This window comes from Bacteroides sp. AF25-5LB (assembly GCF_003602965.1).
Taxonomy (GTDB): domain Bacteria; phylum Bacteroidota; class Bacteroidia; order Bacteroidales; family Bacteroidaceae; genus Bacteroides; species Bacteroides uniformis.
The window spans coordinates 115343-173013 of the sequence record NZ_QTMC01000001.1 but is presented as its reverse complement, the minus strand read 5'-3'; the positions used below and the strand labels follow the sequence as shown (position 1 = coordinate 173013).

General features: G+C 47.1%; 38 protein-coding genes and 7 pseudogenes (2 of these 45 running past the window's edge). 31 read left to right on the top strand and 14 right to left on the bottom strand.

The annotated features are described in order from the left end of the window. From DWY57_RS00765 to DWY57_RS00735, 7 genes are all read left to right on the top strand, one after another. Positions 1-2583, top strand: the 3' portion of a protein-coding gene (locus DWY57_RS00765; RefSeq protein WP_117600837.1) for a GH92 family glycosyl hydrolase. It extends 348 nt beyond the left edge of the window; only the last 2583 of its 2931 coding nucleotides appear in the window; the start codon falls outside the window, past its left edge; its stop codon occupies positions 2581-2583. A gap of 17 nt (positions 2584-2600) precedes the next feature. Beyond that, positions 2601-3470 (top strand): endonuclease/exonuclease/phosphatase family protein, encoded by an 870-nt coding sequence (locus DWY57_RS00760; protein ID WP_119961189.1) that lies wholly within the window; start codon positions 2601-2603, stop codon positions 3468-3470. 122 nt (positions 3471-3592) lie between these two features. Continuing rightward, positions 3593-4735, top strand: a complete 1143-nt coding sequence (locus DWY57_RS00755; protein ID WP_119961188.1) for an alkaline phosphatase — start codon at positions 3593-3595, stop codon at positions 4733-4735. Positions 4736-4754: 19 nt separating this feature from the next. Next, positions 4755-6359, top strand: coding sequence for a trehalase family glycosidase (locus DWY57_RS00750; RefSeq protein WP_117600840.1), 1605 nt, complete (start codon positions 4755-4757; stop codon positions 6357-6359). A 14-nt stretch (positions 6360-6373) separates the two neighbouring features. Then, a complete protein-coding gene (locus DWY57_RS00745) occupies positions 6374-7825 on the top strand; it encodes a glycoside hydrolase family 125 protein (protein ID WP_117600841.1) in 1452 nt (483 codons plus the stop codon). Further along, a complete protein-coding gene (locus DWY57_RS00740) occupies positions 7822-10143 on the top strand; it encodes a glycoside hydrolase family 20 protein (protein ID WP_117600842.1) in 2322 nt (773 codons plus the stop codon). Before DWY57_RS00745 ends, DWY57_RS00740 begins: the two co-directional genes overlap by 4 nt. 12 nt (positions 10144-10155) lie before the next feature. Further along, positions 10156-11604 (top strand): PA14 domain-containing protein, encoded by a 1449-nt coding sequence (locus tag DWY57_RS00735; RefSeq protein WP_117600843.1) that lies wholly within the window; start codon positions 10156-10158, stop codon positions 11602-11604. 1 nt (position 11605) lies between these two features. On the opposite strand, the gene DWY57_RS00730 is transcribed toward DWY57_RS00735, so the two are convergent. Together DWY57_RS00730 and DWY57_RS00725 are read right to left on the bottom strand one after the other, a co-directional pair. After that, on the bottom strand, positions 11606-12778 hold the full coding sequence (locus DWY57_RS00730; protein ID WP_117965236.1) for a DNA-binding transcriptional regulator: 1173 nt from the start codon (positions 12776-12778) through the stop codon (positions 11606-11608). A 67-nt stretch (positions 12779-12845) separates the two neighbouring features. Then, a complete protein-coding gene (locus DWY57_RS00725) occupies positions 12846-13280 on the bottom strand; it encodes a thioesterase family protein (RefSeq protein ID WP_117600845.1) in 435 nt (144 codons plus the stop codon). Positions 13281-13360: 80 nt separating this feature from the next. Between DWY57_RS00725 and DWY57_RS00720 the strand changes: the two genes are divergently transcribed. The 8 genes from DWY57_RS00720 (at position 13361) to glmM (ending at position 23094) form a co-directional block, all read left to right on the top strand. Then, positions 13361-13924 carry an L-threonylcarbamoyladenylate synthase gene (locus tag DWY57_RS00720; protein ID WP_005830050.1) on the top strand — a complete coding sequence of 188 codons (564 nt, stop codon included), beginning with the start codon at positions 13361-13363 and terminating at the stop codon, positions 13922-13924. 9 nt (positions 13925-13933) lie between these two features. Next, positions 13934-15724: a chloride channel protein gene (locus tag DWY57_RS00715; RefSeq protein ID WP_117965238.1), complete on the top strand. Its 1791-nt coding sequence runs from the start codon at positions 13934-13936 to the stop codon at positions 15722-15724. Positions 15725-15867: 143 nt separating this feature from the next. Further along, on the top strand, positions 15868-16839 hold the full coding sequence (gene fmt / locus DWY57_RS00710) for a methionyl-tRNA formyltransferase (RefSeq protein ID WP_117600848.1): 972 nt from the start codon (positions 15868-15870) through the stop codon (positions 16837-16839). A 265-nt stretch (positions 16840-17104) separates the two neighbouring features. After that, positions 17105-17755, top strand: a complete 651-nt coding sequence (gene rpe / locus DWY57_RS00700; protein WP_005830060.1) for a ribulose-phosphate 3-epimerase — start codon at positions 17105-17107, stop codon at positions 17753-17755. Positions 17756-17813: 58 nt separating this feature from the next. Next, positions 17814-19850, top strand: a complete 2037-nt coding sequence (locus DWY57_RS00695) for a ComEC/Rec2 family competence protein (protein WP_119961186.1) — start codon at positions 17814-17816, stop codon at positions 19848-19850. Positions 19851-19936: 86 nt separating this feature from the next. Further along, positions 19937-20974: a bifunctional oligoribonuclease/PAP phosphatase NrnA gene (locus DWY57_RS00690; RefSeq protein WP_117600850.1), complete on the top strand. Its 1038-nt coding sequence runs from the start codon at positions 19937-19939 to the stop codon at positions 20972-20974. Between the two features lie 103 nt (positions 20975-21077). Beyond that, complete coding sequence (locus tag DWY57_RS00685; protein ID WP_117600851.1) at positions 21078-21680, top strand: DUF4827 domain-containing protein; 603 nt, start codon at positions 21078-21080, stop codon at positions 21678-21680. Positions 21681-21705: 25 nt separating this feature from the next. Next, positions 21706-23094: a phosphoglucosamine mutase gene (glmM, locus tag DWY57_RS00680; protein WP_119961185.1), complete on the top strand. Its 1389-nt coding sequence runs from the start codon at positions 21706-21708 to the stop codon at positions 23092-23094. A 77-nt stretch (positions 23095-23171) separates the two neighbouring features. On the opposite strand, the gene DWY57_RS00675 is transcribed toward glmM, so the two are convergent. Beyond that, positions 23172-23675, bottom strand: a complete 504-nt coding sequence (locus DWY57_RS00675) for an NUDIX domain-containing protein (protein WP_098032152.1) — start codon at positions 23673-23675, stop codon at positions 23172-23174. Between the two features lie 5 nt (positions 23676-23680). Then, positions 23681-24910 carry an S-adenosylmethionine:tRNA ribosyltransferase-isomerase gene (locus DWY57_RS00670; protein WP_117600853.1) on the bottom strand — a complete coding sequence of 410 codons (1230 nt, stop codon included), beginning with the start codon at positions 24908-24910 and terminating at the stop codon, positions 23681-23683. Between the two features lie 127 nt (positions 24911-25037). Here DWY57_RS00670 and DWY57_RS00665 point away from each other — a divergent pair, with 127 nt between their 5' ends. From DWY57_RS00665 to DWY57_RS00655, 3 genes are all read left to right on the top strand, one after another. Continuing rightward, positions 25038-26168: a DUF2027 domain-containing protein gene (locus DWY57_RS00665; protein WP_119961184.1), complete on the top strand. Its 1131-nt coding sequence runs from the start codon at positions 25038-25040 to the stop codon at positions 26166-26168. A 234-nt stretch (positions 26169-26402) separates the two neighbouring features. Next, positions 26403-28433, top strand: coding sequence for a histidine kinase (locus DWY57_RS00660; RefSeq protein WP_119961183.1), 2031 nt, complete (start codon positions 26403-26405; stop codon positions 28431-28433). A gap of 132 nt (positions 28434-28565) precedes the next feature. Next, positions 28566-29318, top strand: coding sequence for a LytTR family DNA-binding domain-containing protein (locus DWY57_RS00655; protein ID WP_117600855.1), 753 nt, complete (start codon positions 28566-28568; stop codon positions 29316-29318). A gap of 138 nt (positions 29319-29456) precedes the next feature. On the opposite strand, the gene DWY57_RS00650 is transcribed toward DWY57_RS00655, so the two are convergent. The 6 genes from DWY57_RS00650 to hemW all read right to left on the bottom strand — a co-directional run bounded on the left by DWY57_RS00650 (position 29457) and on the right by hemW (position 36501). Next, the gene (locus DWY57_RS00650) at positions 29457-29810 is read right to left on the bottom strand and encodes a hypothetical protein (protein WP_057097580.1); all 354 of its coding nucleotides are present in this window, start codon (positions 29808-29810) and stop codon (positions 29457-29459) included. A gap of 290 nt (positions 29811-30100) precedes the next feature. Then, positions 30101-31243 (bottom strand): DUF4249 domain-containing protein, encoded by a 1143-nt coding sequence (locus DWY57_RS00645; protein ID WP_117600856.1) that lies wholly within the window; start codon positions 31241-31243, stop codon positions 30101-30103. 15 nt (positions 31244-31258) lie between these two features. Next, positions 31259-33997 (bottom strand): TonB-dependent receptor, encoded by a 2739-nt coding sequence (locus DWY57_RS00640; RefSeq protein WP_243634622.1) that lies wholly within the window; start codon positions 33995-33997, stop codon positions 31259-31261. Positions 33998-33999: 2 nt separating this feature from the next. After that, the gene (locus tag DWY57_RS00635) at positions 34000-34518 is read right to left on the bottom strand and encodes a DUF4974 domain-containing protein (RefSeq protein ID WP_119961182.1); all 519 of its coding nucleotides are present in this window, start codon (positions 34516-34518) and stop codon (positions 34000-34002) included. A gap of 286 nt (positions 34519-34804) precedes the next feature. Continuing rightward, a complete protein-coding gene (locus tag DWY57_RS00630; protein WP_009037909.1) occupies positions 34805-35350 on the bottom strand; it encodes an RNA polymerase sigma-70 factor in 546 nt (181 codons plus the stop codon). Positions 35351-35370: 20 nt separating this feature from the next. After that, positions 35371-36501, bottom strand: coding sequence for a radical SAM family heme chaperone HemW (gene hemW / locus DWY57_RS00625; RefSeq protein ID WP_119961181.1), 1131 nt, complete (start codon positions 36499-36501; stop codon positions 35371-35373). A gap of 505 nt (positions 36502-37006) precedes the next feature. On the opposite strand from hemW, the pseudogene DWY57_RS00620 reads away from it, so the two are divergent. The 8 genes and pseudogenes from DWY57_RS00620 to DWY57_RS00585 all read left to right on the top strand — a co-directional run. Further along, positions 37007-37620: pseudogene (locus tag DWY57_RS00620) on the top strand (DUF2264 domain-containing protein); the annotation flags it as partial. Between the two features lie 114 nt (positions 37621-37734). After that, positions 37735-37920, top strand: a pseudogene (locus tag DWY57_RS00615) (glycoside hydrolase family 88 protein); the annotation flags it as partial. 155 nt (positions 37921-38075) lie between these two features. Beyond that, positions 38076-38324 (top strand): annotated as a pseudogene (locus tag DWY57_RS00610) (glycoside hydrolase); the annotation flags it as partial. Position 38325: 1 nt separating this feature from the next. Then, a pseudogene (locus DWY57_RS00605) lies at positions 38326-38688 on the top strand (glycoside hydrolase family 97 C-terminal domain-containing protein); the annotation flags it as partial. 225 nt (positions 38689-38913) lie between these two features. Beyond that, positions 38914-39144 (top strand): annotated as a pseudogene (locus tag DWY57_RS00600) (hypothetical protein); the annotation flags it as partial. Between the two features lie 257 nt (positions 39145-39401). Continuing rightward, on the top strand, positions 39402-41408 hold the full coding sequence (locus tag DWY57_RS00595) for a glycoside hydrolase family 127 protein (protein WP_119961180.1): 2007 nt from the start codon (positions 39402-39404) through the stop codon (positions 41406-41408). 77 nt (positions 41409-41485) lie between these two features. Beyond that, complete coding sequence (locus tag DWY57_RS00590) at positions 41486-43414, top strand: alpha-L-arabinofuranosidase C-terminal domain-containing protein (protein WP_119961179.1); 1929 nt, start codon at positions 41486-41488, stop codon at positions 43412-43414. Between the two features lie 208 nt (positions 43415-43622). Further along, positions 43623-46718, top strand: a complete 3096-nt coding sequence (locus DWY57_RS00585) for a glycoside hydrolase family 2 TIM barrel-domain containing protein (RefSeq protein ID WP_117599976.1) — start codon at positions 43623-43625, stop codon at positions 46716-46718. A gap of 130 nt (positions 46719-46848) precedes the next feature. Here DWY57_RS00585 and DWY57_RS00580 read toward each other — a convergent pair whose 3' ends face one another. Beyond that, positions 46849-47421 carry a DNA-3-methyladenine glycosylase I gene (locus tag DWY57_RS00580; RefSeq protein ID WP_117599977.1) on the bottom strand — a complete coding sequence of 191 codons (573 nt, stop codon included), beginning with the start codon at positions 47419-47421 and terminating at the stop codon, positions 46849-46851. A gap of 128 nt (positions 47422-47549) precedes the next feature. On the opposite strand from DWY57_RS00580, the pseudogene DWY57_RS00575 reads away from it, so the two are divergent. After that, positions 47550-48007 (top strand): annotated as a pseudogene (locus DWY57_RS00575) (mannonate dehydratase); the annotation flags it as partial. Positions 48008-48101: 94 nt separating this feature from the next. Here DWY57_RS00575 and DWY57_RS00570 read toward each other — a convergent pair. After that, a pseudogene (locus DWY57_RS00570) lies at positions 48102-51421 on the bottom strand (beta-galactosidase). Positions 51422-51732: 311 nt separating this feature from the next. On the opposite strand from DWY57_RS00570, the gene DWY57_RS00565 reads away from it, so the two are divergent. The 3 genes from DWY57_RS00565 to DWY57_RS00555 all read left to right on the top strand — a co-directional run bounded on the left by DWY57_RS00565 (position 51733) and on the right by DWY57_RS00555 (position 56441). After that, complete coding sequence (locus tag DWY57_RS00565; protein WP_117599978.1) at positions 51733-53889, top strand: elongation factor G; 2157 nt, start codon at positions 51733-51735, stop codon at positions 53887-53889. Between the two features lie 300 nt (positions 53890-54189). Then, on the top strand, positions 54190-55734 hold the full coding sequence (locus DWY57_RS00560) for a HAMP domain-containing sensor histidine kinase (RefSeq protein WP_117599979.1): 1545 nt from the start codon (positions 54190-54192) through the stop codon (positions 55732-55734). Positions 55735-55739: 5 nt separating this feature from the next. Beyond that, positions 55740-56441, top strand: coding sequence for a response regulator transcription factor (locus DWY57_RS00555; RefSeq protein ID WP_005830176.1), 702 nt, complete (start codon positions 55740-55742; stop codon positions 56439-56441). 96 nt (positions 56442-56537) lie between these two features. On the opposite strand, the gene DWY57_RS20780 is transcribed toward DWY57_RS00555, so the two are convergent. Both DWY57_RS20780 and DWY57_RS00550 read right to left on the bottom strand, forming a co-directional pair. After that, on the bottom strand, positions 56538-56714 hold the full coding sequence (locus tag DWY57_RS20780) for a hypothetical protein (protein WP_165491355.1): 177 nt from the start codon (positions 56712-56714) through the stop codon (positions 56538-56540). Positions 56715-56913: 199 nt separating this feature from the next. Beyond that, entirely contained in the window at positions 56914-57360 is a 447-nt protein-coding gene (locus DWY57_RS00550; protein ID WP_005830183.1) for a MarR family transcriptional regulator, read from the bottom strand. A gap of 159 nt (positions 57361-57519) precedes the next feature. Between DWY57_RS00550 and rpsF the strand changes: the two genes are divergently transcribed. Next, positions 57520-57671, top strand: the beginning of a protein-coding gene (gene rpsF, locus DWY57_RS00545; protein WP_025832522.1) for a 30S ribosomal protein S6. 193 nt of this gene lie beyond the right edge of the window; the window shows 152 of its 345 coding nt (coding positions 1-152); it begins with the start codon at positions 57520-57522; its stop codon lies beyond the right edge, outside the window.

Below are 57671 nucleotides of genomic sequence, written 5' to 3'. Positions count from 1 at the left end.
GCTTTCAGCCATAAAGAAGAGGAGGCTTCCGCCGGATATTATTCCGTCGTGCTGAAAGAAGAAGGTATAAAGGTGGAACTGACGGCAACCGCCCATGCCGGTGTGCACCGCTACACATTCCCCGCTGGAAAGGAAGCGGCTGTCATCATCGACTTGGCACATCTGCTCGATAACGAACATATCTATGAAGCTACACTGGAACAGACGTCCGACTATGAGATTGCCGGTATGCGCCGCACTAGGGGATGGACGGATAACCAGTATGTCTATTTTGTGGCGCAATTCTCTAAACCTTTTAAGACGGTGGACTTTGTGCAGGAACGGAAACCGGTTGCTACACAGGCAAAATTGACCGGTACCCACTTGCAGGCTTGCTTGGCTTTTGACAACAGCGACGGAGAACCCTTGGTGGCAAAAGTCGGGCTGTCCGTTGTCAGCGAAAAGAATGCACGTGAAAATTTGGAATTCGAAGTGGCGGATTTCGATTTCGATACCGTGCGCAGTGCTGCTCGTACTGCTTGGGAACAGGCGCTCTCTGCCATTGTGGTAGAAGGCGGCAATGCGGACGACAGGAAGATTTTCTATACGGCTTTGTATCATTCGATGGTGGTGCCCAATGTGGTGAGCGATGTGAATGGTGAGTATCGCCGTCACGACATGACGACAGGCAGGATGCCCGAGGGCAGGAAGCATTACTCCACTTTCTCCTTGTGGGACACTTTCCGTGCTTGGAATCCGCTGATGACACTACTCGATGCCGGATTGGTGAATGACATGGTGAACTCTTTCCTGGATATTTATGATGCTTCGGGCGAACTTCCCATCTGGCCTCTTTCTGCCGGAGAGACGGGGACGATGATAGGCTATCACTCCGCTTCTGTCATAGCAGATGCTTATCTGAAAGGCATCCGTGGGTTTGATGCCGAGAAAGCGCTGGAAGCAATGGTAGCCTCTGCCGAGAAGAACGAAAAAGGGGCGGACTGCTATGTGCGGAACGGTTTCATCCCCTCGAACATCAAGCGGGAATCTATCTCTTGCCTGCTGGAATTTGCCTACGATGACTGGTGCATAGCCCGCATGGCGCAAGAGATGGAGAAAGAAGATATTTGCAAGACATTCATTGCACGTTCGCAAAACTATGTGAATGTGTTTGATGGGGCTACCAAGTTTTTCCGTCCCAAACGGATGGATGGCAACTGGGAAGCACCGTTCAAGCCGTTGGAGGTGGGACGTGCCTATACGGAGGCCACTGCCTGGCAATATCGTTTCTTTGTGCCGCATGATGTGAACGGCATGATGCAGTTGTTTGGCGGCAAGGATGATTTTGTAGTGGCACTCGATTCCATATTCTCTTCGGACTTGAAGCTGGAAGGGGAACTTTCGGACATCACCGGCTTGATAGGTCAGTATGTGCATGGCAATGAGCCGAGCCATCATATCGCTTATCTGTATGACTATGTCGGTCAGCCTTGGAAAACCCAGGAACTGACACGCCGGTTGCTGCGTGAGATGTATGCACCCACTCCCGAAGGCATCATCGGTAACGAAGATTGCGGGCAGATGTCGGCATGGTATATCCTTTCAAGTCTGGGCTTCTATTCCGTGTGTCCCGGTAGCAATGAATTTGCACTGACCACGCCGCTGTTTGATAAGGCGGTGATAAGGCTGGCCAACGGAAAGACATTGTCTGTGCTTGCCAACAATCCGGAAAAGAATATCTACATAAACAAGGTAGAACTGAATGGAGAAGCCATAGAGGGTAACTTCATTACCTATGAACAGCTGATGGAAGGGGGCGAATTGCGTTTTACGCTGACAGACAAGCCGGACAAGAGCCGTGGAGTTTCGGAAGAGTCGGCGCTTTACTCTTATACTAAGGAGCATGTGGTGTCTGTCCCATACGTTGACAAAGACCTGAATCTGTTTATGGATAAGATAACGGTGGCACTGGCCACGGTAACGGCAGGAGCAGAAGTGAGATATACGCTGGATGGAAGCGAACCTACAGAACTGTCACCGCTCTATGAAAAGCCGCTGGAACTGGACCAGACTACTCCCATAAAGGCAAAAGGATTCAAGGACGGATTCTGCCCAAGCCATACACTCTCCATCATGGCCACCAAGGCTGAGATGAAACCTGCACTTGCAGTCTGTCCTGTGCGGAACGGCACATCCTACAAATATTTCGAGGGTACTTACCGGAAGGTGGCGGATATAGAGAAGAGTCCGTTGCTTGATATCGGTATCATGGCAGAACCTTCCATCAAGGAGGCACGTCAGGAAGACCACTTCGGCTATATCTTCTCCGGTTTGATAGAGGTGCCCGAAGATGGAATCTACACCTTTATGACTCGTTCGGACGATGGCAGCGTATTGTACATTGATGATGAGATGGTGGTGAATAACGATGGTTCGCACGCCGCTATTCCTGCTACGGGGACTGTGGCACTGAAGAAAGGATTCCATGCTTACAAGCTGTATTACTTTGAGGATTACGAAGGAGAAGAGCTGGGTTGGGGCTGGAAACTTCCTTCGGCACAGGAGCTGTCACCTATTCCTGCTTCTGCATTGTATGTGAAATAGTCAAAAAACAGATAACCATGAAGAAAATAGCTTTATTACTTTTCCCGCTTCTGCTCGTATCGTGCGGACAGGAGAAACAGGACAAGCCTGCCGTGCAGGAATCTACTATGAATGTGATGTCTTTCAATATAAGGTATGACAATCCAGAAGACAGCCTGAACAATTGGCGGTACAGGAAAGACCGTGCGGCCAATGCCATCCGCTTTTATGATGCGGACATTGTGGGCATGCAGGAGGTGCTGCACAACCAGTTGCAGGACTTGCAGCAGCGCCTTCCGGATTATGGAGTGATAGGTGTGGGTCGCATAGATGGTAAGGAAAAAGGAGAATATAGCGCGCTCTGGTATAAGAAAGAGCGTTTTGAGGTACTTGATTCCGGCACATTCTGGCTGAGCGAAACGCCCGAAGTGGCAGGTTCCAAAGGTTGGGACGGTGCTTGTGAACGTGTTGCCTCATGGGCGAAATTGAAAGACAAGGTTTCGGACAAGGAGTGCCTGGCCATGAACACGCACTTGGATCATGTGGGCGTTGTGGCACGCCGCGAGGGAATCAGCCTTATCTTGAATAAAGTGAAAGAATTGGGTAACGGGATGCCGGTGGTGCTGACCGGAGACTTTAACTCTACACCGGAGTCGGATGTCATCAAGCATATCACCAACCCGGAAGATCCGGGACATCTGACGGATGCACGCACGGTGTCGCCCGTAGTATATGGACCTGCATGGAGTTTCCACGATTTCGGCAGCATTCCCTACGAACGTCGTTCACTGATAGATTATGTGTTTGTGGGCAACGGATGGAAAGTGCTGAAATATGGTGTGTTGGCCGAGATGGAAAACGGGGCTTTCTTGTCGGACCATGCTCCGGTGCTGGTGACGGTAGAATGAAATGATATGTCGTAATTCACCACAGAGGACACAGAGTTCTACAGAGTTTTTTTGAATTATGAATTAAGAGAAGAATTTGTGTCAATCTGTGTAATTTGTGGTGAAAAATAAAAAATAGAAAGATGAAAAGAATAGTAAAGATAAGTGTATGGGCACTTTTGGCAATCGTGTTGCTGCCCGTTGGAACATCGGCACAAAGCCGTCGTGACAAAGAACAGACCTACGTGTTGGAACAACCGTATGAAGTGACCAAAATAACGCCTCCGCAAGGCAAGAAGGTGAAGAACGTCATCCTAATGATTGGCGACGGAATGAGCTTGATGCACGTTTATTCGGCATGGACCGCAAACAGGGGAAAGCTTTTCCTGGACAACTGCCAGGCGGTGGGTTTGTCTAAGACTTATTGTGCCGACAAGCTGATTACGGACTCCGGTGCCGGAGGAACGGCGATTGCCACCGGACAAAAGACCAATTACCACTATGTGGGAGTGGATACGGAAGGACGACCTTTGAAATCTCTGATTGATTTGGCTTCGGAAAAAGGAAAATCAACGGGTCTGGCAGTGACCTGCCGCCTATGGGATGCTACTCCTGCCGACTTCTGCTGTCACAACAAGGACAGGGATGCAGAAGAGGATGTGGTGACGGGATATGTGGATTGCAAGGTCGACTATGTGTTTGGCGGCGGTGCACAATACTTCGAGAACCGGAAGGACGGACGCAATTTGTTTGAAGAACTGCGTACGAAGGGTTTCCAGACACCCCGCACTTGGGACGAACTGGCGGCTATAGGGAGTGGCAAGGTGTTCGCAGTGCCTTATCCAAAGGATACACCTCTTCCGGCAGAGCGTGGCGACCTCTTGGCGCGTGCATCCTTGAAAGGTATCGAATTACTGAATCAGAACAAGAAAGGGTTCTTCATGATGATAGAGGGCTCGCAGCTGGATGATTACGGACATTTCAACGACCTGGACTTGCTGATGCAGGAAACGCACGACTTTGACCGTACCATCGGAGCTATCTATGAATGGGCTGCTAAGGACGGCGAAACGCTGGTTGTAGTGACGGCCGACCATGAAACCGGAGGACTTACGCTTGTGGACGGCGATTTGAAACAAGGCAAGATTGTCTGCAAGTTTTCCACCGGCAGCCATAGCGGTGTGATGGTGCCTGTATATGCTTTTGGTCCCGGAGCGGAAGAATTTACCGGAATCTATGAGAATACGACCATCTTTGATAAAATAAAGAAGTTGCTTAAATTATAACCAAATAACTCTATTTCCCATGCTGAAACATGTTTTATTGGCAGGTCTGTTGTCGCTCTCGGTGGGTTCGTCGCTCAATGCCCAGAGCTGTGGCAACGATGAGAAGTATCGTCTGCCCTACAAGAATACTTATGTGAAAGAACCGTTGGTCACTGAAAACGAATATCGTGTGGCAAAACCTGAGACGATTGTGCCGAAAAGCTTCGAAGAAGCCCGGCAGATTCTTCCCAATCCCATTTGGGGTGGACATGACAAGGAACTTGAAATGTATTGGAAGGCATGGGAAATAGCTATCGGTAATATTCGTGCTCCTCAAGCAGGCTCGGGTTTTGTCTCAAGCTATTTGGATACAGCTTATAATGGTAATATCTTTATGTGGGATTCCTCTTTCATTCTGATGTTTGCCCGCTATGGTACCCGTTTCTTTCCTTTCCAGAATACGCTGAACAACTTTTACGCCAAGCAGCATCCCGACGGTTTCATTTGCCGTGAAATAAAGGCAGATGGTGCCGATTGCTTTGAACGCTATGATCCGGTGAGTACCGGACCGAATTTGATGCCTTGGTGTGAGATGGTCTATTTCCATCAGTTTGGTGATACAGAACGCCTGCACAAGATATTTCCGGTACTTTGTGCTTATTATAAGTGGTTGAAATTGAACCATACTTGGAGAAATGGAACCTACTGGTCAAGCGGATGGGGAACCGGCATGGATAATATGCCCCGTGTTCCGTCGGAATACAGCCCTATCTACAGTCACGGGCATATGATTTGGTTGGATACAAACCTACAGCAATTATTTACTGCCAATTTACTACTTGAGATGGGCTTTTATCTGGAACGTTGGCAAGAGATAGAAGAGTTTGAAGACGAAGCCAAAATGCTGGGAAAATATATCCATGACAATCTTTGGGATGAAAAGACCGGTTTCCTTTATGACCAATATGCTGACGGTACTCTCTGTACAACCAAGGGAATAGGTGCCTATTGGGCTCTGTTTACTGATGTATTGGATTCTGTACAGTTGGACCGTATGGTGAAGGAATTGGATAATCCTGCCACATTCAACCGGAAACACCGTATTCCTTCTTTGTCTGCCGATAATCCCAAATACAAGGAGAATGGCCGTTATTGGCAGGGTGGCGTATGGCCGGGAACTAATTACATGGTGATGCAGGGACTTGTGCAGAAAGGTTATGGTAAACTGGCACGGGAGATTTGTTTGAATCATTATGCTCAAGTGTTTGAGGTCTATAAGAAGACTGGAACTTTTTGGGAATATTATGCTCCGGAAAGTGCTGAGCCGGGATTTATGGCAAGGGATAATTTTGTAGGTTGGGCAGGACTTCCTCCTATTGCCGAATTGATAGAATTTATTATCGGTATTCGGGGAGATTATGCCAAAAAGCAGATTATCTGGGATATGAATTTGACGGAGACTAACGGCATAGAACGTTATCCTTTTGGTCCCGAAGGGCTTATTTCCTTAAAAGCTGAGGCACGCCGTTCGGCAAGTGATGAACCTCGTATTACAGTAGATTCCAATATCGATTTTGAACTGTGTGTACTCTATGGTGGAAAAGAGAAAAAGATAAATGTGACATCCGGTAAGCATACCTATTAAAGAAGACATCAATCATGAAAAACAATATGTCAAGACGCCAATTTCTGAAGACTGGCGGGCTTGCCTTGGCTGCAATGACCTTTCAGCCCGCTTCCGTGTTATCTTCATCCGGGACTTTGAGCCAGAGATATGTTTCGTTGCGTCCTTCTGCAAGCAAAAGGAGCTTCATTTCGAAGGCAGTAGATGCTGCCATTGAAGAAGCAAAGCCTAAAATAAAGGACGAGAAGTTGCGCTGGATGTTCGAGAACTGTTTTCCCAATACGCTTGACACTACTGTCAGATATAGAGTGAAGAATGGCAGACCGGATACTTTCGTCATTACAGGTGATATAGATGCCATGTGGCTGCGCGACTCTTCAGCGCAAGTATGGCCCTATCTGCCGTTGATGAAGAAAGATAGGGACTTGCAGCTGATGGTGGCAGGACTTGTCAACAGACAGACTGAATGTATCTTGATAGACCCGTATGCCAATGCCTTCAACGACGGGCCGTTGGGCAGCTATTGGGAAACCGACCATACACAACATATGGTTAAGGAACTGCATGAACGCAAATGGGAGATAGATTCTTTGTGCTATCCCATTCGTTTGGCCTATCATTATTGGCAATACACGGAAGACACGTCTGTGTTCGATGAAAATTGGCATAAAGCGATGCTGCTGGTGGTCAAGACCTTTAAAGAGCAACAGAGGAAACAAGGCTTAGGACCTTATAGCTTTACGCGCGATTGCGACCGCCCTACAGATTCGCAGATTAACAACGGATGGGGAGCACCGGTAAAGCCGGTCGGCTTAATCGTTTCTTCTTTCCGTCCGTCAGATGATGCTACACAATACGGTTTTCTGATTCCTTCTAATATGTTTGCAGTTGTGTCATTGCGCCAATTGGCCGAGATAGAGGATAAAGTTTATGGAAACAAGGACTTCTCTGGCAAATGTATAGCACTGGCAGATGAAGTGGATGCAGCTATCCGCAGGTATGGTACTTTCAATCATCCGGTTTGTGGACGTATTTATGCTTTTGAGGTCGACGGTTTTGGTAACGCGCTTTGTATGGACGATGCCAATGTACCCAGTTTGCTGGCTGCGCCTTATCTGGGTTATTGTTCTTTTAAAGATGCGATTTACCAGAGTACCCGCAAAATGATATGGAGTGACAATAATCCTTATTTCTTTAAAGGAAAAGCCGGCGAAGGGGTAGGAGGTCCTCATGTGGGATTGAATTATATCTGGCCGATGAGCATCATTATGAAGGCTTTTACAACGGATGATTCCGAAGAAATACGTGCTTGTCTGAAGCAACTTCGTGATACGGACGGAGGGACGGGCTTTATGCATGAGTCTTTCCATTCGGAGGATGCCGCGGACTTTACTCGTTCCTGGTTTGCCTGGACAAATACTTTGTTCGGTGAACTGATATTGAAGACAATCAAGGAATATCCCAACTTATTATCCCAAATACTATGAAGATAAGATATTGGTTACTGGCTATGTCATTCATTTTTCTCTCTTGTGGGAGAGTGGCTGATGATGTAGCGGCAAACTATGGTATTATACCCATGCCGAATGAACTTGCTCCAATGCAGGGAGTGTATGTCCTGCAAGGGGAAAAAACAGTGGCTGTCCCTTCCGGGGAAGCCGCGATGAAAGTTTTTCATTATTTGGAGGATGCGTTGAAAAACACTTCTGTAACGCTGAAGGGTATTTCGGAAACGGGAAAGGCCGATATTTGCTTATCTATAGATAATTCCTTGCCCAATGAGGCCTATACATTGGAGGTTTCTTCCGATAGGATAAATATATCTTCCAATGAAACTGCCGCAGGATTTTTTTATGGTGTCCAGTCTTTGCTGCAGCTCATGCCGGCAGCCATTTATGATGGTGACCGGAAATACGAAGGAAAGATTAGGATTCCTGCTGTCAGCATTACGGATGCTCCCCGTTTCCCTCATCGTGGGGCTATGATGGATGTAGGACGTAATTTTCTGCCCAAAGAGGAAGTGCTGAAGTTTCTTGATTTGATGGCATTCTATAAATTGAATAAATTCCATTTTCATCTGACAGATGACCAAGGATGGAGAATAGAAATAAAGAAATACCCGAAACTGACTGAAATAGGTTCTTATCGTAAACAGACTCAGATAGGACACTCTGATTATTATTTTCCACGGCGTTACGATGGAAAAGAAAAGAGAGGTTATTATACGCAGGAAGAAATAAAGGAAATTGTGAAGTATGCATCCGACCGTTTCATTACGGTCATTCCCGAAATAGAAATGCCGGGGCATGCATCCGCAGCACTGGCTTCCTATCCGGAACTTTCTTGCGGATTGGGAAAGACTTATGTGGTGCGTGATTATTTTGATGTTTTTGATGAGGTCTATTGTTCCAAAGAGCATACATTTGAATTCTTACAAAATGTGCTGACCGAAGTTATGGAACTCTTCCCCAGCCATTATATCCACATTGGTGGAGATGAGTGTCCCAAGAAAGCATGGAAGAAGTGTGCCCATTGCCAGCATTTGATGAAGCGGGAAGGTCTGCCCAACGAAGAAGCTCTGCAAAGTTGGTTTATCCATCGGATTGAGCAATTTGTGAACAGTAAAGGGCGTGACATCATCGGGTGGGATGAGATTCTGGAAGGAGGGCTTGCCCCTAATGCTACCGTCATGTCATGGCGTGGCGAGAAAGGAGGTATCGAAGCGGCTCGCCAACGGCATAAAGTCATTATGACACCCGGCAAAAAGTGTTATTTGGATTACTACCAGGAAAGTCCGGAATTCGCTCCGTTGGCTATCGGCGGTTTCCTTCCATTGGATACGGTGTACAATTATAACCCGCTTCCTGCAGAACTGACTCCGGAAGAACAAGCTTATATAATAGGTGTACAAGCCAATATCTGGGGAGAGTACATACAGACTCCCGAGTATTTTGAATATATGGCTTTCCCCCGTTTGCTGGCTATGTCAGAGGTGCAATGGACACAGCCGGAACATAAGGACTTCGAGTCGTTTGCCCGTAGGCTGGATAAGGAGTTTGAACGATTGGATTATTGCGGAGTGAATGCTTGCCGCAACTTCTATGAAGTCAATCAGACTGGTGCGTGGAACAAGTCGCAGCAGACTTATGAGGTGACTTTGAACACCTTCTGTCCGGATGCCGATATTTACTATGCCGTAAATGATTCAACGGTCAACACTTCATCTTCCCTTTATGGGACTCCGATACCGTTGGACGAGGATGCAACTGTTTATTCGGCAGTTTACAGAGACGGTAAGCCGCTAGGGAAAGTGACCCGCAAGAGTTTTGCTGTAAACAAGGCAACCGGATGTGACTATACTTGTAATCCTGAAGCAGGATGGGAGCACTTGAATAAAGGCTTCGGACTAACTGATGGACGATGTGGCTATGCCCGCGACATGCGTCGCTGGATTAGCTTCTACCAGGATACTGTACAGATTGTAGTGGAACTGAAGAAACCTCAAAAAGTCAAGGAAGTTGCCTTTTCTTCTTTATGGAGGCCGGTAAATGGGATATGGCCGGCAAGAGCGATGGGTGTCTCTGTTTCAATGGATGGTCAGACTTTTATTCCGGTGGGCACTAAACGGCTGACTTATGATTTTACCTTGACGGAAGGTACCCGCTTCCCGGTATCTCTTTCATTTGCCGAAACGGAAGCTGCATTTGTCCGCTTGGAATTATTGAGTGGTGGCTTGTGCCCGAAAGGATATTTTCATGAAGGGTTGCAGAGTGAGTTGGCAATAGATGAAATAGAAATATATTAATCTCAAGAAATTATGAAGAAAATAGCTGTTTTTTTAATTGTACTATTGGGCTGTATGTCGGTAACGGCTTTTGCGCAGAAGCAATTCTTTTTTAAGAATGGCAAGTTTGTAGTAGCACAATTTACAGATTTGCACTGGATGCCGGGTTCTGCAAAGTGTGCCGAAACGGCAGCTACTATCCGTGCTGTCCTGGCAGCCGAACATCCGGACATTGCTATACTGAGTGGGGATGTGGTGACCGATGACCCTGCTATGGATGGATGGAAAAGTGTAGTGGATATTTTCAATGAAGCTAAGATGCCTTTTGTGGTGATGATGGGAAACCATGATGCAGAATATTTGACGCGCAATGAAATCTATGATTTCCTCTTGAAGTCTCCCTACTATGTGGGGGCAAAAGGCCCTGAAGATATTATGGGATGTGGTAATTGTGTGATTTCTATTTATAGTCCGGAGAAGAAGGACCAGGTAGAGGCATTGCTCTATTGCATGGATTCCAACGACTATCAGCCTAATAAAATCTATGGTGCTTACGACTGGATTCATTTCGACCAAATAGAATGGTACAGAAAGCAAAGTAAACACTTTGCGGAGAAGAACGGTGGTAATCCCGTTCCTGCTTTGGCCTTTTTCCATATTCCGCTGATTGAATACAACGAAATCAGAGGTGACGGGAAAACTTATGGCAATGATAAAGAAGGTGGAGTTGCCTCCGCTAACATCAATTCCGGTATGTTTGCTTCCTTCCTTGACATGAGGGATGTAATGGGAGTATTTGTAGGGCATGACCATGATAACGATTTTATAGGAATAGATAAAGGTGTTGCATTGGGATACGGACGGGTGACCGGTGCGGATGCGTATGGAGAGTTGACGAGAGGAGCCCGTATCATTGAACTGTACGAAGACCAATTCAAATTTGACACATGGATTTCCACTCCTTCGGGAAGGGAGGCTGCCTACTATTACCCTTCAGGTCTGAATTCGGATGAGGAGCAGAGTATGGCTTATTTGCCGGCTACGGGAACTTCTCCCAAGAAGCAGGGTGTGGCATATACCTATTATGAAGGCAAATGTAAACGTGTTGCCGATATTGCCGCCTGTAATAAAGTGAAGGAAGGGGTGATGAAGAATTTCTCGATTGAAGAAGCAGCCGTCCCTGATCATTTTGCTTATGATTTCCGTACGTTGGTGAAAATTCCAGAAAGGGGAGTATACCGTTTCTATACTTTTTCCGATGATGGTTCTAAACTATACATAGACGGTAAGTTGATTGTTGATAACGACGGCGGACACAGCGGACGCCGTTCCGAAGGGAAAGTCGCTCTCGAAGCAGGGTACCACGAGTTGCACCTGCTGTATTTCGAAGATTACATGGGCCAGGAATTGGAAGTCGGGTATTCGGGGCGGAATGTTCTGGAAACCGTGTTACCTGATACCATGTTGTTTGTACCGGATTAAATCAGCGCTGGTAACTCTTTGTCTGGTACTCTTTCCGATATTCATTGGGGGAAACTTTCTTCAAAGCTTTGAATTGGCGGGACAAGTTCTTCAGGTTATTTATTCCGACTTGTTCCGCCACATCTGCAATCGGAGCATCACTGGCCAACAGCAATTGGGCAAAGCGTTCCATCCTAAGGTTGAAGATATATTTGTGGATGGACTGCTGGGTGACTTGCTTGAAACGAATCTCCAATAAACGGCGTGATAATGGTACTTGTTTCACTATATCCGATACAGTGATATCAGCCGTTATATTCTGATGGATATATTTCAGAGCGGTTTGGATATGGGCATCGGTGGTAGAATAGAAGTCGGTCGAAAGCCGGTTGATGATATTAACTGGTTGGAGCACTACGTCCCGATAAGTGGCCTCCTCATCATTCAATAGATGTTCTATGAGGGCGGCTGCCTCAAATCCGCCTCTTACAATGTTTTGGCTGATACTGGATAGGGGAGGGTCTGAAAGATTGCATATAATCTCATCATTGTCGACCCCCAATATTGCTATTTTGTCGGGCACTCTGATATTGTTGACTTTACAGATTTCCGTAATGCGGTTACCTTGATTGTCATCGCAAGCCATGAGTGCCGTAGGTTGCGGCAATGACTTTAACCAATTGAGCAGAGGTGGTGCCTCATAAAACCATAAGTCATCAAGTGATTGATCTTGATAAGAATAGAAATTGTTTCCAAACCCTTGGGCTGCTATACATTCATAGAAACCCTCGCAACGTTCTTGTGACCATACCGTATCGCGATAACCGTAGAATGCGAAGTTCTGAAAGCCTTTACTCAGAAAAAACTCTGCTGCCATTCTGCCGGTCTTGCGGTAATCGCCGGTGATGTTTGGAATATTGCTGAACCTTGATTTGTAATCCTGGGCCAACGCGATAATCCCGTTTTCACGGAATAGCTCCACATTGTCATCATTGTCAAATCTGCCGATGATTGCATCTGCATGCCATGTCTTTGCCCATTTCAAGACTCCTTCTATACCATGACTGTTTTTGTAGGAGGGTGGCATACGGCATACTACCCATGGTTCATGGCTTTTGGAATAGGCCAATACCCCCTTTAACAGATTGTACGAAAAGGACTCTGTAAAATCGGTCAATAATATCAATCGAATCATAGCAGTTGACTAAATGTAACAGATTGTTACTTATACAAATGTTAGCTTAATTGACAAATATAGGATTTTATTTCTTTTTCTTCAAATCTTTTCCCTCATATTTGCAGATTGCTTCAATCCACTCTTCTTCCAGTGGTTTGGATTCGTGTTTGGCGAGGTCGAAGGCTACCATGACGGAAGTACAAACGCATTTTACTTCTTGGGTTTCCGTATCGATGACACGCTGTGCCAGATGGAAACTCTTGGTTCCTATTTCAGTAACGGCAGTTTGCACGGCAATATGGTCCGAACCATAAATCTGCGCAAGGAAATTTGCTTCAATATGGACGACAACGATGCCATCCTTTTCCCAATCTACATCCGGGCATACGGAAGCGAAATATTCCGTTTTTCCTAAATCATAAAAAGAAAAGTAAACAGTGTTGTTTACATGGCCGAATTTGTCGACGTCATTGAAGCGTAGTTGTATGGGCAGGGTGTGGTTAAATTGAATTTCTTCCATTGTTTTCTCTTAAACTTTGTTTATAATCGCTGCAAAAATACTATTTTTGCATGTTAATCCGTGAACTTATATATCAAGAAATGATAGAAGACATTAAAAAAGCCTGCCAGGTGATGAGCGAAGGCGGGGTAATTTTGTATCCGACAGATACGATTTGGGGCATAGGTTGTGATGCTACCAATGAAGAAGCGGTGCGCCGTGTATATGAAATCAAGCAACGCTCTGACAGTAAGGCGATGCTGGTATTGGTAGATTCCCCGGTAAAGGTGGATTTCTATGTGCAGGATGTTCCAGAGGTTGCCTGGGATTTGATAGAACTGGCTGACAAGCCTCTTACCATAATTTATTCCGGAGCGCGTAATCTGGCTCCTAATTTGCTTGCCGAAGATGGTAGTGTGGGTATCCGCGTCACCAGTGAGGCATTTTCAAAGCGGCTTTGCCAGCAGTTCCGTAAGGCGATAGTCTCTACTTCTGCCAATGTCAGCGGGCAACCGTCTCCCGGCAACTTCAGTGAAATAAGTGAAGACATCAAGTCTGCGGTAGATTATATAGTAGGATACCGCCAAGAGGAAACGGGACGCCCGAAACCGTCCAGCATCATTAAGTTGGGCAAGGGCGGAGTCATCAAGATTATTCGCGAATAAAAGGAAAAAATGGCAGAGGATAAGAGGAGTTTGTTGCAGCGCTTCATCATTTGGCGCGAAAAGAATATCAAGGAGAAGCAATTCATACTGATTCTCAGTTTTCTTGTGGGTATTTTTACGGCGTTCGCCGCACTGATACTGAAAGGCATCATACACTGGATACAGAACTTCCTGACGGACAATTTCAATGCGACGGAGGCCAACTATCTTTATCTGGTTTATCCGGTAGTGGGTATCTTCCTGACCGGACTGTTTGTCCGTTACGTGGTGAAGGACGACATCAGTCATGGTGTTACGAAAATCTTGTATGCCATCTCGCGGCGACAGGGACGTATCAAACGACATAACACTTGGTCGTCCATCATAGCCAGTTCCATTACCATCGGTTTCGGTGGTTCGGTCGGGGCGGAGGCGCCTATTGTGTTGACGGGTTCGGCTATCGGTTCTAATCTGGGAAATATATTCAAGATGGAGCATCGTACGCTGATGCTGTTGGTGGGATGTGGTGCTGCTGGTGCGGTTGCAGGCATTTTCAAGGCACCAATTGCCGGTCTGGTATTTACGCTGGAGGTACTGATGATAGATTTGACAATGTCTTCCTTGTTGCCGTTGCTGATATCCGCGGTGACGGCTGCAACTGTTTCCTATATCGTGACGGGTACGGACGCCATGTTCAAATTCCATTTGGACCAAGCTTTCGAATTGGAGCGTATTCCGTATGTCATTATGTTGGGCGTCTTCTGTGGATTGGTTTCCCTTTATTTCACCCGCGCCATGAACTCTGTGGAAGGCGTGTTCGGAAGGTTGAGAACTCCCTATAAGAAGCTGATAATGGGCGGTGCCATGCTGAGTATCCTGATATTCCTTTTCCCACCGTTGTATGGCGAAGGTTACGATACGATAGAATTATTGCTGAATGGAGTGAGTAATGCCGAATGGGACACGGTGATGAATAATTCCTTCTTCTACGGGCACGGCAATCTGTTGCTGATATACCTCATACTGATTATTCTGTTCAAGGTTTTTGCCTCGAGTGCCACGAATGGCGGTGGCGGTTGCGGCGGTATCTTCGCACCTTCATTGTATTTGGGGTGTATTGCCGGTTTTGTCTTTTCACATTTCAGCAATGAAATAGAGATGACGGCTTATCTGCCCGAAAAGAATTTTGCCTTACTGGGAATGGCGGGGGTTATGAGTGGGGTCATGCATGCTCCGCTGACCGGCGTGTTTCTCATTGCCGAACTTACGGGAGGATACGACTTGTTCCTGCCGCTGATGATTGTTTCCGTCAGCTCCTATCTTACCATTATCATGTTCGAACCTCACAGTATTTACTCCATGCGTTTGGCAAAGAAAGGAGAGTTGCTGACGCACCATAAGGACAAGGCCATCCTTACCCTGATGAAGATGGAGAATGTGGTGGAAAAGGATTTTGTGACCGTGCATCCCGAAATGGATTTGGGTGAACTGGTAAAGGCCATTTCTGCTTCGCATCGTAATGTCTTTCCCGTGGCCGATAAGGAAGGAGTACTGATTGGTATTGTTTTGTTGGACGATATCCGGAACATTATGTTCCGTCAGGAGTTATATCATCGCTTTACAGTGGGAAAACTGATGACTTCGGCTCCGGCACGTCTGTATGATACGGACAGTATGGAGCAGGTGATGCGTACCTTTGATGATACGAAGGCGTGGAATCTGCCGGTGGTGGATGCGGAAAACAAATACTTGGGATTCGTGTCCAAGTCGAAGATATTCAACTCGTATCGTGAAGTGTTGGTACATTTTTCAGAGGACTGAGGACATGTACAATTTACCATTTACAATGTACAATTTGCCATTCGGAGTGCTGTGTACATTGTACATGGTAAATAGTACATGAGTAGCCTCGCAAATTGTACATGGTACATGGTAAATAGTAAATGGAGTAAATTGTAAATGAAATGGTGGAAAAGAAGAATTTGAGGATTGTATATATGGGTACTCCCGATTTTGCGGTGGAGGCTCTTCGTTGTCTGGTAGAAAGAGGTTACAATGTGGTGGGTGTCATTACGATGCCGGACAAGCCTGCCGGACGGGGGCATAAGCTCCAATTCTCTCCGGTGAAACAGTATGCACTGGAACATAATCTTCCGCTTCTTCAGCCGGAGAAGTTGAAGGATGAGGCTTTTGTGGAGGCGTTGCGTGCATGGAAGGCCGATTTGCAGATAGTCGTTGCTTTCCGCATGTTGCCGGAGGTGGTATGGAACATGCCGCGATTGGGCACCTTCAACCTGCATGCTTCCCTGCTTCCGCAGTATCGCGGCGCAGCCCCCATCAACTGGGCGGTGATTAATGGTGATACGGAAACGGGCATCACCACTTTCTTCCTGAAACATGAGATTGATACCGGTGAGGTTATTCAGCAGGTACGGATACCCATTGCCGATACGGACAATGTGGGTATCGTTCACGACAAACTGATGCTGTTGGGCGGTCGCCTGGTGGTAGAGACTGTTGATGCCATTCTTGCCGGTACGGTGAAAAGTATTCCTCAAGAAGAAATGGCCGTAGTGGGTGAACTGCGTCCGGCACCGAAAATCTTCAAAGATACTTGTCGTATTGACTGGAACCGTCCGGTGAAGCGTATTTACGATTTTGTACGCGGCCTTTCTCCCTATCCTGCCGCTTGGACGGAGTTGGTCCAGCCCAGTGGAGAATCTATTGTAGTAAAAATCTTCGAGACGGAGAAGATAGGGGAATCCCATCAACTGGCTCCCGGAACCTTGCAGACAGACGGGAAAAACTATATCCGCGTTGCTGCCGAAGATGGCTTTGTCGGCATCCGCTCCCTCCAGCTTCCGGGCAAGAAGAGACTGAAGACGGATGAACTGCTGCGCGGCTTCCGGTTGACGGAAGAATGTGTGATGAAATAACTGATTGTCATTCATCAACTTCCTACTGCAAAACTACTGCATTTGTTTTGCAGCGTCACTGCAAACCGCTTTGCAGTGTTGCTGCAACTAATATGCAGTGTGACTGCAACTGCTTTGCAGTAGCACTGCAACACGTTTGCAGTGACGCTGCAAAAGGTATGCAGTAAGTTTGCAGTGAGAGTTTTGACTTCCAATGTTAGGCCGACTTAAATCTTTTATCTATATTTGTACATCACAAAGTTCGTAAACTTTAGAATACAGCATTATGAAACCAATCATATCCCCTTCTATTCTCTCTGCCGATTTCGGTTATCTGGCACGGGACATTGAAATGATTAACGAAAGTGAGGCAGAGTGGGTACATATCGACATCATGGACGGTGTGTTTGTCCCCAATATTTCTTTCGGATTCCCGGTACTGAAGTATGTGGCAAAACTGTCGCAGAAACCTTTGGATGTGCATCTGATGATTGTACAGCCGGAGAAGTTTATTCCGGAGGTGAAGGCTCTGGGAGCCCATGTCATGAATGTGCATTATGAGGCTTGTCCGCATCTGCACCGCGTGGTGCAGCAAATTCGCGAAGCAGGGATGCAGCCGGCAGTAACGATTAATCCGGCAACTCCCGTGTCCTTGTTGAAGGATATTATTAATGATGTATACATGGTGCTGATCATGAGCGTAAATCCTGGCTTCGGCGGACAAAAGTTCATAGAGCATTCTCTTGATAAAGTGCGCGAGTTGCGTGAATTGATTACGGTTACTGGTTCGCAGGCCTTGATAGAAGTGGATGGTGGCGTAAACTTGGAAACCGGTTCGCGTCTGGTAGAAGCTGGAGCAGATGTACTGGTGGCAGGCAATGCCGTTTTCTCAGCTCCCGATCCGAAGGAGGCCATCCGTGCATTAAGGAATCTGTAATCCGTCTTCTGGATTGATAATCGACAGCTGGCAACGGCATCCTTTCCTTCGACTGTTGATGCCGTTGGTAGTTGGTATTTTGTGTGGAGATGCGTTTCCACACGTGCTTTCTGCATGGGAGTATGTGGCAGGTTTTCTGCTTTTTCTTTTTATCATAGGCAGATACAAGCATACCGGATGGGTGTATGGAGCGGCGGTATACCTTTTCTTGGGTGGTACGGGGCTCTGCTTGATGAATTGGCAGCAGGGAAAGACGGCATTTCCCTTTTCGGGCAAACCTGCTGTTTATAGGGTTTGTATCCGCGAGCATCCCGAAGAGAGGGAGCGCAGCATATTGTGCAGGGTTGTCCTGCTGGGAGAGGTAGAGCAGGATGCAGTTACGGGTTGCCCCCGGAATCATCTTTTTCTGGCTTATTTTCCGAAAGATTCTGCTACGGCCACTTTGCGCAGTGGTGATGAGTTGCTGGTATCTACCCGGCTTGTTCCTCCGGCAAACAATGATAATCCCGACGAGTTTGACTATGCTCGCTACCTGAGGCGGAAAGGCTATAGCGGCACGGCCTACGTGGCTGACGGACATTGGCGGAAGACGGGGCATAATGCCTCTCGCACTGTCAGCCAGGTGGCACTGGATTATAGGGCGAAAGTGGTTGGCTTATACCGGAGTTTGGGCTTTGAAGCTGATGAATTGGCAGTGCTTTCTGCGTTGACGGTGGGGGATAAAGAGGAACTGAGTGATGATATTGTGGAGACCTACTCCGTTTCGGGAGCCAGCCATGTACTGGCACTTTCGGGGTTGCACATAGGTTTTCTGTATGCTTTGCTCTTGTTTGTGCTTCGTCCTTTGTGGAGGCGATGGCGGCGGTTGAAACCTTTGTTGCTTTTGCTTCTGGTCCTTTTCTTGGTGAGTTTTGCTTTTTTCACGGGATTGTCCTCCTCGGTGGTGCGGTCGGTTGTCATGTTCTCTTTGTTGGCGTTTGCCGGTTTGCAGCCGGAAAAGCCGCTGACTCTGAATACGCTGGCGGCAACTGCTTTCCTGATGCTGCTGTGCAAGCCGGCCTGGTTGTTTGATGTCGGTTTTCAGTTGTCATTCTCGGCGGTTACAGCTATTGTACTTGTACAGCCTAAGTTGTATGCCCTTTGGAAGGTTGACAATTGTTTCCTGCGATATTTGTGGGGACTTATGACAGTGTCTGTGGCAGCTCAGCTGGGTACGGCCCCTTTGGTCATTGTCTATTTCTCCCGTTTTTCCACTCATTTTCTGTTGACTAATCTTTGGGTAATTCCCATGGTGTCACTCGTTCTGTATTCGGCGGTCTTTCTGTTGATGCTTACGCCGCTGCCTTTTGTACAACATCTGTTTGCAAGGGTAGTAGAGGCATTGGTACATGTCCAGAATGAAGTGCTTCGCTGGATAGAGCATCTTCCCGGCGCTGCTGTCGATAATATTTGGTTGGATATATGGGGCGTTCTGCTCGTCTATCTGTTCTTGGGGATGGCATATTATGGCTTTCTACGCCTTACGGTACGTAGAGTCTGCTTTGCGTTGCTGGCATTGTTGGCAGTGGTTTCCTGGCATTCCCTTTCCATCATGTCCAATGCTCCCCGGCAGGGGATTGCTTTTTATAGCGTGAGAGGTTGTCCCGTTGTCCATTGTATGGCAGACAACCGTCATTCTTGGTTGGCATGTACCGATAGCTTGCCGGATATGCCGCGTTTGTGCCGTGCCCTTTCTCCGCATTGGAACCGCCTGCATCTGGAGACTCCCCGACTGGTTACCGGAGATTATATAACTCCCGGCTTATCCATGCGCAACCAGATTGTCTCTTATGCCGGTAAGTGCATCTGTCTTCTTTCCGACAACCGTTGGAGAAACAAGAACTCTTCCCGTCCCCTTTTAGTTGATTATCTGTATGTCTCCAAGGGGTATCAAGGTGGGATAGAGGAACTTACTTCGCTCTTTTCCATAGGGATGGTGGTACTTGACGCTTCTCTTTCAGACTATTATCAGAATAAGATTGCCAATAATTGCGTTCGCTTAGGTATTCCCTATCTTCTTCTTTCTCAAAAAGGTTCTTACCGCATATTGTTATAAATCACAAACTTTTCGTACTTTTGCCCCTTCAATTTGTTATAAACGCCAAATAGTAAATAGTCAATCGTCAAATAGTAAATAAAAATATGTTGACCAAAGTAATAGAACAATCCAAGATAGACCATTTCACCAAATGGTTTGACCGTGCAGACAAGATAGTAATCGTTTCACATGTAGGTCCCGACGGGGACGCCATCGGCTCTTCTCTGGGCTTGTGGCACTTCTTCAGTTCGCAGGGAAAGACGGCGAATGTTATTGTGCCGAACGCTTTCCCCGACTTCTTGAAATGGATGCCCGGGAGCAAGGACATCCTTCTGTACGACCGCTACAAGGAGTTTGCCGACAAGCTGATTGCCGAGGCGGATGTCATTTGTTGTCTGGATTTTAATGCTATCCATCGTATAGATGCCATGGGTGACGCTGTTCTTGCATCCCCGGCAAGAAAAATACTGATAGACCATCATCTCCATCCAGAGGATTTCTGCAAGATTATCATCTCCCATCCGGAGATATCTTCCACTTCGGAACTGGTTTTCCGCCTGATTTGCCGTATGGGCTATTTCAGTGACATTTCAAGGGAAGGTGCGGAATGTATCTATACGGGCATGATGACCGATACCGGCGGGTTCACCTATAATTCCAATAATCGGGAAATCTATTTCATCATCAGCGAACTGTTGTCGAAAGGTATTGATAAGGACGAGATTTACCGCAGAGTGTTCAATACTTATTCAGAAAGCCGTCTGCGCCTGATGGGATATGTCTTGTCACAAATGAAGGTCTATCCGGACTATCATGCAGCCTTAATTTCCTTGACTAAAGCCGAACAAAGCCAATTTGACTATGTGCGTGGAGATAGTGAAGGGTTTGTGAACATTCCTTTGAGCATCAAAGGGGTGATTTTCTCTTGTTTCCTGCGTGAAGATACGGAGAAGCCGATGATAAAGATTTCTTTACGTTCGGTCGGTACGTTCCCTTGCAATCAGCTGGCTGCCGAGTTCTTTGGCGGCGGTGGTCATTTGAATGCTTCCGGCGGTGAATTTTATGGAACGATGGATGAGGCCCGCAAGGTCTTTGAGCAGGCTTTGGAGAAATACAAACCGCTGCTGAATGCCAAAGGATAAAAAAAGTTCAGTTGTAAAGGTTAAAAGTTACGAACTTTCTATCCGCAGCTTTCAACTTTCAAGGAAATCAGATACTTTTGTACGAAATTACTAAATAACAGAAATGAAGAAACTTACTTTATTCTTTTTTGCCTTACTTGCAGTTTGTTTAGCCTTCCAGGCATGCGATAATTCTAAAACTTATGCCGAAATGCTTGAGGAAGAAAAAGATGCCATCAAAGCGTTTATCAAAGACAGTAGTATTGTCGTTATTTCTCAAAGTGAATTCTATGCGCAAGATTCGACAACGGATGTAAGCAGGAATGAGTATGTGCAGCTGGCAAGCGGGGTGTATATGCAGATTGTGGATAAAGGTTCGACGAATCCTGCAGATACAGTTAAACCGAATGATTTGGTTTTGGTGCGTTATGAAGAATATGGATTGATAGAAAAGGCGGTGACTTCATCTAATTTGAATAATCCGACAGTTGTGGATGAATTCAGATATACGGTTACTTCTTCATCTATAGCCGGACTTTTTACACAAGGATATATGCTTGCATATTATGGATCGTCCGTGCCTGCCGGTTGGTTGGTCGCTTTGAATTATGTACGTGATGGGGCGCATGTGAAACTGATTGTACCATCTAAGATGGGGCAACAGACTGCCATGCAACAAGTGTATCCTTATTATTACGATATACATAAATTCCAAATTTGGAACTAACCTATAAATTTTAAATCATTAACCTATGACTCTAATCAAATCTATTTCTGGAATCCGCGGAACCATTGGCGGTGGTGCCGGCAAGGGATTGAATCCGCTCGACATTGTGAAGTTCACTTCAGCTTATGCTACCCTGATTCGTAAGACGTGTACTGTAAAAAGTAACAAAATCGTGGTAGGGCGTGATGCCCGCATCTCTGGCGAGATGGTCAAGAACGTAGTAGTCGGTACCTTGATGGGTATGGGCTGGGATGTAGTGGACATTGATTTGGCTTCTACTCCGACTACCGAGCTGGCTGTAACCATGGAAGGTGCCAGTGGAGGTATTATCCTGACTGCCTCACACAATCCCAAGCAGTGGAATGCGTTGAAACTGTTGAATGAAAAGGGCGAATTTCTGAACGCTGCCGAAGGTCAGGAAGTACTCCGCATTGCAGCTGCCGAAGAATTCGATTATGCCGAAGTGGACCAACTCGGCTCGTACCGTCAGGATTTAAGCTACAACCAGAAACATATCGACAGCGTATTGGCGCTTGACCTTGTAGACGTGGAAGCTATCCGAAAGGCAAACTTCCGTGTAGCCATCGATTGTGTAAACTCTGTAGGTGGTATTATTCTGCCGCAACTACTTGAACAACTTGGTGTTCAGCACGTAGAGAAGCTCTATTGCGAACCGACCGGTAACTTCCAGCATAATCCCGAGCCTCTGGAAAAGAACTTGGGTGACATCATGAACCTGATGAAAGGAGGGAAGGCAGATGTTGCATTTGTTGTAGACCCTGATGTAGACCGCCTGGCAATGATTTGCGAAGACGGCAAGATGTACGGTGAAGAATATACACTGGTTACTGTTGCCGACTACGTATTGAAACATACTCCGGGCAATACGGTATCCAATTTGAGTTCGACCCGTGCCTTGCGCGATGTAACTCGCAAGTATGGGCAAGGATATTACGCTTCCGCCGTAGGTGAAGTGAATGTAACTACCAAAATGAAGGAGGTAGGTGCCGTTATCGGTGGCGAAGGAAACGGTGGGGTAATTTATCCGGCCAGCCACTATGGACGTGATGCCTTGGTAGGTATTGCCTTGTTCTTGAGCCATCTGGCACACGAAGGCAAGAAGGTGAGCGAACTCCGTGCATCCTATCCTGCATACTTCATGGCAAAGAATCGTGTAGACTTGACTCCTGAAACAGATGTAGATGCTATTCTTGCCAAGGTGAAGGAGCTGTATAAGAATGAAGAAATCAATGATATAGACGGTGTGAAGATTGACTTCCCCGACAAATGGGTTCATCTGCGTAAAAGCAATACGGAACCGATTATCCGCGTTTATAGTGAGGCCGGTACACCAGAAGCTGCCGAGGAAATCGGTCAGCAGATTATGAAGGTGATTGAAGACCTGGCAAAATAAGACTGATTGTAATGACTGTTATATGTCCCACTTTTCTTTTGGAGAGTGGGACTTTTTTTAGGGAGTATTTATTGCTGCTACAATTCGATGACTTTCTCTATCTCTTCTTCAAAGTTTGGAGTAAAGACTTCCTTGCCTATGCTTTTTTTGATTTCATCAATGCTCCAGAAACGTCCTCCGTCCAGCTCGTCACTGGGATGTATTTCACCGTCGTAGACCGTTTTGTGTACGAAGACCAGTTCCTTTTCGCGGGCAGACTCGAAGACATAATGCAAGACGGTTTCGGGAACAAAGTCGGTAATGCCGAGTTCTTCGCGTACCTCGCGTTTCAGCGCCATCTCTACACTTTCACCTAAATCGACGTGTCCGCCTACGGAGGTGTCCCACTTCCCCGGTTGTATGTCTTTCCATTCGGGACGTTTCTGCAGATACAGCTCACCTTTGGAATTGAATACATGAAGATGGATTACCGGATGCAGCAGTTTGCTACCGTTATGGCATTCGCCACGGGTGGCGGCACCTATGATGTTGCCTTGTTCGTCGACAAGGGGGAACATCTCTTGATTGTTATCGTGGTTCATTGTGTTTAGGGTATTAATAATGATGAATCTCCATAGCTCAGAAAGCGGAAATCATGTGCCAGTGCATAGTTATAAATCTTCTGCCAGTCGCCGTGTACGAAAGCTGATACGAGCAGCAGCAAGGTGCTTTGCGGTTGGTGGAAATTAGTCACCATAGCCTTCACGATTTTGTATTCATATCCCGGGGCGATGATGATTTGAGTGCTGGTATGCAGAGTCTCCATACTATGCTTGTCAAGATAGGCGACAATGGCTTGCAGGGCTTTTACTGCAGGGGTGGTGGCAGCCTTGGCAGACATTTCATAAGGTTGCCATTGGTGGACGTGCAAGTCTTCCTCCGTGGCTTCGGGATTATTCAGTAAGGTGGCTCCGATGTGATAAAGGCTTTCCAATGTGCGCACCGAAGTTGTCCCTACGGCCACTGCCTTGCCGTCGTGCGCTATGAGTTTTTCCAATGTGTTGCGCGAGACGGAGATGTATTCCGTATGCATTTCATGCCCTTCTATTTCTTCACTTTTCACCGGTTTGAAGGTTCCGGCTCCCACATGGAGTGTCAGTTCTTCCAATTCTACTCCTTTATTGCGCAATGCGTCCAATACGCGTGGGGTGAAATGCAGTCCCGCTGTAGGGGCAGCCACCGAACCTTTGATTTTGGAATAGACAGTCTGGTAAGTCTCCTTGTCACTTTCCTGGGTTTCCCGGTTCAAGTAGGGAGGGATGGGCAATTCACCGAAGACCTCGAGAATGTCGGCAAAAGTCACTTCCGGATTATTCCAGCGGAAGTTTACCCAATGGCTGGTTCCGTGGCATTCGCCCCGTTCGGCGGTCAGGGTGAGTGGTTTGCCTTTCACGGTCATCTCACGTCTTAGCATGCCTTCTTTCCATTTTTTCAGGTTGCCGACCATGCAGAGCCAAGCGGTATGCTCGGTTTGCTGGAAGTTGAGGGCATAGTCGTTCGGCTGTATAGGTTCTAGGCAGAATACTTCAATCAGTGCTCCCGTTTCTTTCCGGAAATGCAGGCGTGCTTGGATGACTTTGGTATTGTTGAATATCATCAGGCTTCCCGATGGCAGATACTCCGGCAGTGAAGTGAATCTGTCTTCTGAAACTTCTCCGTGGCGATACAATAACAGTTTGGACTGGTCACGTACGGACAATGGGAACTTTGCAATGCGTTCGTCAGGCAATGGGTAGTTGAATTCGCTGATTCTGATATGTCTGGGGTCTTCTTTCATGATGGCTTTCTCTTTATTATATCGGCTGCAAAGGTACGGATATTTGGGAAGATTTGAAGAATAAGGGAAATAATTCCTAACTTTGCAGGAAGAAAGTAGGAAAAGACAAACTAAAAGATACGTTACTATGAAGATAGGAGATAAAGTTCGTTTCCTCAGCGAAGTTGGGGGTGGTGTTGTGACAGGATTTCAAGGGAAAAACATCGTGTTGGTGGAAGATGCCGACGGTTTTGACATACCGATGCCCATAAACGAATGTGTGGTGATAGAGACCGATGATTATAATATCCCCACTCCGGCAGCCAAAGCGGCTGCCAAGAAGAAGCGGGAAGAAGAGCAACAATTGCGTACGACTGCTACTGCGGCAAGGCCGTCTGCTATGGAGTCTCAGGTTTCAGAGCCTCAAACGGTCCGTTTGGAGAAACCGCAGATATCTGTTTATCGTCAGCCCGAGATGAAAGGCGGAGATATCCTGAATGTTTTTCTGGCTTTTGTTCCGGAGGATATCAAGGCTGTCAGCACTACACCTTTCGAGGCATATTTGGTGAACGACAGTAATTATTATATGTATTATACCTATTCGAGTGCTGAAGGAAAGTCCTGGACAGTCCGTTCGCATGGTTTGATAGAGCCGAATACGAAACTTCTGCTGGAGGAGTTCGAAAAGTCCGAGTTGAACGACCGTGAACGTGTGATGGTACAGCTGGTGGCATTCAAAGATAACCGTGCGTTCACAATGAAACCGGCTGTCAGTGTGGAAGTCCGCATAGATATGGTAAAGTTCTATAAACTGCATACATTCCAGCAGACGGTTTTCTTTGAAACACCGGCCTTGGTGTATGATATTGTCCGGAATGACCAGCCTGCCAAGCAGGTGTATGTTTCGGCAGAGGAACTGAAGGAGGCTTTGATACAGAAAAAAACGGCAGATACTCCATCCAAACCGCAGACGGTCATCAAACGTGGGGGCAAGAATGGGATTGTCGAGATTGACCTGCATATCGGCGAGTTGCTGGATGACACCTGCGGCATGAGCAACAGTGAAATATTGAATTACCAACTGGACAAGTTTCGTGAAGTGATGGAACAATACAAGAAAAAGCGCGAACAACGCATCGTCTTTATTCATGGCAAGGGGGATGGTGTACTTCGTAAAGCGCTATTGGATGAGTTGAAACGTAAATATTCCAATTGCCGCCACCAGGATGCTTCGTTCCAGGAGTACGGATTTGGGGCGACGATGGTGACGATTAAATAAAATCAAGTATTTGAATAGTGAATAGGGCAGTTCAAACGTTGGAATGCCCTATTCATTATTTTTGATGGCTTATTAGCTAAATATTGTACTATGATGTGATTTTTTGTTTCGTTTTAATAAAGCGGTAACGTATGCTCTTTTATGGCTGAGAAATACGCCTTATACTTGACGGCATTTCGCAAAAATATTTTAAGTTTGTAGATGTATTGAATAAATAATCTAATTACGGGAAACATGGGAGAGAGGATGGATAAGCGAATTCGATTTTACATTTATTGGATATTAGGGCTTGTGTTTCTAGGGGCTTGTGCGCCCGGAGATGAAGAGGACGTATACACAGAGATGAGAGCTTTTGAGGATTTTTCCCGTATAAATGGAGACTCTGTGGCCATTGTGCCCCGAAAGGTGAGGTTGAAGGCTCTTCAAAAGATGGAAGAGGCAAAGGATAGCTTGGTCAAATATAATTATCTGGCAATGACACTGAAAACATATTTGATTACTTCACAGCTTGATTCGGCGCAAATCGTAATCCAGCAGATACATGACTTTATTGAAAGGCAGCATAGTTCTTCTCAAATGGCAGATTTGGAGTCTGAATGTTTCAATATGAAGGGAAATATCTTTGCACGCGTTGGGAATATGGATTCTGCCGAAATTTGCTTCCGGAAGGCTTATGAATTACGGATGAGAGGGACTAGGATTGAAGTGGTGCCGGATATTTTGATGAATCTTGCTGATGCGAATAACCGTTTAGGAAAATTGGATATAGGGGCAGCTTGGTATAGGAGAGCTTTGTTGATGTGCGACTCTTTGCATATGGCTTCTACCAAGAAACCTCCCATTTATTATGGTTTGGCACAAGTATATGTTACCATGCGTGATTTTGAACAGTGTGATTACTATTACAATCTTGCAGGGGAAAGCTATGACAATATGCTGCCTTATGAAAAATATATTTATTTGAATAATAGAGGGACTTCTTACTATTATAGGGAGGATTACCAGACAGCGATAAAATATTTCCAAAAGGTTATTGATTTAGTCGAAGGATATGATGATATGAGTTTTGAACTTAATCTGGGGAGGTTGAATTTAGGAGACTGTTATCTTCAACTGAATATGGTTGATTTGGCTGTTAAATATATAAATGAATGCCAACCTTTTTTTGAGGAAATGGGGGTGAGTACTGCACTATATTATATCGATACGCAGAAAATAGAATTAGCCCTGCTTCAGAAAGACTTTCAAGAAGCACGCCGTTTATTGTCCGAGAGTGTAGTTCCTCCGGGCATCGACCCTGATATGGTACATATCCGTAATAAATACCTTCAGCAGTTTTACGAGGAAACCGGCAACTACAAGAGGGCTTATCACTATCTGCAGAGGAACAACCTGCTTGATGATTCTATCAGGAATGAGCGTGTCCGGATGCGTACGGCAGACTTGACTTTGCGTTATCAGCAGGATTCTACCTTGATGGCACATCGGGTTTTGCTTCAGGAGCAGAAAAACGAGGTGCTGGTGCTGAGGCAGACACAGTTTGTCGTGTTTGCTGTAGCTGTTGTATCTATATTGACGGCGGTTTTTCTTTATCTGTACAGCAAAAAGAAACGTGCTTTGTTGCTTGCACGGAATCATCGCACAGTCTCTACACTTCGTCTGGAGAATATCCGTAACCGCTTGTCCCCTCATTTCATCTTCAATGTGCTGAACTGGGAGATGGCGGAGCGGAATGTAGAAGAAAAGCAAGAGCTTTCGTCGCTGGTAAAACTGATGCGTCGCAATCTGGAATTGGCGGAACAACTGTGTGTAACCTTGGCAGAGGAGCTGGATTTTGTGAAAACATATATTAATCTGGAACGCCGTTCTTTAGGTCCGGATTTTCATTCGGAACTGAAGATAGAAAAGGATGTGCAGCCGGAGCAAATAAGGATTCCGTCTATGATGATTCAAATTCCGGTTGAAAATGCAGTGAAGCATGCGTTGCGCGAGAAGGAAGGTGAACGTAATCTTTGGGTTTCGGTCTGTCGCCGGGGAAACGGTATCTGTATAAAGATAACGGATAATGGTGGCGGTTATCGTCCAGACAGTCGGAACCGGGGCACGGGGACGGGAATGAAAGTCATTATGCAGACCATTCAGATTCTCAACAATAAGAATAAGGAGGCCATTGATGTTTCAGTGCACAATGTCTCTCTACAGAGTGGTGAGATGGGATGTGAGGTGACTTTCTGGTTGCCAGACAACTACGATTACAGGATTTAAAAGAACCGTTTAATCTCGTTTTTTGCAAGGATAGGCATATTTACGGATAAATAGTCCGTAAATGGCTTCTTGTTGCTTTGTATGGGAGCAGGATTATGTATATATTCGCGAAAAGAAAAACATAAAAGAAACATGGATAAATATAAGGTTGCAATAGTTGACGACGATGAGGTGGCTCTTGAGAATCTGAGTTTTGAATTGGGAAAGGATGCACGCTTTTCTTTGAAGGGAACTGCCCGTAATGGCAAGCAAGGGAAAAAACTCATTGCCAAGGTACAGCCGGATTTGTTGTTCTTGGATGTGGAAATGCCGGATATGACAGGAATGGAACTACTGCAGGAAATACGTGGCAGTGTTTCATGGAACATGCGGATTGTTTTCTATACGGCTTATGATAAGTATATGGTTCAGGCTATCCGGGAGGCTGCGTTCGACTATCTGTTGAAACCTTTTGAAGAGCAGGAGTTTCGGGATATTCTTGCACGTTTTGTAGAGCAGGCAGAAGCTGGGCAGAGAATGTCATATCCCATTGGTGCGCCGTTGCATGCCGGACAGACATTTATCGTATTTACGCCAACCAATGATATGCGTGCATTGCGTCCGGCTGAAATCGGTTTTTTTCGCTATTGCTCCGAGCGTAAGCAGTGGGAGGTGATACTAAACAACCAGCCGCCATTGGTGCTGCGTCGCGGAATGACTGCTGAGCAGATTACTCAATATTCATCCAGTTTCGTGCAGATACATCAATCATATATTATCAATATTGATTATCTGATGATTATAAAGGATAGCAAATGTATGCTTTATCCACCATTTGACAAAGTGACGGAACTGCTGGTTTCCAGAAAGTATAAGAAAGAACTGCAAGACAGATTCTGCTTGTAAAGTGATAAGAATTATTTGGTTAGGGAGTTGACGCCGCAGACTTTGGTGGCGTTGACGTAAAGAAAAGGCATTGAACCTTTAAAGTCCAATGCCTTTTTATTTATCAAATACAATTTTCGTATTCATCAGAAGCGAAGCTTATTTCACTTCGATACCTTTGTTCTGCAGTGTGACATTTAATACTCTGGCATAATCGGCATACTGCTTTTCATTCAGAGTCTTTTTCATCAACTTCAGATTACCATAAACTGCATTACGGAGTAACTTCTCCTGATTCTTCTTGGAATTTGTAGCGCGTTCCATCTGTTCTGTAAAATATTCGCAGATGTTTGCCACTTCTTCATGCTGGTTGGAATCCAGATTCAAATACTTGCTCAACTTTGTTATGTTGATGTTACCTTCCCATTTTGCAGTTGTAGGCTGGTTTTCTGCTGCAAATGTTGTAGCAGTCAGGCAGACTGCTGCCACTAATGTTAATCCTAAACGTTTCATAATACCTACTTTTTAATTGTTATTCCTAAAAACTAATTTCAATCTAATACCTATTGAAAACTCTCTAAGCGCTTAGCTTTTTCTTTTATCTATGCAAATGTAGGTATATGTTTTATAACACAAAAATGAATAAGGGAAAAAGTGTAGTTTATACCTTCATTTCTTGACTTAAATCAATTTTATAGTGTGAAAATGCTTTGTTTAGATACTTTTTGTAATACGAATGTAATGTGGACTAACTGAATTTATATTTGTAGTAATGGATAAAAGGATTTTTATTAGTCAAAATGTTATTGCCAAATAGTTTCGGGTAATTCTATGATTACTCTGCTTTCAGAGCAGACTCCCACAAAGCCTAATCCGCCTATGACGTTGCAAGGCAGACTGATAGGTTCCATTAAAGCATCGTCGTAATCCCCATCATCCAGGCAGTTTAAGGCTTTTAGATAGCGGTATTCGGCTTCAGTGATGCTAAGCAACCGTACGGTGATGGTTTGTTTGCGGGATATATGGTCGTAGTAGTGTCCCTCTATCGGATAATAATCTTGGTAGAGAGGGGTGTATACTTTCAATGTGGCATAAGAGTTACGGAAAGTGTTATCATTGAATATGTTGTATTTGTTATTGATGGTGGGAAACAATTCATTTTCTTCATCATCATAGTTGCTGGGGTGGCCGTCAGTCAGTATAACATCTTCCCGGTTGATGATTTCGTTCTGCCGGGGAGCAAGGATGGTAGTGTCTCTAGGTATGGAGGCCCAATGCCAAGAGCCGTCCTCGTCTTCCACTTTGATGAGGCTGCCGTTTTCATCCTCCAGATATTCTTTCCATTTGCAATAGTAACTACGGTCATTCCAAATGTCCAGCCGGTAGTAGTTCTTCTCGTTGGGGCGGTCTTGCAATGTAATTTTGTATTGGCGGTAAAGGGTTTTCCCGCTGTACTCGCGCAGGTAGGCCAGGCAAGTATCCACGTGCAGGCTCTCTATCGGTTGTGGCACGGTGACTTCGGCACTGGCATGGTATTTTCCGTTTTCGGCAGTGGCTTCCAGACGTATGTTGTCACCGGGATGCAGTGTGCTGGTCAGACGATATTTCTTGAAACGTATACTTTTCAGTAATGATTCATAAACGTCCTTATCAAGTTCTCCTTCCAGATGCCCATAAATTTCTTCCGGGGAAACCGCTTTCGGAGTTTCTGCTATTTTGCCATTGATGTAGAGGGAAAGAGTTGCTTCGTTCAAATGTTCAATGCTATAGCCCTCGCCTAAGTGGAGATAGACATCATTCTCAGCTTGTCCGGTTTCGAGCAAGGCGTTCATGATGATTTGCGGATCTTGTTGTCCGGGATTGTAAGGAATTTCGTTTTCGCAGGCTGTTAGGAAGCTTACAATAGTTATATATATAATAAGGTGTAATTTCATTTTTGTTTTCATATGCCGGATTTGTTTTTAAAATCTATAAGTATAGGTAACAGAAGGAATACAAGGCAGTATTGTTATTTTCTTGATGACAGTTTGAGCTTTCTTCTGTCCGGTATTTCCATGATAAATACTTTCGTAGAAATCATCGTAGTATACGTTGTATCTATTTTGGTATTTGCTGTAAACGATATTCGGATTCATGGCATTGTATGCATTGTAGATACTGATATTCCAGGTACGAATACCATGTTTGGTCTTCTTGTTGAAGTTGACGCCGAGATTCAAACGATGGCTGGCGGGAAGGCGGTAATTGTTACGCCGGGAGATGTAGCCGGTTTCCTCAATAGAGCCATCGGGTTTGATGATGATTGTTGCCTTTTCGGGGATAGTGATACATCCACCGGTATTGAATATCCAGGAAGCTCCTGCATCAATGCGGTCACTGAACTTATGGCTGAGATTGAGGCTGATGCTGTGGCGGCGGTCATATTTGTAGGGGAACCATCGGCCTTGGTTGATGGTACCGTTCTTAAAACGGTGATCGGTCTTGGATAGGGTATATGCCAGCCAGCCGGTAGTCTTACCCAATGTTTTCTGTGCCATCAGTTCCAGACCGAAGGAGCGGCCTTCGCCCGTTTCTACTTTTTCCTCCCAGTTGGTAGAGGTGCCGAAGAAGGATACACCGTCTTGATATTCAAGTATGTGTTTCATCTGTTTATAATATCCCTCGACGGAGAACTCCCAACCCGGCAGTCCGGAATAGTAGCCTCCTATGGAGAACTGGTTGGCATACATCGGACTGATGTCTTTGGTAATGGGTACCCAGAGGTCGGTAGGCATAGACAGCGGAGTAGAGGACAGCAGATGCACATACTGTGCCATGCACGTATAGGATGCTTTGGCAGAATATCCTTGTCCGAGGTCATAGCGGGCGGAAAGACGGGGCTGCAGCGAATAGTAGCTTTTCCCTTGTGTGTGGAACAGCGATGTGCGTACACCTGCATTCAGACTGAGCCTGGTGTTTACATTGAAATTGTCTTCGGCGTAAAGGGAGATTTCTTGTCCGCGCATGGCATGGCTGTTGCTGGTATTGTAAACCGTATCTTCCTGGAGGGCGCCATTATCTATATCTTGTATTTTCGAGGTAGCTATTCCCGGACGGAACGTATGGTGGATGTACTCTGCACCGAACTTGATGTGGTGCTGTGGTATGGGGGTGTAGTCAAAGTCCATACGCGCACTCCAGTCACGGATACCGGAGTTGAACTTGGAGGAGTAATAGTATCTGTCTTGTACTTTATTGGCGACAGTATAGGTATCTTCCATGTTTCCGTCCAGCCCCATCTCATATTTGTTGTATGAGACGGTGGTGTTGCAAAACAGCTTGCTGTTGAATACATAGTTCCAGCGGCCGTAGGCGATGGTGTTTCCCCAATTCAGATGGCTGTTGTCCTTGGAATAATTCTTAATGCTCTTGTCGTAATTGTCACCGTGGTAGTAACTGTCATAATGATAGTGGTCTTTCCCCTTGTAGAAACTGAGGAAGATGCGGCTACGGTCGCTGAACTTATGGTTGACCTTTGCATTGACGTCGTAAAAATAGTAGTTGTATTTGTCGGAATAGGTGTCGTCTTTGTCTACAATGAGATTTTTGAAGAATAGGGTGGGGATGGCTCGTGCGCTGAAACTGAAGGAGGTCCGTTCTTTCCAGATAGGGCCTTCGATATGAAGTTTGTCCGTCAGCAGGCCTATGCTGAATGCGCCGTGGTATTTATGCATGTCTCCGTCGTTGGTCCGTACATCCACTATAGACGAAAGACGCCCGCCGTAGCGGGCAGGAAAAGAACTTTTGAAGAGTGTGGTGTTCTTTACCGCTTCGGGCGTAAAGATGGAGAATACTCCCAGCAGGTGGTCTGCGTTGTAAACTGGAATTCCGTCCAGCATAACCAGGTTTTGGTCGGGACCTCCCCCTCGCACATACATGCCTGCAAAACCTTCCATGCCGGCTTGCACACCCGGCATCAGCTGAATGGTCTTCAGCAGGTCGGCTTCTCCCAATATGGACGGGGTATGCCTGATTTGTGTCATCGGTATCTCATGCGCTCCCATGGCTGTGCTTTCTATGCCGGCTTCCCGCTTGTCCGAGAGTACCACGACCTCTGCCAGCTGGTTATTGCTGTCCAGCCTGACGTTGAGTAAGGTGTCTTTCGTCAGTTCGAACCGGCTATGCCGGCTTTCGTAGCCCAGGTAGGAGAAAACCAGTTCCGTTTCCCCTTCCGGCAAGGTGAGGGAATAGAAACCGAAAGGATTGGTGGCAGTACCTGTGGAACGACGACTCTCAAGGATATTGGCACCAATCAGCGTCTCGGAAGACGCTCCGTCGGTCACGTATCCGCTGATGGTGAACTTACGGCTAACGGGTTTCTGCGGCACGGGCCGCTTATGGAGTAGAATGTGCTTTCCGGATATTTCGAACGTGATGGGTTCGTTTTCAAAGGCACGTTGCAATATCTCACTGATGTTCTTTTGTTTCATCTCCAGTGTGATGCGGTGCGTGAGCTTTACTTCTTCCCCATAGATGAAGGAGAATCCGGTTGCATTTTCCAGTTGCTTCACGAAACTCTCTAAAGTTGCGTTACGGATATTCAGGTTTATACGTGTTTCCTTGTTTTGTGCTGGTGCATGGAGTGAGGAGCTTAAAAGAACCACACACATCAGAAGTACGGTTCTGATGCGGTGGTGTGAACAGATAGTAGAGCTGGTCATTGTCAGTTAAGTTTAGTAGTAAGGATAATGGTGTTGTTTTCTTTTTTATAGGTAAAGTTACCGGCGTCCTTCAGTAGGTCGAGGATTTCTGTAAGACTCTCCCCTTCGCGGAAGGTAGCTGTCATATGATAGTTCTTCAGGCTGTCTCCTTCGATACGTATATCGGTACGGAACGTTTCGGAAAGTTGACGGACGATTTCCTGCAAGGGTTGCTGATTGAATGTCAGTACGCTATGGATTACTTGGGTTTCCTCGGTAGTATGTATGGCTTCTGTGGGAATGGCTTCCCGTTGTGGTGCTACGTATAAGAACTGATAGGCTGCCCAGCTCGTTACACAGAGCAGGACTACGGCTGCGGCACTGGCTGTACGCATCCAGAACCGCTTCATGCTGCGGCGCTTTAGCAAACGGCTTTCCAACAGCTTCCAGCTGTTTTCTGCCGTAAAGCGTCCTCGTGGGGAACGGGTAGAAGCAACCAGTCTGTTCAGTACTTTGTCGAAATTCTCGTTATTCACTTTCATTTTTGGCAATTTATTAAGAGCCTATGGCTCCTTTTCTGCATGTAAAGACAGCTGCTTTTCAGAAATTCCCTATGCCTATATCCTGAAATAATGTTAATCTAAAGCTCTTTGTCCGTGAAAGTCCGTCCTGCCTACGTATGACTTCCTTGTTTCTCTGTTTCAATCAATAGGGAAGGTGTGCTCAAGATGTGCATCTCATGTTGTGCGAGATGTGTATCTCATGCAGCTCGAGATGTACATCTCATACATGCATACGCGGCTTCTTGCAAGGAAGATGAAGCAGAGTTCACTCCGTCAGCAATGCTTCCTTGAGTCTTGTGAGTGCTTTTTGCAGTTGCGCGTCTACTGTCTTTGTGCTGATGTTTAGCTCCTCCGCCACTTGTGCATAGCTTTGTTTTTCTTCGCGCAGGCGGATGAATACTTCACGGCAACGCTCCGGCAGGCGGTCGAGCGCCTTGACATATCGGGCAAACAGTTCTTCGCTGATAAGAGTGTCTTCGGGGGAATCGGCTTGGTCTGAAAGTTCGGGAAGCTGTTCGGACGAAAGTGTAGGGTGCCGGTTCTCTTTTTCCAGGTAATTGAGGGAGGCGTTTTTGGTAAGGATAAAGCAGTAATCCTCTATGTTGTTCACTTCCGGCAACCGGGCGCGTTGTTCCCAAAGCTTCATGAAGACGTCGAGCACAATTTCTTGCGCCCACTCTTCGTACTTCACGAAATAGCAGGCAATACGGAACAAACGGTCGTAGCACAGATTGTAGAAACTGTGAAAAGCCCGTTCCGAGTCTTCTTCCTTCATTTGGCGCAAGTAGCGTCTGACTTCTTGTTCGGTCATGCAGTCTCCCGGTTTTGCTGTTAATCAATGAACATCAGGTCGCTTATTATGCCGTCCGAAACAAAGATGCCTTCCCGGGTCAGGCGCAGGCGGTCTGCCTGCATCTCCAGTTTGTGGCTTTGGAGGTATGGAGCCGCTATTTTCATGCAATATTGGCATAATTCCGTGCCGAAGGCTTCTTCCGTATATGTCAGGGAGACTCCCCACATGGTACGCAGGGAAGTCATGATGTATTCATTGTAACGGGTCACTTTATCCAGGATTTCTGTTTCGGAGGAACGCTGTCCCTCTTCAATGGACTTTATGTATCTTTCCAGAGAAGCTGTGTTCCATTCCCTTGTCTCCGCATTGAAGGAGTGGGCGGAAGGGCCGCAGCCCAAATACGGAATGCCTTTCCAGTAAGCGGTGTTGTGGCGTGAGTACATGCCGGGCTTGCAGAAGTTGGATATTTCATAATGCTCATACCCCGCGGCTCTCAGGGTGTCCATGAGCGCCGAGAAGAAGCGCAGGCTACTCTCTTCATCTACTTCGCTGATGCGGTGGCTTTGCAGCATTTCGTAGATGCGGGTGCCTTTTTCGTAAGTCAGATGATAAGCGGAGATATGCTCCACATCAAGGCCGACGGCTTGTTGCAGGTCGCATTCCCACCGTTGGTCTGTTTCATCCGGCAGTCCATAGATAAGGTCGATGCTGATATTCCGGAAGCCGGCTTGGCGGAGGCGGTGTACGGCTGCGATGGCTTGCGTGGCATTATGCCGGCGGTTCAACAGTTTCAGGGTGGGGTCGTCGAATGTCTGTATTCCCATGCTTATGCGGTTGAAGGGGAGGGTACGCAGCATGGACACATATTCTTCCGTCAGGTCGTCGGGATTGGCCTCGAGGGTAATTTCTTCGGCATGTTCTGTTCCATACACCTCTTTGATAGTCCGGAATATCTGCTCGAAATCTTCGTGGGCGAGCTGTGAGGGAGTTCCTCCGCCAAAGTAGATGGTCTCTATCGGTTCTTCCTTCAGATAACCCTTGCGGGTTTTCAGTTCAGTGCACAAGGCATGGATGTACTGCAGCTTCAATTCGCTGCGAGTGGTGGAATAGAAATCGCAATAGATACAGCGTGTCTTGCAAAAAGGTATATGAATATAGATGCCTGCCATGGTATGCTTATGGATATTTATTGCAAAAATAGTCTTTTGGCAGGAGAATATATCGGTTTTCGGGACATTTAATGTAATATGGAAGGAGTCAGTGTCTTGGTGTGTATTCTTAGTTTTGTCTGTAATCCGGAAAAATAGAACATTTTTTGAGTTGTATGGAAATTCATTATTCCGAATAAATTCCTTTTCTTTGTTATCAGAAAAAGGAATAGGTGTCTATTAAAATAATGGGTAATATGTTTGAAGGACTTGACTTTTGGTTTGAACAGATTATAGCTTATTGTATTGCCTTTGTACTGGTGCAGTTCATGCAGAAACAAATATAACGGTAAATACTTTAGTCATTTCCGTCGTGGAATGATTTAATCTTGGGCTTTTTTCTTGTGATTTCTGAGTTTCTGGGGCACTAATGACCGATATTTACCCCTTTTTGAAACAATAGTGCCCCCGAAATTACCGGGAATGGGGTAATTTGCAGTATTGAAAAACAAACTTAAATAATATCATGAGAAAAAGTAACTACTTATGGCTGCTGCTGGTGGCAGTTTTATTGCTGCCCGTTCAGGAAATGGCTGCCAAGAAGAAAAAAGAGAAGGAAGTGACAGACCGCGAACTTTGGGTCGGGGTGTTGTATCAAATGGCTGCTCCGGACTAAGCAATATGAGTGAAGGGAAGCTCCAGGAAAATATGCAGGTGGAGCTTAGCCCCACTTGGGATGGACGCGACAAACGGGTGACCTATATGGAATGCTTCGGCCGTTTGATGGCGGGGTTGGCGCCCTGGTTCTCTTTGCCGGACGATGACACTGCCGAAGGCAAACAGCGCAGGCAACTTCGCGAGTGGGCATTGAAAAGTTATGCGCAGGCGGTAGACCCTGAAAGCCAGGATTACCTGCTTTGGTGGAAAGAGGGGCAGCTGCTGGTCGATGCCGCTTATGTTGCTGAAAGCTTCCTGCGAGGATACGATGCTTTGTGGGTGCCTCTGGATAGTTTGACTAAACGGCGTTACATTGAAGAGTTCACCCGGTTGCGCCGTGTGAACCCTCCTTATACCAACTGGCTGCTGTTCTCGTCTACGGTAGAATGCTTCCTGCGCAAGGCTGGGGCTAAGAGTGAGGCTTAGCGTATTGTCTCCGCTCTGCGCAAGGTGGAAGAGTGGTATGTAGGTGCCTTGCCCCTGGGCTTGTCCGCTGACCATCCGTTCTGGACAGATGCTCCGCAGGCATGGACCTAGAAAAAGGCGTGGAATTATCTGACTACTGTAGCCTTGCAGCCCGATGGTCGCATAGGGTATGTACAGCCGATTGGCGAGAAAGCCATTCACGGACAAGTGGTTGATGCCCACTCTACTGCTAACTTTGGGGTAGGGGTATTTCTGCTGGCAGCTTGTGAGATGGTGCGTTTTTTGAATGCCGACTGATTTGAGAGAGTAAATAAGTGTATATGTTACACAACATATACACTTTCTTTGTATTATAATGTATATAGTGTTAATTTTACACCCGTTAAAAGGTTTAATATAAAAAGATTATGATTGTACGGATGAAAAACACTTTCCGGATGCTTTTGGCGGCAATGCTATTGTCGTTGTTTGCACTTCCGGGATATTCCTGGCAAAAATCCTTTCCCCAAAAAGATTATGTAGCTTATTTCACTGGGAATAGTGGCGATGAAGAAGCTGTCCGCTATGCTGTAAGCATGGACGGTTATACCTACTGGGCATTAAATGATAATGAACCGGTAATCGATTCAAAAGTCATCAGCTCCACCAGGGGAGTCCGCGACCCGCATATCTTCCGTTGCGAGGATGGCAAGACTTTCTATACAAAACCCCATTCAGAACTTTGCTTTGGCGCCCAATAACCTGACGGATGCTCCGCAAATCTGCCTCGACTTTATGAAACAAGTGCCCACTACTTGGGACGAGACCCGTTTCATTGACGGCTATCCAGGGAGACATATTGTTCTTGCCCGTTGTCATGGCAACACGTGGTACATAGCCGCTGTCAATGCAACGACGGAACCTCTGAAACTGAAACTTGACCTTCTTATGCTGGCAGGACAAGAGGTATCTCTGTATAGTGATGACAAGAAGATGCAGCCTCAATTAAAGCTGCAGAAGATAAAGACTGATGGTTCTCTGCAACTCACGGTTCGGCCGCAGGGAGGGGCGGTAATCGTGAAATAAAGAAGGCATGGAGCAACCCTTGTTTTGTAATGATATATTATGACGGATTACTTATTTTTTAAATATTTGATTATCAAGTGTCTATAATTGGCCTAATTCAGCCGTATACTGAATGGCATTCACTATACGACTGAACCCTATTCACTATACGACTGAATGGCATTCAGAATACGGCTGATTGTGACTATCGAACTAAATGTAAATGATTAATACCTACTTAATACCATGAATAGATTCTTGAAATTATTGTCCTTGTGTCTGTTCTTGACACTGACTGTTCCTTTGTGGGCTGTGATGAACGGAGTGGCGAATGAACCCGATTCAGTCTACCTCTTTTCCTACTCCCATGCCGACGGCAGTGGCGGTTTGAAACTAGCCTGGAGTCCCGATGGCAACCGATGGTTCAGTGTGGCAGACGGCAACTCCTTTGTCAACTCCGACTTCGGTCCCTGGGGGCTGGATCTGATAGAGTATGCCAATGGCGATGCGCGCCGCACCGTGTGGGGAGGAGGAACTGGGTGTGCCCATGGTAGACGAACACTATTACGTGGACCCGGGTTGGATGATTCACAATCAGGACTATTAGGGAAAGTAAGGATAAAGGATTAAGGATTAGAGATTAGAAATTCTGTGCTTTTGTGGCTCTGTGTTGAAATTAAAAAATCCGTGTAATTCCGTGCCTGAAAACATAATAACTCAATACCTTAAAAGATATGAAGCAATTATTGACATTGGCATTTGTTGCAGCCATAGCCGGCAATGCATCGGCACAAAAGCAGCAGTCTTTGCATTCGGGTTATCCCATCGACCCGGTGCCTTTCACTTCGGTCAAGGTGACCGACAGTTTCTGGGGACAACGCTTGAAGGCAAACCGTGAGGTAACCATTCCGCTGGCTTTCGGCAAATGCGAGGAGACGGGACGCTATGAGAACTTTGTGAAAGCGGCTCATCCCAGTGACGAATATAAGGTGGAGGGCTTTTCCTTCGATGATACGGATGTCTATAAGACGATTGAAGGGGCAAGCTATTCCTTGCAGACTTACCCGGACAAGAAACTGGAAAAATATATCGACAGCGTGCTCGTCATCGTTGCCGCTGCCCAAGAGCCGGACGGATACCTCTATACGGCCCGCACGATGAACCCGAAACATCCGCACAACTGGTCGGGGCCGGAGCGCTGGTCGGAGGTGGAGAATCTGAGCCACGAGTTCTATAATCTGGGACACATGGTGGAAGGGGCTGTGGCCTATTACCAAGCTACTGGCAAGCGGAATTTTCTGGATATAGCCATCCGTTATGCCGATTGTGTATGCAAGAATATCGGCGAAGGTCCCGGACAGAAGCGTGTGATTCCCGGACACCAGATTGCTGAAATGGCATTGGTGCGCCTCTATATGGTGACGGGCGATAAGAAATACCTCGACCAGGCCAAGTTCTTCCTCGATGCACGCGGTACTACGGCGCGCAAGGATATCTATTTGCAGTCGCACAAGCCCGTGCTGGAGCAGGATGAGGCTGTGGGACATGCCGTGCGCGCAGGCTACATGTACTCGGGCATGGCTGACGTGGCCGCTATCACGGGCGACAGCTCTTATGTCCGTGCCATCGATCGCATTTGGGAGAACATTGTGGGCAAGAAGATATACATTACCGGTGGCATCGGTGCGCGCCATGAGGGTGAAGCCTTCGGCGACAACTATGAACTGCCCAACCTGACGGCCTATAACGAGACGTGCGCCGCCATCGGCAATGTTTATACCAACTACCGTCTGTTCCTGCTGCACGGTGATGCCAAATACTTTGACGTGCTGGAACGTACGCTCTACAACGGTCTGATTTCCGGTGTTTCGCTGGACGGCGGACGGTTCTTCTATCCCAATCCGCTGGCTTGCGACGGGAAGTACCGTTTCAATGCCGACCACACGATTACGCGCCAGCCGTGGTTCGGTTGCGCCTGCTGCCCCAGCAACATCAGCCGCTTCATCCCTTCGCTGCCGGGCTATGTCTATGCGGTGAAGGATGACAAGGTGTATGTCAATCTGTTCCTCTCCAACCGGGCCAAGCTGAAGGTGAACGGGAAGAATGTGGTGCTGGAGCAGGAAACCTCTTATCCCTGGAACGGTGATATCCGCTTGACAGTGGCAAAGGGCAACCAGCCGTTCGTCATGAATGTCCGTATTCCGGGCTGGGTACGCGGAAGTGTGCTACCGGGTGGCTTGTATTCGTATGCCGACGGAGAGGAGCTTGCCTACCGCGTGTCTGTCAACGGTCAGGAGGTGAAGGGAGCACTGCAGAAGGGTTACCTCAGCATCGACCGCCGCTGGAAGAAAGGAGATGTAGTGGAAATTTATTTTGATATGCAGCCGCGTGTGGTGAAGGCCAATGACAAGGTTGCCGCCGACCGTGGCCGTGTGGCCATAGAGTGTGGTCCGCTGGTGTATTGCGCCGAGTGGCCGGACAATGATTTCGATATCTCCACCCTGCTGCTGAACCGGCATCCGAAGTTCCAAGTGGTGGAGCACCCCGACCTGCTGGGCGGTATCAACGAAATTACCACCCGTGCGCAAGCCTTGAGCTATGACGCCACGGGCCGCCTTGCCGCGAAGGATGTGAAGTTGACGTTGATTCCTTATTATGCTTGGGCGCATCGTGGTGAAGGCCGGATGGAAGTGTGGCTGCCGATAGAAGTGGGAGCCGCTTCGGCAGAACTGCAGGAATAAACTATGTATCTGTATCTAAAGATTTTATTATTTTTGTAAACTGTTTCCGTATTACTATAACATTTGACATTACTTATATGAAACAACTGATTACCACCCTTTTATTGTCTTGCGCCTTGGGTGCGCAGGCACAACATGTAATGACCGTTAACGTATCCCGGCCGACAGCCAAGATACAGCCCACGATGTACGGCATCTTCTTCGAAGACATCAACTTCGGTGCCGACGGCGGACTCTACGCTGAACTGGTGAAGAACCGCTCCTTCGAGTTCCCGCAGCCCTTCGTTGGCTGGGTACCCTTTGGCAACGTCACGGTGCAGGACGCCGAGCCCTGCTTCGACCGCAATCCCCACTACGTGCGCATCGTCAACGACGGCCGTCGGCTGCGTGCCGGGCTCGACAACGAAGGTTTCCGTGGCATCGGCCTCAAGCAAGGCGAGGAATACCGTTTCACTGCCTATGCCCGCACTCCCGATGCTCGCCCCATGAAGCTCTCCGTTGAGTTGCTGAACTCCCGCGGCGAGAATCTGTTGACCAAGGAAATCGAAATCAGCGGCAACAGCTGGCAGAAGCAGACCGTCCTCCTCCGCTCCCCCTTCACCGATGCCCACTCGCGTCTGCGCGTGGTGTTGCTGACGGAGGGTACGGTGGACATGGACCACATCTCGCTCTTCCCCGTCAAGACCTGGAAGAACCGAGAGAACGGTCTGCGTGCCGACCTCGCCCAAGCGCTCTATGACCTCAACCCCGGCGTCTTCCGCTTCCCCGGCGGCTGCATCATCGAGGGCAACACCCTTGCCACCCGCTACCAGTGGAAGAACTCCGTGGGCCCGGTGGAGAACCGTCCGCTGAATGAGAACCGCTGGAACTACACCTTCAAGCACAAGGCTTTCCCCGACTATTTCCAAAGTCTGGGTCTGGGCTACTACGAATACTTCCTGCTGAGTGAGGATCTCGGAGCCGAACCGCTTCCCGTTCTCAGTTGCGGCCTCTCCTGCCAGTACGAGAGCAACGAAGTGGTGCCCCTCGACGAGCTCGACCTCTACGTGCAGGATGCCCTCGACCTTATCGAATTCGCCAATGGCCCCGCTACTTCCACCTGGGGAAAGCTGCGTGCCGAGATGGGACATCCGGAGCCGTTCCACCTCAAAATGATTGGCATCGGTAACGAACAGTGGGATAAGGTCTATACCGAGCGTCTGGAAGTCTTTACCAAAGCCATCCGCGCCCACTATCCCGACATCAAGATTGTTGGCTCCTCCGGCCCCAACGCCGATGGTGACAAGTTCGACTACCTCTGGCCCGAGATGAAACGCATCGGTGTGGACCTGGTGGACGAGCACTACTACATGGCCCCCGACTGGTTCTTTGCCAATGCCGCCCGCTATGACAGCTACGACCGCCGCGGCCCCAAAGTCTTTGCCGGCGAGTATGCCTCCCACGACCACCCCACGGGCAAGACCAACAATTTCCTTGCCGCCCTCTCCGAAGCAGCCTTCATGACCGGGCTGGAGCGCAACGCCGACGTGGTGCACCTTGCCACCTACGCCCCGCTCTTTGCCCATGTGGATGCCTGGCAGTGGAATCCGGACCTTATCTGGTTCGACAACCTCCGCATGATGCGCACCCCGAACTATTACGTCCAGCAGATGTATGGAATGAATGCCGGTACCGACGTTCTCCGTCTGCAGATGGACGGCAAGCCGGTGGCTGGGCAAGACAGCCTCTATGCTACGGCCTCCCTTGATGCCCCTACGGGAGAAATTATTCTGAAGCTGGTCAACGCAGGCAGTACCCCGGCCCAAGTGCAAGTTAACTTCAACGGTTTGAGGAAACGCCAACTCATCGGCGGTTCGTGCACGTATCTGCAGAACTGTGACTGGCGTACGGTGAATACCTTGGAACAAGAAGCTCTCGTTCCCCGTATCCGCCCGGTGCAAGTCGGCGCGCAATCCCTCGACTTGGAGCTGCAGCCCCGTTCATTCAGCGTCTACCGCCTGCATTGACATCCCTTTCCGAAAGGTGGAGGGAGATGGCATACAGTTAGTTTTCCCTCCCCTTTCCGGGGCATGAGCCGTGGAAAATTGCTTCCGTGAGCAAATATTCATCCTTTTTGGGCCGATTCTCCTCTTGAAATAGCCCGATTCGCCTTATTTTTGTAACAGCATTCGGAGCATTCCCTATGCTGTTATTACTATTTTTAAACTAATCATCATGAAGAAACATCTTATTACCGGACTGTTTGCAGCCTTGGCCTTGTCTGCCAGCGCACAGTCTTTCAAAGAATGGCTCGACCCTGAGGTCAACGCCGTGAACCGTGCCCCCATGCACACCAACTACTTCGCCTACGAGTCGGCCGATGTCGCCACCCGGGGCTTGAAAGAACAATCGTCCCGTTTCATGACACTGAACGGCATCTGGAAGTTCTTCTGGGTGAAGGATGCCGATGCTCGCCCTACCGACTTCTGGCGTGTGGGCTACAATGACAAAGGTTGGAACGACATCCCCGTCCCCGGCGTGTGGGAACTGAACGGCTTTGGCGATCCTATCTATGTGAATATTGGCTACGCCTGGCGCAACCAGTTCCAGAACAACCCGCCGCAGGTGCCCGTCGAGAACAATCATGTAGGTTCTTACCGCCGTGAGATTACCGTGCCCGCCGACTGGAAGAATAAGGACATCATCGCCCATTTCGGCTCTGTCACCTCCAATATGTATCTGTGGGTGAACGGCCGTTATGTAGGTTATAGTGAAGACAGCAAGCTCGAAGCCGAATTCGACTTGACCCCTTACTTGAAGCCCGGCCAGAAGAATCTGATTGCCTTCCAGGTATTCCGCTGGTGCGACGGTACCTATCTCGAAGACCAGGACTTCTTCCGCTACAGCGGTGTAGGGCGTGATTGCTATCTCTATGCCCGCGACAAGAAACGCATCCAGGATATCCGCGTCACTCCCGACCTGGATGCCGACTACCGCAACGGTTCCTTGAGAGTGCAGCTCGATGTGAAGGGTGGCGGTAACGTCAGCCTTGAACTGCTGGACGCTGCCGGAAAGCAGGTGGCTACAGCTGCTGCCAAAGGCAGTGGCACTGCCCTGATAAATGTGGAGAATCCTCATAAATGGACGGCAGAAACACCCTACTTGTATACCCTGCGTGCCACCCTGCAAGGCAGCAGTGAAGTGATTCCCGTAAAGGTAGGTTTCCGCAAGATAGAACTGAAGGGAGAACAGATACTTGTCAACGGCCAACCCGTCCTCTTCAAGGGCGCCAACCGTCATGAGATGGACCCGGACGGCGGTTATGTCATCTCTCGCGAACGTATGCTGCAGGACATCCAGGTGATGAAGCAGTTCAACTTGAACGCCGTGCGCACCTGCCATTATCCCGACAACAATCTTTGGTATGACCTTTGCGACCAGTACGGTATCTATGTAGTGGCAGAGGCGAATATCGAGTCTCACGGCATGGGCTACGGCGAGCAGACCCTTGCCAAGCGTGATGATTATAGAAAAGCGCACTTGGAACGCAACCAGCGCAACGTGCAGCGCAGTTTCAACCATCCCAGCATCATCTTCTGGTCGCTCGGCAACGAAGCCGGCTATGGTCCTAACTTCGAGGCCGCCTACGATTGGGTGAAAGCCGAAGACCCCAGCCGTGCCTGCCAGTACGAGCAAGCCGGTAAGACAGGCAAGACTGACATTTACTGCCCTATGTACTATGGTTATGAGGGCTGCCGGAAGTATTGTGAGGATGCCTCCATGACGAAACCTCTCATTCAGTGCGAATACGCTCACGCCATGGGCAATTCTGAAGGAGGCTTCAAGGAGTATTGGGATTTGGTTCGCAAGTATCCCAAATACCAAGGCGGCTTTATCTGGGATTTCGTTGACCAGTCTCCCCGTTGGACGGGCAAGAACGGCAAGATGATTTATGCCTACGGCGGCGACTTCAACCGCTTCGATGCCAGTGATGTGAACTTCTGCGATAACGGTCTTATCAGCCCCGACCGTGTGCCCAATCCTCACATGTACGAAGTGGGGCGTATCTATCAGGACATCTGGACTACTCCGGCCGACTTGGAGAACGGTGAAATCAATGTGTTCAACGAGTACTTTTTCCGCGACCTCTCTGCCTATTACATGGAGTGGGAGGTGCTGAAAGGCGGCAAGGCAATTCGTACCGGTCGCGTGGATAATCTGAATATAGCTCCTCGGCAGACAGCCAAGATTAAACTGGATTTGGGCAAGACCTGCCAATGTACCGAATGGCTGCTGAACGTTTCCTATAAGCTGAAGAACCGCGAGGGTCTGCTTCCCGCCGGCCATGTGGTGGCCAAGGACCAGCTGGCACTCAATCCCTACAAGGCTCCTTCCATGGAACTGAAGAACTGCGTGCAGAGCAATGTAGAGGTGGTGGCTCCCCAAGTGCAGGATAACGATTGGAAGTATCTCATCGTTTCAGGTGATGCGTTCCGGGTAGAAATCAACAAGCACAACGGTTACCTGACCAAGTACGAAGTGAACGGACAGAATATGATTAAGGACGGTGAGGCCTTGACGCCCAACTTCTGGCGTGCTCCGACCGACAATGATTTCGGTGCGGGCCTGCAACGCAAGTACATCGTTTGGAAGAATCCGGAAATCAAGTTGACTTCTTTCAACCAGCGTACGGAGAACAATCAGGTCATAGTAGAATCAGCTTACGATATGCCAGGTGTTTCCGCTAAGCTGGCCTTGACGTATGTCATCAACAATGCCGGTGCCATCAAGATAACCCAGAAGCTGATAGCCGACAAAAACGCCAAAGTTTCGAACATGTTCCGTTTCGGTTTGCAGATGCCCATGCCCCGCAGTTTCGAAACAGTCGAATACTACGGACGCGGTCCGGTTGAGAACTATAGCGACCGTAACCATTGCACAGATTTAGGCATCTATCGCCAGAGCGTGACAGAGCAGTTCTATCCTTATATCCGTCCGCAGGAAAACGGAACAAAGACCGATATCCGCTGGTGGAAGATGTTGAATCAGTCTGGCAATGGCATTAAGATTGTGGCCGAAGCCCCCTTCTCCGCATCGGCCTTGCACTATACCATCGAGTCTTTGGACGAGGGTTTGGACAAGCAGCAGGGACACTCGCAAGAAGTGGAAGAGGCTGATTTGACTAATCTCTGTATCGACAAGGTACAAGCTGGTCTGGGTTGTGAGGACAGCTGGGGACGTATTGCGCGTCCGGAGTACCTGGTGCCATACGCTGATTATGAGTTTACGTTCATCCTTTCTCCCGTGCGCCACAGCATCGGAATAGAATAACATTTACTGCGTACTAAACCACTGGTTTCATAACACAGCAGCGGTCGCCCTCCCCATTGGAAAGGCGACCGCTTTGCTATTGATGCTTTGTTTGCTTTTGTATATTTCTTCGTTTATATCATGATACAACTTACCTTTTCCGGCAAATGCAATCTGTCAGATGATCGTTGATAAATCCCGAAGCTTGCAGATGGGCATAGCAGATGGTAGAGCCGAAGAACTTGAATCCCCGTTTTTTCATGTCTTTGCTCATGGTATCTGATTCGGGAGACGATACCGGAATCTCACTCAATGACTGGAAGTGGTTGATAATCGGTGTCCGATCGGGAAAGAAGGATAACGTGTAGTTGTAAAAGCTGCCGAATTCTTTCTGTATGGCAAGAAACAGCCGTGCATTGGTGATGGTCGACTTAATTTTCAGACGGTTTTTCACGATGCCGTCAAAATGCATCAGCCGTTCCACGTCTTCGTCAGTCATTTGCGCCACTTGTGAGGCATCGAAATTGCAAAAGGCTTTGCGGTAGCCTTCCCGCTTTTTGAGGATGGTTATCCAGCTCAGTCCGGCCTGGGCACTTTCCAATACAAGGAACTCGAATAGTGTTTTGTCGTCTGTTACCGGTTTTCCCCACTCTTCATCGTGGTATTTCACATACAGCTCGTCGGTTCCGCACCAGCCGCAACGTCCGTTTATAATGTCTTGCATAAGAGTTATTTTTGTAATGAGATGCTAAGATATTGTTTTCATTGCGAATAAACAAATCTATCTATTCAGAATGGACAGTTTCCATATTCTTTCTTACTTTTGCAAAAAGGTGGTTTGGCAAGAAGGACAAGATAACTCTTGCCAATCTCGGCAAGGCAGGCATCCAGACGGTATGTTACAACCTAATGCCGGTGATTGACTGGATTCGCACGGACTTGCAACATTCCTAGGAAGATGAGACATTTCCTATTCAAGCGTTTGCTGGCGCTATACAAAGGGATAGACTGGGAGGTTTTACGCGAAATATGCGTTATTTCTTGTCTGTCATCATGCAGGTGTGCGAAGAATATGGGATGAATATGTGATACACCCTAATGACCCTCCTTTTCAGGTATTGGGGGTCGCGTATTGTGACAGACGAGGCGGATATTACCTCGATATTGAGGGCAGTGGACAATCCTCATAATGGCCTGACTTTTTATGTCGGTTCATTGGGTACCGGGAACAGAATGATACCCATGAACTGGCAAGGAAGTTTGCCAAGCGTACCCATTTTGTGCATTTGCGCAGTACGAAGGCAATGCCGGCTGTGGTAGACGATGAATTGTACGGAAAATCTGTTTGATTGATTTTTCGTGTAATCCATGTCTAAATAATCTATTAGCGTATGTAAGTCCGACTTAATAGTTGAAAGCCTTGGATTTTACGTAAACCTTGAAGTCTTTGATTCCACCCGGTACCTCGCTTTCCATTCTGGGTAGATATTGTATGCCGGTCAGGGTGCGGGTACTACCCAAGTCAATCACGACAGAATGCGGGTATGGAGTGTCTTTTGTTGTGCTCCAATAGGTTGATTCCTGGAGGTCGAAGATTTTGTCCGCAGAACAGTTGACGTGGGATACGTCTTCGCTGTCGGCATAATTGACAATCCAGGGTTCGCGTGACAGACGTTCCCCATTCTCATCCAGCAGATACATTTCGGCAATGCAAGCCAGGTCTTTTCCATCTTGTGCACTCAAGGCTTCCAGGCAGACATAACGTCCGGTGACGGGTTGGTCGAATTTGCGCTCCTGCCAACCGTTGCCGGGATTGAAGCTGCCGGAGAGGACGGGCTGCTCACCGGACAAGTCGAGATTTTCACCCTCATTGCGGTGTGTCAGCGGTTTGGTAACGAGTAGTTGGTCCAGCAATGGCTCGCTCAGTCCTTCGGACTTAACTTCTTTGGGACCGATGATGTCGAAGACAATCACTTCATTCTCGCCTTTCTTCAACCAGCATCCCGGGATGTAGAGGGTCTGTTGCGGGCCGATTTCCCAAATGCGTCCCATGGCGTGCCCGTTGACGTAGACAAGTCCCTTGCCCCAAGTCTCGAAGTTTAGGAATGTGTCGCTGGGCTTGTTCACCTTAAAGGTGGCACGGTAGCAACCCGGAATGCGTTGTCCTAACTCATCTTTCAGTGAGCCGATGGGCTGGAACTTCATGTTCTTATAGAAATCGTATGTATCTTCGAGATTATAGACTTCCCAATCCTTCAGGTTGCAGGTGAAAGGACGGCCGTCGATGTCTACGGTAAGTTCTACGCTTTGGGTGATACCCTTGAAGTCCTTGATGGCACGTCCAAAGTTGATGCGGCCCATGGCTTCTACCAGAATGTCGAGGCGTGCACCTTTGGGGCAGGCGGGGAATTCCAGTTGCTTTTCACCGTTGCGGCGGTCCAGTTTGCCGATGTATTTGCCATCTAGGAAAACTTGGGCATAATCGTGCGCATCGTTCACAGTGAGCAGGGACGGGGTTTTCATCTCGGGCAGTGTGGTGCGGTAGAGAATACTTCCGAATCCCTGGTTATATTCCTCCATGGTACGGATATTGCAGTCTTTCTTGGCAGCAGGAAGATTGTCGAACAAAGGAGCCATCTCTGTAAATTGGAAAGACGGAATACGGATGGGCTTGATTAAAGCGGGAACTTTAGCCTGCTTCTCGCCGTTCATGTATTTGGACAATGCTTTTCGCAATTCCCAGTATTTGGGAGTGGTCTGTCCCGATTCGCTGATGGGGGCGTCGTAGTCGTAAGAGGTTACGTCGGGGGCGAATCCGGGTGAGTTGGCTCCTGCCCAGTGTCCCCAGTTGGTCCCTCCGTGGGTCATGTAGAGGCTGAAGGAGATGCCTTTGGACAACATCTCGTCAATGCCGGCAATCATGTCGGCAGCCGGACGGGTTTCGTGGTTGGCTCCCCACTTGTCGAACCAGCCGCTCCAGAATTCGGAGCACATCAGCGGGCTATCAGGACGGAGTTTCTTCAGCGGTGCAAACTGTTGGTCGATGTTGGCTCCTGTACCGAAGTTCATGGTCCATACCAGGTCGTGGAGTCCGTTCTTGGTGAAGTTGGACGCCCAGTCGCATTGAAACAGTGCTACGCCGGGGTAATTGGCGCGTACGATGTCGCGGATTTGCGATACGTAACTTTTGTCTTCCCCGTAGGAGCCGTATTCGTTCTCTACTTGTACCATGATGATGGGACCTCCGTTCTGTATGGTCATGTCGGCTACCTGCTCGGCAACGGCTTTTTCAAAGATGCCTACACGTTCTATGAAGTAAGGGTCGGATTCGCGCAGGCGTATGTCCTTCTTCTTGAGCAACCACCAGGGCAGTCCGCCCATTTCCCATTCGGCACAGACATAGGGCCCTGGGCGCAGGATGACATACATATCGTTCTGCTGGCACAAGCGGCAGAATTCTGCCAAGTCATTCTGCCCGGTGAAGTCGAATACACCCGGCTGAGACTCATGAGAGTTCCAGAAGACGTAGAGGCAGACTGTGTTCATGCCCAGTGCTTTGCACATTTTGATGCGTTGGTCCCAATAGGCCTTGGGGATGCGTGGATAGTGCAGTTCTGCGGCTTTGAGACAAACGGCTTGCCGTTCAATAGGAATGTTCCTTTGCCGGCAGAGAAGTCGCCTTGTCCTTCCCATTGGGTACGCGGGTCCCAGCTGTCGCGCCAGGGTATCGTGATTGTTCCGTCCTTGCCGAATTCAAGCGGGAGCCATACGTAGCGCGAGTCCTCAAGGTCTTTCTTTTTCCAGCGGTCGAACATGGCAATGTAGGCATTTCCTTTTCCGTATATTTGCTGCACGTAAGTGCTTTGTGCATAGAAGGTCTTGTCTGCATCAGGACCGGTACATGGATTGCCGATGGTAGTCCATTGCCCCATGATGGAGTCGGCTACAGCCAGCTCGGCAACATTGGGATCCCAGCCGGTACAACCGGAAGAGAGCATATAGTATTTGCCGTTATACTTGAATACGGCGGGTGCTTCGCGGCTTTGCTTCACGAAATTGCGTGTATAGCGACCAGTGGGCTTCAGGTAGTCATCCGTTAGCTCGCTTATATATAAGGTAGCGTTGTTTTCCGAAGAGTAGAACTGATATGCCTTGCCGTTATCATCAATGAACACTGTTTGGTCGCGGCTCATCGCACCGTTGGGACGGAAGCTGCCTACATAGGTGAATGTTCCGGTAGGAGAATCGCTGACCGCTACGCCGGCACATGCCTTACTGTAGTCAGCACTTTCCACATGCGCCCACATGACGAATTTCTTTGTCTTCTCGTTGTAAATCACTTTGGGACGTTCCAGCACCTTGCTGGGGTGCAGGTCGTGTTTCTCGTCGTCTTTCACGGCAGGAAGTACAATACCCTCGAACTTCCAGTTCAGCAGGTCTTTCGAAGAGTAGCAGCTGACACCGGTTACGTCGGTGCGGTAGCATTCCCACGTAGCCCATTCGGGCAGGATGGTTTCTCCTTTTTTGTATTCGCCATACCAATAGTAGGTTCCTTCGTGGTAAAGAAGGCCGCCGCCATGGGCGTTGATGGGATTGCCGTCGGTGTCTTTCCATACTTCCCCTGGTATGATTGCGGCATTTTTCGTTTGTGCTTTTGTTTTTGCAGATGGCAGGCAGCAAAGGCAGGCCAGCAATGCAAAACTCCAAATAATTTTCCTTTTCATTTAAGAATTCGGTATTAGATAATTAATAAATCGTTTATGTTTTGGGCAAAGATATGCGAAAGTTGAGAAATGGAGGGTATGTAAATGTGTCAAAAAGGAGAGATTAGAGCTATAATCTCTCCTTTTTGTGATGTTTTTCTGTCTTTTCTATTTGGTTTGCACTTGTTTCTTAAGTTATAGGTAGGGGGTATTGTGTTTTATAACATGCTTCCCGATGTTGCTTTTCTTTGAATTAATGCCTAATTTGCGCCTCACAAAAAGTTAACGGCATCATCGTATGTCAGGTTATTCACTTAAAATCTTAATATATCATGAAAGTATATCAGACGAATGAAATTAAGAACATTGCCCTCCTTGGCAATGACGGCTCGGGTAAAACCACTCTCACAGAAGCGCTGCTCTTTGAGAGTGGTATTATAAAACGTCGCGGCAGAATTACTGCCAAGAATACAGTCAGCGATTACTTCCCGGTGGAACAGGAATACGGTTATTCTGTGTTTTCCACCGTTTTCCATGTGGAGTGGAACGGTAAGAAACTGAATATCATTGACTGTCCGGGTAGTGATGACTTTGTAGGAGCTGCCATGACGGCGCTCAACGTTACTGATACTGCCATACTGCTGCTGAACGGACAATACGGTCCTGAGGTAGGTACGCAGAACCATTTCCGCTATACCGAGAAACTGGGCAAACCGGTTATTTTCCTGGTAAACCAGCTCGATAATGAAAAGTGCGATTATGACATGGTACTTGAGCAGTTGCAAACCATATACGGTCCGAAGGTGGTGCCCGTGCAATATCCGCTGGCTACCGGACCGAATTTTAATTCGTTGATTGATGTACTTTTGATGAAAAAATATTCGTGGGGACCCGAAGGTGGCGCTCCCACTATTGAAGAGATTCCGGCCGAAGAAATGGAAAAGGCTACAGAGATGCACAAGGCTTTGGTAGAAGCTGCAGCCGAACATGACGAAGGCCTTATGGAAAAATTCTTTGAGCAGGACTCTTTGACAGAAGACGAAATGCGCGAAGGTATCCGCAAGGGACTGGCTTCACGCGGTATGTTCCCAGTATTCTGTGTCTGTGCCGGTAAGGATATGGGTGTACGCCGTCTGATGGAATTCCTGGGTAATGTGGTGCCGTTTGTGGACGAAATGCCACCGGTGCACAATACACGCGGTGAGGTGGTGAAGCCGGATTCTGACGGACCGACTTCCTTGTATTTCTTCAAGACTGCCGTTGAACCGCATATCGGTGATGTCCAGTATTTCAAGGTTATGAGTGGCAAGGTGCACGAAGGTGATGACTTCACCAATGCAGACCGTGGTTCCAAAGAACGCATTGCGCAGATTTATGCTTGTGCCGGTGCCAACCGTATCAAGGTAGAGGAAATGGTAGCCGGTGACATCGGCTGTACGGTGAAACTGAAGGACGTACATACCGGTAATACATTGAACGGTAAGGGCTCTGAAAACCGTTTCAACTTCATTAAATATCCGAACTCCAAATATTCACGTGCTATCAAGCCGCTGAACGAGTCGGATACGGAAAAGATGATGGTTGCTTTGAACCGTATGCGCGAGGAAGACCCGACGTGGGTGATAGACCAGTCTAAAGAATTGCGTCAGACTATTGTACACGGGCAAGGTGAATTCCATTTGCGTACCTTGAAGTGGCGTCTGGAAAACAACGAGAAACTACAAGTCAAGTTTGAAGAACCGAGAATACCGTATCGTGAAACGATTACGAAAGCTGCCCGTGCGGATTATCGTCATAAGAAACAGTCGGGTGGTGCAGGCCAGTTCGGTGAGGTCCACCTGATTGTTGAGCCTTACTACGAAGGTATGCCGTTGCCCGAAACCTATAAATTCAATGGTCAGGAGTTCAAGATGAACGTCAAGGGTACCGAAGACGTTCCATTGGAATGGGGTGGCAAGCTGGTATTTGTCAATAGTATTGTGGGTGGTTCCATTGACGCACGTTTCATGCCGGCCATCTTGAAGGGTATCATGTCACGTATGGAGCAGGGACCGTTGACCGGTTCGTATGCCCGTGATGTACGTGTCATCGTATATGACGGAAAGATGCACCCGGTTGACTCCAATGAAATTTCCTTTATGCTGGCAGGACGGAACGCGTTCAGCGAAGCGTTCAAGAATGCAGGCCCGAAGATTCTGGAACCCATTTATGACGTGGAGGTATTTGTTCCGTCGGACAAGATGGGTGATGTGATGGGTGACTTGCAGGGACGCCGTGCCATGATTATGGGTATGAGCAGCGAGGCCGGTTACGAAAAATTGAGTGCCAAAGTACCTTTGAAGGAAATGTCATCCTACTCTACGGCACTTAGTTCACTGACCGGTGGACGTGCTTCGTTCATCATGAAGTTTGCCAGCTATGAACTCGTCCCGAGTGATGTGCAGGATAAACTGATTAAGGAATTTGAGGCTAAGCAAGCTGAAGAATGACTTTCAGGAGTTGGTAGTTTGGCTGTTGTAACTACCGGCTGCTAATATAACAATTGTTAAAGCCGTTGTTACTTCATGGCAAGTAATGACGGCTTTTTTCATTAACGTAGATTAAGAACATGTGGAATTGTGAATTGAATGATTAATTTTTTATTAAATTTGCAAACCAAAGACTTGTGTTTTTGTTATAATGCTCATAATACAACCTAAAAAATGGTCTTCGGTTAATTTACGAGAACGTCCGGTTAAATCAGGTTAATTGGTTAGGAGTGTTAATTAGGGAGTGTTAATTTTGTGACTATGAAAAAGTCAACTATATGGATATTAGGTGTTGTTATGGGTCTTTCCTTCCTCAGTTTGCTGTATTTGCAGATTGGCTATATTGAGGAGATGGTGAAGATGCGTAACGGACAATTTGAGGAGGCGGTGAAACGTGCGTTGATGGCTGCTTCGAAAGAGGCGGAGTCCGCGGAGGTTGTGCGTTGGCTGAATGAGGATATCTCCGAGGCGGAAAAGAAAGCATGGGAGCAATCGCAAAGCAGTAGCGGAGTGATGCGGACCCAGCGGTTTGTGATGACAGCTCCGGATGGCAGTGTCCGTTCTTCGGTGGAATTGAAGACTTTCAGCAATGAGCCTTCTGAATTGCCAAGAGCAATGATTTCACGCAAACATGGGGTAAAAACAATTCCCCAGACTTCACGCTCGCAGATAGAGATGCTTAAAAATCGCTATCTTTACCAGCGTGCATTGGTAGATGAGGTTGTGTTGCAGATGGTATATAATGCCAGTGACAAGCCGATTGAAGAGCGTGTTAATTTCAAAAGTCTGGACCAGTATCTTAAAGCTGGTCTGATAGAAAATGGTCTCGGTGATATGGACTATCATTTTAAGGTGATAGACCGGGAGGGTAGAGAAGTATACCGTTGTTCGGATTATAGTGATGTTGGGAGTGAAAGTTCTTATTCGCAGCCATTGTTTTTGAATGATCCGCCTGCCCGTATGAGTATCGTCAAGATACATTTTCCGGGAAAGAAGGATTATATCTTTGATTCGGTCAGGTTTATGATACCGTCGATGATATTTACTTTTGTACTGCTGGTGACGTTCATCTTTACGATTTACATCGTATTCCGCCAGAAAAAACTGACGGAGATGAAGAATGATTTCATCAACAATATGACGCATGAATTCAAAACACCGATTTCAACGATTTCGTTGGCGGCGCAAATGTTGAAAGATCCGGCTGTGGGCAAGTCTCCGGCCATGTTCCAGCATATATCGGGTGTTATAAACGATGAGACGAAGCGTTTGAGATTCCAGGTTGAGAAAGTGCTTCAGATGTCAATGTTTGACCGCCAGAAGGCTACATTGAAGATGAAGGAACTGGATGCTAATGAACTGATAACAGGTGTTATCAATACGTTTACGCTGAAAGTGGAGCGTTATAATGGAAAGATTGAATCGGAGCTTGAAGCTACAGATCCCGTGATCTTTGCTGATGAGATGCATATCACTAATGTGATTTTCAACCTCATGGATAATGCGGTGAAGTATAAACGTCCGGATGCGGATTTGCAATTGACGGTGAAGACCTGGAATGAGCCGGGCAAACTGATGATTTCCATCCAAGATAACGGCATCGGCATCAAAAAGGAGAATTTGAAAAAGATATTCGAGAAGTTCTATCGCGTGCATACAGGTAATCTGCACGATGTGAAAGGCTTCGGCTTGGGACTGGCTTATGTGAAGAAGATTATCATGGATCATAAGGGAACTATCCGAGCAGAAAGTGAACTGAACGTAGGAACTAAATTTATTATTGCATTACCTTTATTAAAAAATTGATTGATATGGACGAGAAACTGCGTATTTTATTGTGCGAAGATGATGAAAATCTTGGCATGCTTTTGAGAGAATATTTACAGGCAAAAGGTTACGCCGCCGAGTTATATCCCGATGGAGAGGCAGGATACAAGGCTTTCCTGAAGAATAAATATGACTTGTGTGTATTTGATGTGATGATGCCGAAGAAAGACGGATTCACACTGGCGCAGGAAGTGCGTGCGGCCAACGCCGAAATTCCAATTATCTTCTTGACGGCAAAGACGTTGAAGGAAGATATTTTGGAAGGTTTCAAGATTGGTGCCGATGACTACATCACCAAGCCCTTCAGTATGGAAGAACTGACTTTCAGAATTGAAGCTATTCTAAGACGCGTTCGCGGAAAGAAGAACAAGGAGAGCAACATCTATAAGATTGGTAAGTTTACATTCGATACGCAGAAACAGATTCTGGCGACTGCTGAGAAGCAGACCAAACTGACCACCAAGGAATCTGAACTGCTGGGTTTGCTTTGTGCACATGCCAATGAAATCTTGCAGCGTGATTTTGCATTGAAGACTATCTGGATTGATGACAACTATTTCAATGCACGTAGTATGGATGTATATATCACGAAGTTGCGTAAGCATCTGAAAGAAGATGATTCAATTGAAATCATCAATATTCACGGAAAGGGATATAAACTGATTACTCCGGAGGCTGAGTCTTGATGAGACTTGGCTTGGGAGGAAGAGAAGAAGAGAAAATAAAGAAGGCGGTCTTGCATGTATATGCAAACCGCCTTCTTTATTTCTTTCCTTTTGATATTAGTCGGCAATTCTCTTGTTGATGACAATGTAGGAAATCAATCCCACTACAACCAAAACGGCAGAACTGCCCAAGATGGCATTGTTGTTAACATTGCCGGTAAAAGAACATGCAACCAGGATTACAGCTCCTATTACGACTAATATCAATCCCAGATTTTTTAATAAACCTTTCATGTGTGTGTATTTTAATTAGATTATTATATTCTTTCGTATTCTTGTCACAAAGAAAAGCATAATTCTTTAACAAGCGAAATTATTTTTGCAAAAAATCCATATTTTAATAAAGAATGGAGAATGAGGAATGAAAAATGAAGCTTCATCCCCTTTTTTCTCCTCCCTTAATCTCTAATCCTTAAGCCCTAATCCCTATATCTTAGTCCTTGGTATTGAAGAAAATCTTTCTCAGTACCTCCTGGCTCACACTGAGCTCTTCGATGGTGATGCCTTTCAAGGCTTCTTTGAGGGTCTGGTTGGCAATGACGCGCGCACGTTCTTCCAGTTCCTTGCCGTCCTTGGTCAAATGTATCAGATTGGTGCGGCGATCTTTCTTGTCCGATATGCGCACGACGAGATGCTGACGCTCCATATTGTCTATTAAGCGCGTCATGCTGGGCTTGTCTTTGAAAGTTGCATTACACAACTCTTGTTGTGTCACCCCGTCCTTTTCCCATAAGAAGATGAGGACAGTCCACTGTTCCGGAGTAATCTCCAGACCGTTCTGACGGAAGTTACGGGACAGTTTGCGGTTAATGGCAGCCGACACTTTGCCGTTCAGTATGGCAAAGATAAGGCGGATATCAAAGTTAAATTGCTCTATCATGAAATTATTGTTTAAACAACTTTGCAAAGATAAGGCAAGCTGAAGACAATTCCTATATCCCTACACAAAAAAACATTAAATGTTTGTAGTTCAAAATAAAATGTCTACCTTTGCACCGCATTTTTAAAACGAATAATTTATTTATTTAATTAAACGAGTATGAATCAATACGAAACCGTTTTCATTTTGACTCCCGTTTTGTCTGATGTTCAGATGAAGGAAGCGGTAGAGAAATTCAAAGGCATCCTTACTGCTGAAGGTGCTGAGATTGTAAATGAAGAAAACTGGGGACTGAAGAAGCTGGCATATCC

What these genes read in the sequence shown, in the direction of transcription:
- DWY57_RS00760 (WP_119961189.1), top strand. Translation starts at nt 2,601, where the DNA reads ATGAAGAAAATAGCTTTATTACTTTTCCCGCTTCTGCTCGTATCGTGC.
- DWY57_RS00755 (WP_119961188.1), top strand. Translation starts at nt 3,593, where the DNA reads ATGAAAAGAATAGTAAAGATAAGTGTATGGGCACTTTTGGCAATCGTG.
- DWY57_RS00750 (WP_117600840.1), top strand. Translation starts at nt 4,755, where the DNA reads ATGCTGAAACATGTTTTATTGGCAGGTCTGTTGTCGCTCTCGGTGGGT.
- DWY57_RS00745 (WP_117600841.1), top strand. Translation starts at nt 6,374, where the DNA reads ATGAAAAACAATATGTCAAGACGCCAATTTCTGAAGACTGGCGGGCTT.
- DWY57_RS00740 (WP_117600842.1), top strand. Translation starts at nt 7,822, where the DNA reads ATGAAGATAAGATATTGGTTACTGGCTATGTCATTCATTTTTCTCTCT.
- DWY57_RS00735 (WP_117600843.1), top strand. Translation starts at nt 10,156, where the DNA reads ATGAAGAAAATAGCTGTTTTTTTAATTGTACTATTGGGCTGTATGTCG.
- DWY57_RS00730 (WP_117965236.1), bottom strand. Translation starts at nt 12,778, where the DNA reads ATGATTCGATTGATATTATTGACCGATTTTACAGAGTCCTTTTCGTAC.
- DWY57_RS00725 (WP_117600845.1), bottom strand. Translation starts at nt 13,280, where the DNA reads ATGGAAGAAATTCAATTTAACCACACCCTGCCCATACAACTACGCTTC.
- DWY57_RS00720 (WP_005830050.1), top strand. Translation starts at nt 13,361, where the DNA reads ATGATAGAAGACATTAAAAAAGCCTGCCAGGTGATGAGCGAAGGCGGG.
- DWY57_RS00715 (WP_117965238.1), top strand. Translation starts at nt 13,934, where the DNA reads ATGGCAGAGGATAAGAGGAGTTTGTTGCAGCGCTTCATCATTTGGCGC.
- fmt (WP_117600848.1), top strand. Translation starts at nt 15,868, where the DNA reads ATGGTGGAAAAGAAGAATTTGAGGATTGTATATATGGGTACTCCCGAT.
- rpe (WP_005830060.1), top strand. Translation starts at nt 17,105, where the DNA reads ATGAAACCAATCATATCCCCTTCTATTCTCTCTGCCGATTTCGGTTAT.
- DWY57_RS00695 (WP_119961186.1), top strand. Translation starts at nt 17,814, where the DNA reads ATGCCGTTGGTAGTTGGTATTTTGTGTGGAGATGCGTTTCCACACGTG.
- DWY57_RS00690 (WP_117600850.1), top strand. Translation starts at nt 19,937, where the DNA reads ATGTTGACCAAAGTAATAGAACAATCCAAGATAGACCATTTCACCAAA.
- DWY57_RS00685 (WP_117600851.1), top strand. Translation starts at nt 21,078, where the DNA reads ATGAAGAAACTTACTTTATTCTTTTTTGCCTTACTTGCAGTTTGTTTA.
- glmM (WP_119961185.1), top strand. Translation starts at nt 21,706, where the DNA reads ATGACTCTAATCAAATCTATTTCTGGAATCCGCGGAACCATTGGCGGT.
- DWY57_RS00675 (WP_098032152.1), bottom strand. Translation starts at nt 23,675, where the DNA reads ATGAACCACGATAACAATCAAGAGATGTTCCCCCTTGTCGACGAACAA.
- DWY57_RS00670 (WP_117600853.1), bottom strand. Translation starts at nt 24,910, where the DNA reads ATGAAAGAAGACCCCAGACATATCAGAATCAGCGAATTCAACTACCCA.
- DWY57_RS00665 (WP_119961184.1), top strand. Translation starts at nt 25,038, where the DNA reads ATGAAGATAGGAGATAAAGTTCGTTTCCTCAGCGAAGTTGGGGGTGGT.
- DWY57_RS00660 (WP_119961183.1), top strand. Translation starts at nt 26,403, where the DNA reads ATGGGAGAGAGGATGGATAAGCGAATTCGATTTTACATTTATTGGATA.
- DWY57_RS00655 (WP_117600855.1), top strand. Translation starts at nt 28,566, where the DNA reads ATGGATAAATATAAGGTTGCAATAGTTGACGACGATGAGGTGGCTCTT.
- DWY57_RS00650 (WP_057097580.1), bottom strand. Translation starts at nt 29,810, where the DNA reads ATGAAACGTTTAGGATTAACATTAGTGGCAGCAGTCTGCCTGACTGCT.
- DWY57_RS00645 (WP_117600856.1), bottom strand. Translation starts at nt 31,243, where the DNA reads ATGAAAACAAAAATGAAATTACACCTTATTATATATATAACTATTGTA.
- DWY57_RS00640 (WP_243634622.1), bottom strand. Translation starts at nt 33,997, where the DNA reads ATGACCAGCTCTACTATCTGTTCACACCACCGCATCAGAACCGTACTT.
- DWY57_RS00635 (WP_119961182.1), bottom strand. Translation starts at nt 34,518, where the DNA reads ATGAAAGTGAATAACGAGAATTTCGACAAAGTACTGAACAGACTGGTT.
- DWY57_RS00630 (WP_009037909.1), bottom strand. Translation starts at nt 35,350, where the DNA reads ATGACCGAACAAGAAGTCAGACGCTACTTGCGCCAAATGAAGGAAGAA.
- hemW (WP_119961181.1), bottom strand. Translation starts at nt 36,501, where the DNA reads ATGGCAGGCATCTATATTCATATACCTTTTTGCAAGACACGCTGTATC.
- DWY57_RS00595 (WP_119961180.1), top strand. Translation starts at nt 39,402, where the DNA reads ATGAAGCAATTATTGACATTGGCATTTGTTGCAGCCATAGCCGGCAAT.
- DWY57_RS00590 (WP_119961179.1), top strand. Translation starts at nt 41,486, where the DNA reads ATGAAACAACTGATTACCACCCTTTTATTGTCTTGCGCCTTGGGTGCG.
- DWY57_RS00585 (WP_117599976.1), top strand. Translation starts at nt 43,623, where the DNA reads ATGAAGAAACATCTTATTACCGGACTGTTTGCAGCCTTGGCCTTGTCT.
- DWY57_RS00580 (WP_117599977.1), bottom strand. Translation starts at nt 47,421, where the DNA reads ATGCAAGACATTATAAACGGACGTTGCGGCTGGTGCGGAACCGACGAG.
- DWY57_RS00565 (WP_117599978.1), top strand. Translation starts at nt 51,733, where the DNA reads ATGAAAGTATATCAGACGAATGAAATTAAGAACATTGCCCTCCTTGGC.
- DWY57_RS00560 (WP_117599979.1), top strand. Translation starts at nt 54,190, where the DNA reads ATGAAAAAGTCAACTATATGGATATTAGGTGTTGTTATGGGTCTTTCC.
- DWY57_RS00555 (WP_005830176.1), top strand. Translation starts at nt 55,740, where the DNA reads ATGGACGAGAAACTGCGTATTTTATTGTGCGAAGATGATGAAAATCTT.
- DWY57_RS20780 (WP_165491355.1), bottom strand. Translation starts at nt 56,714, where the DNA reads ATGAAAGGTTTATTAAAAAATCTGGGATTGATATTAGTCGTAATAGGA.
- DWY57_RS00550 (WP_005830183.1), bottom strand. Translation starts at nt 57,360, where the DNA reads ATGATAGAGCAATTTAACTTTGATATCCGCCTTATCTTTGCCATACTG.